This window comes from Streptomyces sp. NPDC090741, from assembly GCF_044769045.1.
Lineage (GTDB): Bacteria > Actinomycetota > Actinomycetes > Streptomycetales > Streptomycetaceae > Streptomyces.
Genome location: NZ_JBIVXF010000002.1, coordinates 846,975 through 901,559 on the forward strand (window position 1 = coordinate 846,975; position 54,585 = coordinate 901,559).

A 54,585-nucleotide genomic window follows, 5' to 3' on the forward strand; every position below is an offset into this window, starting at 1 on the left:
CCCGGACCGCTGAGCAGCAGGTCGGAGGGGTGGCGGTCCAGCGTCACCTCGTCGATCACCGGCAGGTACGGGGTCGACCAGTACCCCCACCGTCCGGTGCGCTTGAACATCTCGATGGTGGCGCCCATCAGCTGCTGCCAGGGCAGCGTCCGCAGCTGCGCCACGTCCTTGGCGCCGAGGATGTCGAGGAAGGTGGCGCTGCGCTGCAACGACTCCGTACGCGTGGGGATCTGCAGCCCGAGCGGCGGGCTCTGCAGGATGGCGCGCCGGAACAGCGGGCGGCCCGCGGGCCGGGCGCCGGCCAGCGCGGCGACCGAGAACGCGCCGCCGGACTGACCGGCGAGGGTGATGTTGTCCGGGTCCCCGCCGAATGCGGCGACGTTGTCCCGTACCCAGCGCAGTGCGGCGAGCTGGTCGGTGAGCCAGAAGTTCCCGCCGGCGCCGTCCTCGCCGAAGTAGAGGTATCCCAGCGGCCCGAGCCGGTAGTTGATGGTCACCACGACGAGGTCGCCGTCGCGCGCGAAGGTCTCGCCGGAGTAGATCGGCAGTGAGCCGGAGCCGGAGATGAAGCCGCCGCCGTGGATCCAGACCATCACCGGCCGCTTGGCGTTGTCGGCGTGCGGGGTCCAGACGTTGAGCGTGAGGCAGTCCTCGTCGAACGGGGGCGAGCCGTGCGATCCGAGCACCGGGTCGCCGCCTCCCTCCCGGTAGAGCTGCGGCGCGCTGGGGCCGAACACGGTGGCGTCGCGCGTTCCCGACCAGCCGGGATGGGGCTGGACGGGCCGCCAGCGCAGGGCGCCGACCGGTGGCGCCGCGTAGGGAACGCCCTTGAAGACGGTGAGATCTCCTTCGACGGCTCCGCGCAGCCGGCCCGCGGGCAGGTCCACGACGGGCGAGGGGTCGTCCGCTTGCGGGGCGGCCGCGGCCTGCGCCGCGTACCCACCCGGGATCCCGGAGGAGAGCAGTGCCGCTCCGGCCAACACCGTGCTGTTCTTGAGGACTTTGCGTCGCGATGGATCGTCGGTCATGGTGCTTCACTCCCTGACTGATCGCGGGACCGCCGCCGAGTCGGCATGGCGGGGATTTGACGACCGCAAGTGTTACGGCACATCTGCGAGTGGGGTCAAGGGGTGGGAGGGTCTCGCCGTTCAGTATCTCGCGAACTATTGACGACCGTCCCAATTGCACGATAGACACGTGTCACCCTCCAGGCACCCCATCGGCAACACCCGGTCCACCAGGGCCGGCTGACAACGTACGGAGTCTCCATGGCAGGTCGGTTTCGTCCCGTTGGACTGCTCGCCGTCACAACGGGCCTCTTGCTGACCACCGCATGCGGTGGCGCCAGCCTCGGGACCGGCGACGGCGACGAGCAGGACGGGCCCGTGAAGATCGGGCTCCTCGTCCCGCAGTCCGGGACGTACAAGGCGCTCGGCGACGACATGAAGCAGGGCTTCGAGCTCTACGTCAAGCAGCACGGCGGCAAACTCGGCGGCCGGGAAGTGCAGATCGTGATCGCCGACGAAGGGGAGACGGCCGACTCCGGCAAGGCGGCGGCGGAGAAGCTCGTCAAGCAGGACCGGGTGCTGGCGGTGAGCGGGGTGGTCAGCTCGGCCACCATCAACGGGGTCAAGGACCTCTTCGAGACGAGCAAGGTCCCGCTCGTCGGCTCGAACGCCTCGCCGACGACACTGACCGGGACCAAATACATCTGGCGCACGTCGTACGTCAACGACGAGCCGGGCAAGGCGCTGGGCAAGTACGTCGCCGAGAAGGCCGGCGGTCCCGTCTACCTGATCGCCGCGGGCTACCAGGCGGGCAAGGACGAGGTGGAAGGGTTCAAGTCCACCTTCCTCCCGGCCGGGGGCGAGCTCGCGGGGGAGGAGGTCTACACCCCGTTTCCGGGAACGAAGAACTTCCAGCCGTACCTCGCGCAGATCCAGAACTCGGGTGCGAAGGCGGTCTTCTGCTTCTACGCGGGCGGCGCGGCCGTCGACTTCGTCAAGCAGTACCGGGACTTCGGTCTGGCCGGCAAGATCCCGCTCTACGGGCCCGGCTTCCTCACCGAGGGCGGCGTACTGAAGGGACAGGGAGAGGCCGCCGACGGCATCCTCACCGCGCTCAACTACGGCGCGGACCTGGACAACGCGGCCAACAAGCAGTTCGCGCCGGCCTACCAGTCCGCCTTCGGCGCCCCTGCCACCACCTATGCGATGGCTTCCTGGGACGCGGCGCAGGTGCTCGACAAGGCGATCAAGGCGGCCGGCGGCACCGGCACCGGCACCGTGACCTCGGAATCGGTCAACGCCGCCATCGCCAAGGTGGGGGACGTCGACAGCCCGCGCGGCAGCTGGAAGTTCAACGACGCGGGTACGCCCGTCCAGCCCTGGTACCTGCGCGAGGTCAAGCAGGGCGCCAACACCGTGACCGCCGAGCTCGGCCGGCTGGGCGGCTGACATGACCGGATGGTTGAACGGCAACCTCGTCAGCGTCGTCGACGGGGTTGCCTTCGGTCTGCTGCTCTTCACGATCGCGGCCGGACTCTCCCTGGTCTTCGGCATGATGGACGTGCTGAACCTCGCCCACGGCACGCTCTACCTGGCCGGGGCGTACGTGGCCTACGCCCTGTCCGACGGCACCCTGTGGGGCCTGGTCCTCGCGCTGGCCGCCGGCGCCCTGGCGGGCGGTGCGGGCGGGGCCGCACTGACGTTCCTCACCCGGCCGCTGGCCCGGCGCGGGCACCTGGACCAGGCCCTGCTGACGCTCGGCATCACCTTCATCGTCGCGGACCTGCTCGCCGCGGCCTTCGGCGGCGACGTGCTGCCCACGGACCCGCCAACGGCCCTGCGCGGGACGGTGCACCTCCTCGGCCACGCGTATCCGGTGTACCGGCTCGTGTTCATCGGCGTTGCGGCAGGCCTCGCGCTCCTCGTGTACCTCGTCTTCGAGCGCAGCTCGCTCGGAGCACTGGTACGGGCCGCCGTCGCGGACCGGGACATGGTGCGCGCGCTGGGGGTCGACGTCCGCAAGGTGCTCTACGGGGTCTTCGCCTCCGGCGCGGCCCTGGCGGCGGTCGGCGGGGTCCTCGGGGCACCGATCCTGGGCCCGGGGCCCGGTGTCGACGAGACCGTACTCGTCCTGTCGCTCGTCGTCGTGGTCGTGGGCGGCCTCGGATCGGTCCGCGGCGCGCTCGCCGGAGCGCTCCTCATCGGGCAGGTGCAGACCCTGGGGGTGGCGCTGCTCCCCGAGTACGCTCCCTTCCTCCTCTTCGGGACGATGCTGATCGTGCTCGTCGTCCGGCCGCACGGCCTGGTCCCGTCGGCGGTGCGTGCATGAGCCCGACCGGAACCATCGGCGCGGCGCGCACCGCCGGAACCTCCGGCGCCGCCGGACGGCGGCTGTCCGTGACCGTCGCGGTCCTCGCACTCGCCCTGGCCCCCTTCGTCCTCGGCCCGTACGCCATCGGCACCCTGTCGCGGATCCTGGTGTTCGGACTCCTCGCCGTCAGCGTGAACCTGCTCACCGGCCTGACCGGACTGCCGACCCTCGGCCAGTCGGCCTACTTCGGAGTCGGTGCCTACACCGCCGCCATCGTGGCGACGCGCCTCACCGACATCGGAATCCTCCAACTCCTCATCGCCGCAGGCGTCTCCGCGCTGGTGGCCGTACCGACGGGATGGCTGGCGATCAGGGCCCGGGGCGTGGTCTTCCTGATGCTGACCCTGGCCATCGGCGAGATCGCGTACAGCGCCGCCGTCAACTGGAAGTCGCTGACGAACGGCACCGACGGCGTATCGGGCATCCCGCCCGTCGTACCACTGCCCGGCATGTCCGCACTGGCGCTGGACGGGCTGGTCTACTTCTACGTACTGGCCGTGTTCCTGCTGCTCTTCGCGGCCGCCTCCCGCCTGGGCTCGACCCCGTTCGCCCTCGCCCTGCGCGGAATCCGGGACAACGAGCCGCGGATGAGGGCGATCGGCTATCCGACGCAGCGCTACGCCCTGACCGTCTATTGCGGGGCCGGGGCGCTGGCGGGCGCCGCCGGAGCCCTGTGGGTCTCGGTACAGCGCTTCGTCTCGCCCGGCGACGCCGGATTCGAGATCGCCGCCCTGGCGCTGCTGGCCGTCGTCATCGGCGGCTCCGGCTCCCTGTGGGGGGCCTGCGCGGGCGCCGCACTGGTCTGGCTCACCCGCGACTACCTCGGAAACCTCGAAGCCGTCGCCGGGCGCGGCCCGTTGCTGCTCGGACTGCTCTTCGTCGTCGCCGTCTACGCGCTGCCCCGCGGGCTGGCCGGCGTACGGCTGCCGCTGGGGCCCACCCGAAAGAGAACGACGTGACAGACCGGACCCACGACCACTCCGCTCTACTGCAACTACGCAACGTGTCCCGGCACTTCGGGTCCTTCCGGGCTCTGGACGAGGTCTCCCTCACCGTGCGGGCGGGGGCGCGGCACGCGATCATCGGCCCGAACGGTGCAGGCAAGTCGACCCTGTTCGGCCTGATCTCCGGAACGCTGCCGGTCACCGCCGGATCGATCCTCCTCGACGGGAAGGACGTGACCCGGCTGCCCGTGTACCGCCGGGTCGGGCTCGGCGTCGCGGCGACGTTCCAGCACTCCAGTCTCTTCCTGCGCGAGTCCGTGCTGGAGAACGTCCTGCTCGCCCTGTTGCGCAGGCCCGGGGTAGGGCTCGGGGGCCTGCGGAGGGTCGCTGCCCGGCCGCAGGCCATCGCGCAGGCGCACGCACTGCTCGACCAGGTGGGTCTGCCAACGCGGCACGAGCTCGCGGCGGCCGAACTCTCGCACGGCGAGCGGCGGCAGTTGGAGGTCGCCGTCGCGCTCGCCACCGACCCCCGGCTGCTGCTCCTGGACGAGCCGGCAGCCGGCATGTCTCCCGCGGAGACCGCGCGGCTCACCGCACTGCTCGCCGCCCTGCCCGGCGAGGTGACCGTACTCCTCGTCGAACACGACCTCGACATGGTCTTCGAACTCGCCGACACGGTAACCGTCATGCACCTCGGCAGACACCTGATGACCGGCGCCCCCGACGAGGTACGGGCCTCCGCCGCAGTCCAGAGCGCCTACCTCGGCACCACGGAGGTCCCCTCGTGAAACCGTTCTTCAGCGTGCGCGAGCTGCGCTCCGGCTACGCCGGGGGCGTCGTCCTGGGTGGTGTAGACCTGGATCTCGACGCGGGAGGGATCGTCGCCGTCCTCGGGCGCAACGGGGTCGGGAAGACCACCCTCATCTCGACCGTCATGGGGCTCGTACGGCCGTACGGGGGCAGCGTCACCCTCGACGGCCGGGAGATCGCCGGAGCCCGCGTCGACGTGATCGCCCGGGCCGGGGTCGCCGTCGTCCCCCAGGGGCGGCGGGTGTTCGCGCCGCTGACCGTGGCCGAGCACCTGACGATCGCCTCTCGGCGTCCGGCGACGGGCCCGTGGACGAGGGCCCGCGTCCTCGACATGCTGCCGCGGCTGGGAGAGCGGCTCGGGCACCGCGGGGACCAGCTCTCGGGCGGGGAACAGCAGATGCTCGCGATCGCCAGGGCCCTGCTGGGCAATCCGCGCCTGCTGCTGCTCGACGAGCCGTCCGACGGCCTCGCGCCCGCGATCGTCGCCCAGGTCGGTGAGGTGATCCGGGAGGTGGGCGCGCAGGGCATGTCGGTCGTCCTCGTCGAGCAGAACCTGGGGCTCGCCTTCTCCGTGGCCCAGGACGTCGCCGTCATGCAGAAGGGCCGCATCGTCCACCGGGCGCCCTGCGCGGAATTCGCCTCCCGCCCCGACGACAGGCGCCGCCTGCTCGGCGTCGACTGAGCGGGCCCGCCCGCCTTCCGGAGCCGTTCGGTGCCGGACCGAACGGCTCCCGGCGTTGCCGTCTCGGAGGATGCTCAGTCGAGACAGAACTCGTTGCCTTCGATGTCCTGCATCAGGAGGCACGACTCGTTGTATTCATCGGCACGCAGTAGTTGGACGCGCGCAGCGCCGAGCGCGACCAGTCGTTCACACTCGGCCTCAAGCGTGGCCACGCGCTCTTCGCCTACGAGCCCGGTTCCGACCCGCACGTCAAGATGCACCCGATTCTTGACGGCCTTGCCCTCGGGAACGCGCTGGAAGTACATGCGCGGGCCCACACCTGTGGGATCCATGCAGACGAACCCCGCACCCTGACGTTCGGGCGGCAGCGATCGATCGTAGTCGTCCCAAGTGGCAAACCCCTCCGGCGGCGGCGGTACGACGTACCCCAACACCTCGCACCAAAAGCGAGCGACGCGCTCAGGTTCTGCGCAGTCGAAGGTGACTTGAATCTTCTTGATCGATGACATCGGCGCACCTTAGCAGGTGGACTCCGCTGCTCATCCCCCAGTAGGCGTACGCATGTTGATGGGGGAGAGGTTCCGGGGAACCGCGCTGACAGCCCATGAGGGCGACGTCGCCCTTTGCCATTGACAGGGGAGTGACGAGATGCCCCTGGTGGCTCGCCGAAACCAATGGTTCATGCGCGGGAACTTCAATTGACAAATGCAGAGCGATATGGCCCCGGAGATTCGCTAAACCGGCAGTCTGTTCACGGGTATTCGGAATTTGACAGTCCTTGCCGTTCTCATGTTGTGCTCACTGCTGATCTGGCTGGACAACACCGTCCTGAGTACCACCCTGGAGGCCCTCGCGGACCCGGTCCGCGGACTGGATGCCAGCCCGGCCGGGCTTCAATGGGCCACAGGCTCGTACACTCTGTCCTTCGCCACCTTGATGTTCACCAACTTGGTCATCCTCATGTGGACGTTCACGGGCCCCGCCCGGGCTGCCGCGATCGCCACCTTCTCGACATCCGCGGGTGTCGGAACGGCAGTTGGTCCGGTGTTGGCGGGATTTCTTCTCGGCCATTTCTGGTGGGGCTCGGTTTTCCTGATCAATGTCCCCGTCGTGGCACTGGCGTTGGCCGGGATCGCCGTACTGGTCCCGAATTTCCGCAGCCCCGTCCTGCGGCCGCTGGACCCGGCCGGGATGGTGCTGTCGATCACCGGGCTGGCGGCGCTGGCGTAGGGGCTGATCCGTGCGGGGCAGGTGGCCGCCTGGGGTCGTACGGACGTCCGGGCGCCGATCGCCGTCGGACTGGTCCTGCTGGCCGCTTTCGTATGCGTCGAACTGCGAAGCAATGCGCCCGGCTTCGACCCCCGACTGCTCGCGCAGCGGACGTTCGGTGCGATCCTGGGGGCGCCTCTCGGAGCAGGTCTGGTCCGCCGTTGTTCGCTTCGCCCCGTCGCCGCGCCGGCGCTCACCGCGGCGGCGCTGACCACGGGCGCGTACGGGTACCTCGGGCTGCAGACCCCACTCTTGCGGATCGAGATCCTGCTGTTGGCCCGGGGACTCTCCATCGGCATGGTGATCGGCCCGGTGACTGCTGCACTGATCAACTCCCTGCCGCCGGAACGGGCCGGGGCGGGGTCGGCCGTCACCAACACCGTGCGACAGGCCGGCAGCGTGATCGGGATCGCGGTCGGCGGCACGATCATGTCGATCGTCTACCGGGGCGAGATCGAACCCTCGCTGAGTGATGTACCCGGGCCGGCGCGGGACCGGGCGCGGGTCTCCGCCGAACAGGCCCGCCATGTCGCGACCGCGATCCACCGGCCCGCTCTCGCGCACGCCGCCGATGACGCGTTCCTTCACGCCATGCACGTCGGCGCGGCCTGGATCATGCTCATCGCACTGTTCGGAGCAGCTGTTCCGGTGGCTGCCCTGCGTCCTGACACAAAGCCCGCGGGGCCGGTACAGGAACCGGCCCACGATCGGGACACCCCGCGGATCGATGCGGCATCGGGGTAGGAGAAGGGCCCCGCACCGCCATGGTGATGCGGCGGTACGGGGCCCGGGGCCGGCAGGCCGGGTCAGCGCGGTGCGGCTGCGGGCACCAGGGCGGCGCCGGCGCGGCCGTCGCCGTTGAAGTCGCCGACCCGCCACGTGGCGTGGTCGAAGTACCTGCCGTTCCTCCTTCTAGGGTGGGCACGTTCTCGACACCATCGAGAAATCCACCGGCCGCGGCGCGAGATGGAGTCTGCGCGGCGGCGGACTGCAATTCGAGGGATGGCTATGAGGCTCTTCAGCGTAGGGGCGCGCGAGTACGCCGCCCTCACCGTGCTCGGCAGCGAGGAATTCGACGCCATGGAAGTGGTGGAGATGACCGGGGCCGGCCGTGGTGGGCTGCTGCTGGAGTTCCGCATGGACGAGGAGTCGGCCACGCTGGCCCACCTCGGTGCGGAGGTCGGCATCCCGCTGCTGAGGGCCTCCCTGGAGATCTTTCGGGAGGACTTCCTGGAGCCGAGGCGCGCGGCGGGCCTGCGGCTGCCGCCCTGGTAGCCCGTACGGTCTGAACCCTTCGGGAGAGCCCCGCCGGACACGCGCCCGGCGGGGCTCTCCCGCGTCTTCCGCACACCGCCGGAGCGGCCGGGTTCCATGTCACTCCGGAACGTTCCGGATGCCCTGGGCGGTGCTCCCGCCACTACCTTGGCGACCGCGTACGCCGGCCCGACCAGCCCAGGGAGCAGTGATGCCGACGACTGCCACCACGCTCAGGCAGCAGGAGCGCAGGGTGCTCCATGCCGTCGGCTGCGGCCTGCGGGACGACGAGATCGCCGCCGACCTCGCCATCCCCGAAGACGCGGTGGCCGGACACCTCGCGCGCATCCTCGCGAAACTCGGGCTGCGCGACCGGGCTGCCGCCATCGTCCACGCCTTCGACTGCGGCCTCGTCGTCCCCGGCAGCGGCCCGCGCACGCAGGACGCGAGCCCGGTGCCGCGAGCTGCCGTGGTGCCGAAGGCGAGACCGAGAGTACGGATCTCCCTCCTCGGACCGCTGCAGGCATGGCAGGACGGGCGACCCCTGAACCTGGGGCACCTGCGCCAGCAATCCGTACTCGCCGCGCTCGCGCTGGGCGCGGGGCGGACCGTCAGCCGGCAGGAACTGCTCGACGGAGTATGGGGAATGGAGTCGCCCCTCACGAACGTGGTGCCGGTGTACGTCTACCGACTGCGCAAGGCCCTGCGCACGGGGGACGGCCCGGACTCGCTGATCGAGCACGACCGGTGTGGCTACCGCCTCGCCCCCGGCGCCGTCGAAGTGGACGTGGCGCGCATGGAGAGGCTGCTCACCGATGTCGGGAGGGCCGACCGGGCGGGCGAGGGGACCGAGGTGGTCCGCCTGTGTTCCGAGGCCCTGGACCTGTTCCGCGGGGAGCCCCTGGCCGGCCTGCCCGGGCCGCTCGCCGAGGTGGAGCGGCTGCGGCTCACCGAGCGCAGGGTCGCCGTCGTACAGCGGAAGGCGCAGTGGCAGCTCCGGCTGGGCCGGCACTTCGAAGCGATCGCCGAGCTGTTCGCCCTGTCCACCGCGCACCCGCTGAACGAGCCGGTGGCCGCGACGCTGATGCGCGCGCTCCACCGCAGCGGACGGCAGACAGAGGCCCTGACCGTTTTCGACCATGCCCGCCGCCGTCTGGCCGAGGACCTGGGGGTTCTGCCGAGCCGGATGCTGCGGCAGACGTACGAGATGATCCTGCGCGGAGACCACCTGTCAGCAGCCGACTGCTCGGCCGTTGACAGGTGGTGAGGAATCCGCTCCGTGGTTACCAGGGGTACCAGGCGCCGTTGTACCACTGCTCGCTGGCGCTGTCGTTGTGGTGATCCATGTTGAAGTCTTCGGGATAGTTCCTGACGTGGTTGTTCGGGTAGGTCCAGATGCCGGCGGACTCGTCGCAGACGTAGTCCCAGTGGCAGATGGTCTTGACGGGCACGTTGCCGAAGGTCCTGTCGGCACCGGCGAGCGGGGCGCCGATGATGCCGCCGAACGGCACGGACCCTCCGTTGGCGCCGGGAGGGCCCTGGCGCTTGGGGTCCGCGATGAGAATGGCGTTGACGTTGTCGAACGTCTGCGAGTTCTCGGTGACCCAGACGTGCACCACGCCGGCGCCCAACGAGTACCCGGCCATCTTGACGTGCTGGCCCGGACACGCGGCACGCTGGTCGCGGACCAGCCGGTTCAGCTCATTGACGCCCGCCCGGGTGCTCGCGCCGTTGGGGATCTGGGTGGGGTACCCGACGTGCTGCTGGATGTTGCCGTAGAAGCCGTCGTTGTTCCACGAACTGCCGGTGCCCCCGACGACGATCGTGTACGTGCCCTCGCACGAAGCCGTCGCCTTTGCCGCGGCCCCCTGCGCGTTGGCCCCCTGTACCGCTGAAAGCCCGACCGTCAGCAGAAACCCGGCTGCCACGGCCGCGATCCTTCTGGCTCGCATTCGATTCCTCCCCAAGTAGTCGGCCCACGCGTCCGCATTCCGATGCGGAACGCAGTCGGCCAAGGTCACCGGACGACAGTGGCAGCGGCCGATGACATCCCGATGAAACCCGCGGCGGCGCGCAGGCTCCATCGGGATTTCATCGCTCCTCCCTAGCGTGGCCGCGTTCGGACGAAGGCCTGGACCACAGGGGAAGGACGGCTCGATGGCGCGGAGGAGATTCATGGCGAGGCTGCCGATGGCGGTCATGGCCGCGGTGGCGGTGATGAGCACGATGGCGGCCGCCGGATCGCCGGCCGCCGGGTCATCGGCCGCCGGGTCATCGGCCGGGTCGGCGACCGCCGGACAAGGGCCGGACAAGCCGACGATCCGATACACGGAGTACGGAATCCCGCACATCACCGCCTCGAACTGGGAGGGGCTGGGAACGGGCTACGGATACGCCGCGGCCAAGGACAACGTCTGCACGCTGGCCGACACCTATCTGATGGTCAACGCCCAGAGGTCCCGCTACCTGGGCCCCGACGGCAAGACGAGCCCCGGCGAGAATCAGAACACCACCACCAATCTCAACAGCGACCTGTACTTCCAGCGGATCAACGACAACCGGGTGGTGGAGCGGCTGATCGACCAGCCCGCCCCCAACGGGCCGGAGCCGGAGGTCAAAGAGGCCATTCGCGGCTATGTCCAGGGGTACAACAGGTACCTGGCCGAGACGGGCGTGAACAACATCTCCGACCCGGCCTGCCGCGGTGCGGCTTGGGTGCGGCCGATCACGGAGCTGGACGTCTACCGGCACGCGCACGCCGAGATCATCATGGGCAGCGCCGATCCGCTGCTGGACGGCCAGGTGACGGCCGCGCCCCCGGGGTCCTCGGCCGCCGCGCCGCCGGCATCCTCGCCCCAGGAGACCGCCTCGAAGATCCGGGACGCGCTGGCCGTCAGCCGGCAACAGAGCATGGGCAGCAACGCCTTGGCGGTGGGTTCACAGGGCGTGTCCGGGGGCACCGGCATGCTGCTGGCCAACCCGCACTTCCCGTGGCAGGGCAAGAACCGGATGTGGCAGAGCCAGCTGACGATCCCGGGGAAGATCAACGTCTCCGGGGCCAGCCTGCTCGGATTCCCCGCGGTCAACATCGGGCACAACGAGGACGTCGCCTGGAGCCACACGGTCGCCACGGTGGCCCCGTTCGGGCTGTTCGACGTACAGGTGGACCCGCTGAACCCGACCAACTACCTGGTCGACGGGGCCTGGCAGCAGATGACCTCGCAGCAGGTCGGTGTCGACGTACTGAACGCCGACGGCTCCATCGGCAAGGTCACCAGGACGCTGTGGTCCACCCGGTACGGCCCGATCGTCACCTCCGTGCTCGGCATCCCGCTGCCATGGGTGGTCAGCGCCCACGCGGTGCGCGACGTGAACATGGACAATCTGCGGGCGCTCAACACCTGGTTCCACCTCGACCGGGCCAAGGACGTCGACGAGGTGGTCAACACCCTGGAGACCACTCAGGGCGTCCCCTTCTTCAACACCGTCGCCTCCGACCGCAAGGGCAACGCGCTGTACGCGGACATCCAGGCCACCCCGAACATCACCGACGAGCACGCGGAGTCCTGCCTCACCCTGACCGGGCGGTTGCTGTTCAACCAGGAGTTGCGGCTGCCGAACGTGCCGCCGGTCTCCATCTTCGACGGTAAACGCAGCGCGTGCGACTGGCCCGATGACCCGAACGCCGTCGCGCCGGGACTGCTGGACCCGCACAAGCAGCCGCGCCTGATCCGCAAGGACTTCGCCGGCAACGCCAACGACAGCGCCTGGCTGGCCAACCCCGAGCAGCCGCTGTCCTTCCCCAGGGTGATGGGTGATACGGCCGCGCCCCGATCGCTGCGTACCCAGGAGCTGATCCTGACCGCGCAGAACCGGATCAACGGCACGGACGGCCTGCCCGGCAGGGGTTTCACACCGGAAAACATGCGGCAGTTGCTGTTCGCCGACAACAGCAGGGCGGCCGACCTGGCGCTCGACGCCACGGTGACGATGTGCCGGAGCGTTCCCTTCGGGCTCATCCTGGTGGACGGCAATCTGGTCAACGTGAGCGAGGCGTGTCCGGTCCTGGCCGCGTGGAGGGACCACAACTACTCTGCGGACAGCCGGGGATCGTGGCTGTTCGAGAACTACTGGGCCTTCCTGCTCGGTGGGCAGGCGATCGAGAAACTGCCGTGGCGGGTGCCCTTCGACCCCAAGGACCCGGTGCACACGCCCAATTCGCTGGACCCCGGAAGCTCTGCCGTCCGGGACGCGTTCGGCCGGGCGGTGCTCGCGCTGCGCAAGGCGGGTATTGCGCTGAACGCGCCGCTGTCGGACGTCCAGAAGATCACCCGGGGCGGTGAGCAGATCCCGATCCACGGTTCGATCAGCGAGCTCGGCGTACTGAACGTGGTCACTCCCGGCATGGTCGAAGGGAAGCCGGACATCGTCTTCGGGTCCAGTTTCATCCAGCAGGTGAAGTTCACCGCCGACGGCCCGCCACAGGCCTCCTCGGTGCTGGCCTACTCCCAGTCGGCCAACCCGAACTCTCCGCACTACGTCGATCAGACCAAGCTGTTCTCGGCCGGCCAGTGGGTGACGGAACGGTTCACCGAGGACCAGATCGCGGCTTCGCCGGCTCTGGAGATCAAGGTCCTTTCCTGAGGCCGCTCTTTCATCAGGATTCCGACGAAAAGGCTCCCGAGGGGGGAACACCATGATGAGGAAGACGAGTCGGTGGCGCATGGTGGTGGCATTGACGGCCGCCATGGTGGCGATGGCCGTGCCGGCAGGTTCGGCGCAGGCCGCCGAGCGCACCGCGCCGCCGCCGATGGCGGACGGGTTCGGCCTGACCCAGGTGGACACGGCGACAGGCGGGCCCACCAACTTCTACATCACCGTGACCACGCCGGAGGTCACGGGCAAGCACCACATCAAAATCATTCTGCCGAGCGGCTACTACGACGACCCGGCCAGGCGCTATCCGGTGCTGTACTTCCTGCACGGTTCTCCTGACGACCCGGTCCGGCAGAACTATCCGGCGCTGACCACCTCGGACCAGATGATCACCGTCATTCCGGACGGCGGCGCTCGGGGCTGGTACGCCAACTGGCTCAACCAGAGGACCCAGGCCGGTGCCCAGAACTGGGAGAACTTCCACCTCAAGCAGGTGATTCCGTTCATCGACGCGAACCTGCGGACCATCGCCACCAAGAAGGCCAGGGCCGTCGCGGGCGTCTCCATGGGCGGGTTCGGGGCCCTCCACTACGCCCAGGTCCGTCCCGACCTGTTCAGCCAGACCGCGTCCCTGTCGGGGGACATCGACCTGTCGGTCCGGTCCATGGACCTGCGGATGGCCGTCGTCGCCTCCCTCGTCGCCTACGAGCCCGGCGTGGACAGCGACGCCGTGTTCGGCTCCCCCTACCCGGTGTTCAACGCCGACTGGAGGTTCAACGAGGTGGACCCGGCGGCGCACATGAACAAGCTCACGGGGGTCGGGGTCTCCATCTACGTGGGCAACGGACGCGGAGACGTCACCGACTTGGAGTTCTGGGTCGAGAGCGCGTCCAAGCACGTGAAGGACAGCATGGACGCCCTGGGCATGCCCTACTACTACGTCGACTACGGCGACGGTTCCGCCTGGGGCACCCAGTGCAACGGCGGCCACAACGCCGGCTGCTGGGAACAGGATCTCCGGGACCTGATCCCCAGGCTGGAACGGTCCTTCGCCTCCTGAATTCCTGCCGGGATCAGCCGGTGCAGGTGATGGAGAAGGGGACCGGGTTGGAGGTGGTGTGGGTGGGGCTCTGGAGTTCCACGGCCATCCCGGTGGTCAGGGTGCCGGCCTTCGCGTAGGTCGTCAGGCGCACCGTGTCGTGTCCCGTGGGATTGGCCTTGTCCCCGATCGACATGGTGCGCCAGTGCGGATCCACGACCGAGCCGTCGCCGGACACCCAGCGGTAGGAGATCAGGGTCGGCTCGGACGCGGTGAAGGTCGCGGTGAACGCCGGGGCCTGGCTCGCGGGGGTCGGGCAGCGGCCGGTATAGGTCGTGTTCGCGCCCGCGACCGACATGCGTACACCCGAATCGGGCGCGCTGTCCTCGTCGTTGCCGGTGAGGGCGTAGGCCAGCCCGGCGGCGCCCAGTACGCAGGCGGCCGCGCCGGCCGCGACGAAGGCCGCCGTACGGCGCTTGCGGGGCGGGACGGTGGGTTGGGACGCGGCGGCTACTGCCGCGACGGCTACTGCCGCGACGGGTACGGGCGCGGCGGTTTCTGTCGCGACGGGTACGGGAGCGGCGGGTGCCGGCGCGGGGACCGGTGCCGCCGCCGTGGCCGGTTCCACGGGAGTCGGCAGGATGCGGCCGGCCGTCGTGGTGGCGTCCGGTTCGTGGGCGATCTCCCGCAGGGCCTCGGCGACCTGGGCGGCGGGGGTCCGCTCGGCGGGCTCCTTGCGGAGCAGCCCGGCGATGACCGGGGCGAGCGGGCCGGCCCGGGTCGGCACCGGAGGTTCCTCGTCCACGACGGCCCGCAGTGTGCTCAGCGCGGTGTCCTGCCGGAACGGGGAGACCCCCTCCACGGCCGCGTACAGCATCACGCCGAGCGACCACAGATCCGACTCGGGGCCCGAGGAGCGGCCCAGCGCCCGCTCCGGCGGCAAGTACTCGGGGGAACCCACCACTTCGCCGGTCATGGTCAGGGCGGTGCTGCCCTCGACCATCGCGATGCCGAAGTCGCCGAGCACCACCCGCCCGTCCTCGGCGAGCAGCACGTTCGCCGGCTTCACGTCCCGGTGCTCCACCCCGACGGCATGCGCGGCGCGGAGCGCGCTCAGCACCTCCGCGCCGATGTGCGCGGTGTGCCGCGGGCTGAGCGGCCCCTCGGCCCGCAGCAGATCGGCCAACGACTGTCCGCGGATCAGTTCCATCACGATCCAGGGCCGGTCGTCGTCCATGACCACGTCGTGGACCGTCACCACGTTGCGGTCGGGTATCCGCGCCGCCGCCCACGCCTCCCGCTCCAACCGGCTGTACATCCGCGCGATGTCGCCGGCCCGCAGCCCGGCCGGGGCGCGTACCTCCTTGACGGCGACTTCGCGGTCAAGGGTCTCGTCGCGGGCCCGCCACACGGTGCCCATACCGCCCTCGCCGAGCCGGGACAGCAGCCGGTAGCGGCCCGCGATCAGCCGTTCCCCGCCCGGTGCACCCGGCATGGCCGCGAGCGCGGCCTCCGTCACGGTCTCGGTTTCCTCGTTGTACATGGGGGCGGTTCTCCCTCTCAAAGCCGTTCGACGTGAGCATCACGTACGGGCCGGGCCCCGAGTTCAGCCGGGTGCGAGAAAATTTTCGAAAGATGGTTGAACCGAACACCTTCTCGATGGCGTGTTGCAGTCGTAGGAAGAGTCGGCAACGTTGCTTTCAAGGAGTGTGCAGTGCCATCGGTCATCGTCGGGCGCACGGGTCCCTTCACCGGGCAGAGCGTGGTTCTGGGCAGTGAGCCCCTCAGCTTCGGGCGCAAGAGCGACAACGGCGTCGTGATCGTCAGCCCCAGCGCCTCCCGGCTGCACGCGGAGATCCTCGCGGAGGACGCCGGGTTCGTCCTCTACGACAGGGACAGCCGGAACGGCACCTTCGTCAACGACCAGCGCGTCAACCGGCACGTCCTGCGCCCGAACGACTGCGTCCGGATCGGCGACGAAACGTTCCTCTATGAGGCGCAGGACTCCATGGAGACGGTCATGGACCTCTCCCTCCTGGACGTCCCCCGGCCGATCGCCGCAGACCCCGGCACGCTGCGGGTCACCATCACCGGCGGCGGCCCGGTGGGCCTCGCCTTCGCCCTGGCGCTCGACGAGATGCTGCCCGGCCGGACCGCCATCACCCTCTACGACGGGCGCTGGACCAGGAAGGGTCCCGAGATCGTCTGGAAGGACGAGACCCAGGGCAACTTCCGCCGTCAGCAGGTGGTGACCGTCCAGAGCCGGCAGTACCTCGCCCTGTCCGAGGAGGTGCTCTCCGCGCTGTTCGACGACGGGGGCGCCTACTCCGAGATGTGGCCCGTCGGCCCGGACTCCGTCGACGGCCGCCCGCCCCGCAACATCCGGATCGCCCGCATCGAGGACCGGCTGCTGGCCCTGGCGAACCGGCGATCGGCGATCCGCCTGGTTCCGAAGCGTTTCGACGTGGAGGAGCAGCAGAACCGGCTCACCCAGGAGCACGTCCTGGTGGTCTGCGAGGGCGGCCGCTCCCGCACCCGCGAGCACTACGCCGACCGCTTCGGCGCGGCCGACGCCTCCATCTACTCCCTGGACGGCGAGCACCTCCAGGACATCGTGCTGGGGCTGCGCGTCAAGTCGAAGCTGCCGGACCCGATGAGCGTGCTGCTCACCGTGTCGCAGAACCGGTTCCTCCTCAACTCGCTGCGCGGCGAGGGCTTCCTGAACATGCGGCTCACCCGGGAGGAGGCCAAGAACGTCATCGGCATCGACCCGGTCCGCCAGGTCTTCGAGGAGTGCATCGCCACCCGCCCCTGCCTGATGAGCCGGCAGGAGGAGGACAACGAGTTCCGCTGCCCCACCCACGGGACCCTCTTCCTGCCCGCCCTGCTGCGCAGTTCCCCGCTGTGGAAGGAGATCCGGCAGGGCCTGAACCTGTTCGGCGTGGCCGAGGACGACCTGTCCGCGATCACCTCGTTCCGGCTGGACATGGTCCAGCGCCCTCGGTTCACCGCGCAGCTGCACCGCCCGACCGCGACCAGCCCCGGCACGTACGGCTTCCTGCTGGGCGACGCGGCCAACGCCATCCACTTCTGGCCGGGCCGCGGCCTCAACAGCGGTCTCGCCTCCGCCACTTCACTGGCCCGCTCGCTCAGGCGCGCCTGGCAGGGCAAGCCGCTGCGGGACGCCGACTTCATCCGGCACGAGGCCGCGATGTCCATGCTCCAGTACCGCCACAAGAGCCGGGCCTGGAACGCCATGGTGACCACCGACGAACAGGGTGTCACCCGAGCCATCAAGGACATCATCGCGCGCAGCGCGGAGGCCGGCGCCGGCCTCCGCGCCGGTGCCGCGGCGGCCGGTGACGATGCCGTGGACGGAAGCGACCTGGACGCGCTGCTGGAGCGGATGGCCGGGATCCGGGACCGGCTGGGCGCGCGGCTGCCCGGCCTGCCCACGGACGAGGAACTCCGCACCCACCTGGCCTCGATCGCCCCCGCCACCCTGCGCACCCTGTGGGAGAGCGGCGCCTGGGACACCCTGATCGTCGGAGGCGAGGAAGCCGACATCGACCTCTTCTACCAGTCGGATTCCCCGGTCTTCGTCCCCCGCCCGACCGACCCCCGGGCGCTCCCGCTGCCCAGAGACGGAGCAGTCGCACACTGATTGGTAACAGCTGTTACCATCGGGGCATGGCGAAAACACAGCTGGGTGCCCGAGTCGATGCGGACATCGCGGAACTCGCGAAGAAGCGCGCCGCCGACCTGGGCTTGAGCATCGGTGACTACCTCGCACGCCTCGTGCAGGACGACGCCAGCGGACTGCGAGCCCGGGCGGTGGACGCCGCCGCCCGGTTCCTCGCCGAGCACCAGGGCGTCTTCGACGAGGCCGAGGACGCCCACCAGGCTTCTCCGGGGGCACGTGCCGCCTGATGGAACTGCACATCGACGTCGCCTGGATCCTGCAGGTCGCCGAAGCGGCCGGGGTGGGCGACCCGGCCCCGGACGACTACGGCGTGCCCGTCTCGGCGGTCGCCCGCCACCGGGCCGAGCTGTTCGAGCAGCCGCTGTACGACGGCCCCTACGCCAAAGCGGCGGCCCTCGTCCACACCCTCGGCCGCTGCCGCTGGCTGGAGCGCTCCAACCTGGCCGTCGCGGCGGCCACCGGCGTCATGTACCTCGAAGCCGCGGGAATCCGGGTCAAGCCCACCCGCGACGACGCCATCGCCCTCAAGGACCTCCTCCTCAGCCCCGCCTGCTCCGCCGGCAAGATCTCCGCGCTGCTGCGGACCTGGCCAACCGCCACCTGACGCCGCCGCTGCCCCTCAGCGCAGTACGGCCGCCAGCAGGTCGGTACCCAGCGCCGTCACGTCGGGCAGATTGAGGGTGTAGCGGACGTAACGACCGTGCCGCCGGGCCGTGAGCAGCCCCGCGCCGCGCAGGACGGCGAGGTGCCGGGAGACCTCCGGGGGCGAAAGCTCCCAGGCGTGGGCCAGCTCGCCGTTGGTGTGCGGGCCGCGGGCCAGCGTACGCAGCAGCCGCAGCCGCACCGGATGTGCCAGCGCCTCCAGCCGTAGCGTGACCGTCTCCAGCGATACGGGCCCCGACGGACCCGGCTCGGCCACGGGGTACTGCACCACCGGCTGCCACCCGGGCGCATGGACCACCACCAGGTGCGGGCTGGCGAAGACGCTCGGGATGAAGGTGACCCCGGTGCCGTGGGCGGCGGTCGCCTTGTCCTGCAGCTTGTCCACGATGATGCAGTCGCCGTCTGGTGCCAGGGTGACGGAGCCGGAGACCGACGTGAGTGCCGCCGCGACACCCTGGTGCTTCAGCAGGTCGTTCTTCAGGCGCAGATCGGTGGCGAGCCGTACGGCGGCGTCCGTCCAGGCGGCATCGAAGAAGGCCTCGGCGCACTGTTCGAGGGTGCGCCGCACCCGCGCCCGTACGGCGGCCGGGTCCGCCAGCAGCCGTTCGGCGAAGGCCTCTTGCCGTGCGCCGCGCGCCTGGGCCAGCTCAAGGGCACGCTCGCGCGCGGTCGCGTCGGTGAGCGGTGACGGCGTGGCGAAGTGGACCCGGTTGCCGCCACAGGTGGTGACGAGCGCGGCGGTCACGTACGTCTCGTCGTCGATCCGGTCCACGTCGTCCAACTCCTCGGCGAGGGTCGGCCGAGGGCGGGCGGGGAGCAGGAAGTCGGCCTGTGAGGAACGCCAGAGGAACTCCGCCTCCCGCAACCGCTCGGCCAGCTCCGGCCGCAGCCCGGCCCAGACACCCGCGGCCCAGCCGGCGAGCTGCGGATGATGCCCGGGTTCGGCCAGTACGTGCAGCATCGCGGTCAGCTCGGCCAGCGGGGAGGCGGCGAACCGCAGCCGCTCGGACGGCAGCCCGCCGATGTCGATCCTCAACGTCATCCCCTCAGCATCGCTGACCGGGAGGCCGCCGACGACGTCGCTTGACGGTGTCCGTCAACCGACGCGGTCGGCCAGGTGGCCGCACGCACGGTTGACGCCATGGCAACCCTCACCAAGATCCGTCCCCGCGCCCTCGTCCGCGCCTCCGCAGACCCCCGCCATGCCGTCGCCCTGCCCGTGGACGCGCTCGGCACCGCCCCTCGCCCCGCCCCACGTCCTGGGACGCACCCTCGCCCGCTCCGAGCTCTCCACGGGCTTCGGCCTCGCCGTCTCCCCGGCGGCCATCACCGCCCTCGCTCCCCACGGCCCGGCCGCCTTCTGGGGCACCCTCGCCACGGCAACCCTCCTCTCCGCCTCGGCCGTCGCCCCCGCGACTTCCGTTCCCTTCCCACGACCTCAGCGGGTGCGGGTGGCGGGGAGCTGCTCTAGCGTCGATGGGAGGGGGAGGGAACGGAAGCCATGCTGAGCGGGTCCGCTGCGGAGCCCGGCTCCTCGGGCCGCAGGCCCGGCCGCGTGTGCTCGGCGCCGTTCCTGCGCGGATCCGACACCAACCGGTCCCGGGCCGCGCGACGACCCCGGAGAGCAGGTGCGTCCCATGCGCGCGTCGACCCGTATAGCAAGCGTCCTCACCGGCCTGACCCTCGCGGTCGGTGGTGTGGCCTTCACGGCCCCGGCCGCCGGGGCCGCCCCGGCGGACGTCACGGCCTGCATCAACCAGGTGGAGCGGGAGCTTCACGGTGGCGAGGCCACGGACTCCGTCCGGATGGCCTGTTACGTCGGACTGACCGGAGACCAGCAGCACTGTGTGACGGGTCTGACCGCGGGCGGCGTGACCAACGGGACCGCGGTGACCGCCTGTCGGGTGGCCCCCGAGTAGACGCGGTCGATGCGAAGGCCGACGCGGTGGAGCGATGCCCGAACCGGCGGGTGACGGCCGTGCTTCTGTGCGTCGGTCACAGGCTCGTGAGGAGGTCCTCGAGCGGGGCCGGCACCCGTCCGGGGTCGAGGGCCTCCACCAGGAGACGGCCGTAGCGGATCTTGCGGCCCTTCTTCGTGCCGAGGAAGCGCCGCAACTGCCGCTGCCGGGGCCGACCGTCGTGTGCGGGCTGGCGCAGGAAGGTCTGCCAGGCACGCAGGTCGCCCTCGACCCGGATGATCTCCTCGACCGTCCCCGTGCCGAGCGCGCGGATGAGCTCGTCCTCCAGGTCCGCCGCGCACACGAAGAATCCCGCGCCGTTCGCCCCGGCCCGCTTCAGGCCGCGTTCGTAGTACGGCTGTTCCCTCTCGTCGCACAGCCCTGTCAGGCGCAGGCCGAGTCCGGGCGGCCCGAGAAGGCCGGCGTAGCGGCCGACGTTCATCGCCCCGCCCATCGACACGACGCACACCCCTTCGGCGGCCAGGTCCCGGCCACGCCGTGCTGCGAGCGCCTCGATCGCCGCCAGGTCACTCAGCCCTTCCAGCAGCACCGCCGTCCGCAACCCCAGCCGCACTGCCAGCTCACCCGCCGGTCCGCCGGGCCCACCGGCCGCCCAGCGGCCGACCGCCTCCCGGAACGCCCACATGTCCACCATGGAGGGAGTCTGCACTTCCGGAGACCGGCACGGCTCGGAATTACGGACCAGGGCGCCTGCTGAGACGTCAGAGCGCCGCCCCGCCCCGCCCCGGCCCGCAGATCGCGGCCGTACCGGCGTGCGGAACGGATCTCCGGCAGGGAGGATGAGGATTGTGCAGGACAGACGGAGCGCTGCCGGGGAGTCCTACGGGGAGTCCTGCTACGGTGCTCCGGCCGAAACCGGTGGGCCGAACGGAACCCCGCCGGGGGAGTCCGGCCGCCGAGGCGAGGCGCCGAAGCAGACCGTCGCGCTCGCGGCCATGCTCTTCGCGGTGGCGATGGTCTTCATCGACCAGACGATCGTCAGCATCGCCGCCCCCAGCATCGTCGAGGAACTCGGCCTCTCGTCCTCCGGACTGCAACGCGTGGTCAACGCGTATCTGCTCGCGCTCGCCGCGTTCTTCGCGCTCGGCGGGCGCCTCGCCGATGTCCTCGGGCACCGCCGGATGGTGGTGGCGGGCACCCTCGTCTTCGTCATCTCCTCCGTGCTGTGCGGCTCGGTGCCGTCCGGAGACTTCGCCCAGAGCTGGCTCGTCATCTTCCGTGCCACCCAGGGTGTGGGTGCGGCGCTGGTCTTCCCCGCCGCCATCGCCGTGGTCGTCGGCGTCGTCCCCGTCGGCAGACGCGGCCGGGTGCTGGCCCTGTTCTTCGTCCTCGCGGGCGCGCTCACCGCCATCGGACCGCTGCTCGGCGGCTGGCTGACCTCGTGGACCTGGCGGGCCGTCTTCTGGATCAACGTCCCCGTGGCCGTCCTCGCGCTCGTCCTGACCGCCCTCGCCCGCATTCCCGACGCCCGGCGGCGCGAACGTCTCGACGCGCCGGGCGCCGTACTCGTCGCCACCGGTATGGCACTGAACGTCTTCGGGATCCAGCAGTCGGCCACCTGGGGCTGGAGCAGCCTCGCCACCTGGGCGTGCGTGATCGGCGGGCTCCTCGTCCTCGGGCTCTTCTGCTGGTACGAACTGCGCACCGATGAGCCGCTCATCAAGCTGCGCGTCTTCCGCGACCGGGCGTTCACCGCCGACGCCCTGGTGCTCTTCTTCTCGATGCTGGCGTTCATCCCCGTGTTGTTCTTCGCGTCGGTGTACGCGCAGATCTCGCTCAGCTCATCGCCCCACCAGGCCGCGCTCTACGTGCTGTACTTCTTCGCCGGCTACGGCCTCTCCGCCCAGTGGGGCGGCCGGATCCTAGACAAGCACGGTGCCCGGCCCACGATGAAGCTGGGCACAGCGCTCGCCTGCGCGGGATTCGCCCTGTGGGCGTGGAAACTGACGGACCTGTCGGCCCACGACCAGTGGCCCTACGCCTGCCTCGCCGGAGCCGGCATGGGCCTCGCGCTCTCCCCGGCCTCCACCGACGCCGTGAACCGGGCGATCGACGCCTCGTACGGCGAGGTCACCGGCATCACCCAGACCGTACGCAACTACGCGGGAGCCGTGGGCATGGCGGTGTTCGGCACGCTCCTCACCCATGTCACCACCAGCCGGGTCGCGGAGACACTCGCCGCGAAGGGCCTGCCGGAGGGGGAGGTCCAGGGTGCGGCCCACGGTATCGCCGAAGCGGTCATCGGCCACCCGGACGACCGCGCGCCCACCGACGGCGGACCGACCGCCACGCTGATGCGGAGCTCCTTCCAGGCCATCCACATGGACTTCGCCGAGGCCAACCAGTGGGTGTTCTACGGGATGGCCGTCGCGCTGGGGCTGGCGTGCCTGTGCACCTTGCTGCACCCGGGGACACGGGTGACGGGCGAGAACACGGAGACGGAAGGGGCCACGCAGGAGCGGACGCGCCCCTGAGCACTCCGCCCCGTCATCGGCCGCGGCTGCGGCTGCGGTACGAACGCCGCGTGGAGAAGGCGATGTACGCCCCGAAGCAGATGACCCACACGACGCTGGGCCACGCGGCGATCCGCTCGAACAGACCTTGGACGTAGGGATCCGGTCTGAGCGCCGTGAGCGTGGCCGAGATGATGGACGTGACTCCGCACAGGATGCCCGCCGCGCCCCAGTACGGCCGGTCCGCCTGCCGGAGCATGCCTCCCAGCAGCAGTACGCCCACGGCCCCGCAGAAGAAGCAGGTTCCGGCGGACAGCAGATGTACGGCCGGACGGAGGTTGTAGGGATTGAAGCCGGTCGACACGAGTCCCACTCCGCTGACGGCCAATACGCCGAACGCCAGGTTCCGGAGACGGTCCGGCGGGAAGACCACTGCGTTGAGCAGCGCGCCCAGGATGAGGCAGACCCCTCCCACGATCCAGGCGACGTCGGCGGCCTCGTGCCAGGGAGAGCAGAAGCGGAACCCCCCGATGAGACCGCATCGGGTATCGCCGAGCGCCGAGATGATGTGCTCCGCCAGGTTCTGACTCGAAGCACGCGGCAGGACGACGGCGTTGTTCACCACGAAGATCTGGGCCAACGAAGCCCACAGGAGGCCTCCGGCCGCGAGACTCCTCGAAGCCGTGAAGGTGAGTTCGCGCATGCCGCCACTTGCTGTCGGGCGAGTCGTTGAAAGCCGTCGCGGCCACGACAGGAGGTACGACCGCGCAGCGCCAGTATGTCCCGCCCCGGTCTGGCGCAGGCTGATGCCTGCGCGGCGAGTCGCCACTTGGGCGGACGGGCGCTGGACAGGCGCGTCACGGAGGCGGGGAATACAGTGGGGATGTACGTCCTGCGCTCACCCCAGGCTGTGTCGGCCGCCCGTGTAGGGGCCCGGCGAGGGACCAGCCCAGACGGGACTTTGACGGCACGGCCTACGGGGCGACACGGATTTCGCCCGTGGGCCGCGCGCCCGGTAGACCGCCCGGGGCCGGGCCACCCGTCCGGGAGGCTGACCATGACCCGCCACTTCCGACGGCGGGCGCTCAGGGCTACACGTACGGCTACAACCAGGCGTACGCCAAGTCCGCAGCCGCCAACAAGGCCGCGTGCGACGCGATGAACAAGCCGCAGGCGCCCAAGCCGCCGCAGCAGACCCAGCAGAGCATGGCGGCCGCCGGCCAGGCCGCAGGCGAGACCTGGGGGCGCGACGAGGGCAAGGCCTGCGTGACCGCACGCACCCACGCCCGCCTGATCCCGCCGAAACAGCCCGACGCGCTGATCCTCGCGTACCAGAACGGCTACGCGGTCGGCTACGACACCGCGTACGACGAAGCGTTCCGCCAGAACTGCCTCAACAAGTAGCGCCTCAAGCTCAGTAGGTGACGCTGATCCGGCGCGCCCGGCCGTCCACCCGTATGCGGCCCCCGACGGGGACCACGAGTTGGGGATCGGTGTGGCCGAGGTCGACGTCGAACACCGCCATGGTGTCGGGGGCGTACTGCTGGAGGGCTCGCAGCACGGCCTCGCGCTGGTGCCGGCGGTAGCGGGCCCTCTCCGTGGGGCCCAGCGGGTTCTCGAACGACCAGGCCTTGGCCCTGCCCATCAGGAGTGCGGGGAACTGCTGGAGCAGCCCGCGTTCGCCCATGTTCCGCAGGATCCGGTAGACCTCTTCGGCGTGCGGCATGTCTTCGGACGTCTCCAGGAAGAGCACGTTGCCGGCGTAGGCGCCGACCGGCAGTACGGCGCGGTCGGCCATCAGCAGCCAGGAGATGATCTCCAGGTTGCCGCCCCAGCCGATCCCTTCGACGACGTGGTCACCGTTGTGCCAGATCCAGCCGCCGGCGGGTTCCGTCTCGGGTTCGGACTCGAAGGTACGCGGGTCCTCCCAAGGCCGGTTGACGTCGCCGAAGGCGTCGGCCGGGGTGAGTTCGTACGCTCCTGAGGTGAACAACGCCGCCCTGAGGGAATCCGCGGTCAGCGGGTGCAGCGCGCCGGGGCGTCCGAGCTCGACCATCACCGAGCCGCCGTGGTATCCGACGATGCCCGCGTTCCGCAGGAACAGCAGCAGGTTGGTGTTGTCGCTGTAGCCGAAGAACGGCTTGGGCTTTGGTCAACCGCTCCCGTACCCCGCCGCCACCAGGCCCGATTCGTATGCCGCGATGACCGCCTGGGCGCGGTCGCGGACGCCCAGCTTCGTGAAGATGCCGGTGATGTGGTTCTTGACCGTGGAGACGCTGATCTCCAGGTCCCCGGCGATCTCCGCGTTGTCGAACCCGGTCGCCAGCAGCTGCCAGATCTCCAGCTCGCGCGGTGTGAGGCCGGCCGGGGCCGTCGCCGCCGGGCGCGGCCGGGCGGGGGAGGAGGCCCGTACATAGGTGGAGATCAGCCGGGTGAGCAGTCGGGGAGCGACGGCGGCCTCGCCGGTGTGGACGGTGTGGATCGCTGCGATGAGCTCCTCCGGGGAGACGTCCTTGGGGAGGAAGCCGTACGCGCCCGCGCGCAGTGCGGCGACCACGTACTCGTCCATGTCGAAGGTACTGAGAGCCAGAACGCGGGATTCCGGCAGCGTCCGCGCCAGCTCCCCGGTGGCCTGGACGCCGTCGAGGACCGGCATCCGGATGTCCATGACGACCACGTCGGGCCGCAGCTCGTGGGCCAGGGCGACGGCCCGGGCGCCGTCCTCGGCCTCGCCCACCACCTCGAACGCCGGGTCGGGCGCCAGGATCAGCGCCAGGCCCCGCCGTACCAGCGGCTGGTCGTCGGCTATGAGCACACGGATCATCCGCGTCGGTCCTCTCGCTGTCCCCCCGGGTCGCCTGCCGGGAGCCTGGCCGCCACCCTGAATCCGCCGCCGTCGCACGAGCCGGCCTCCAGGGTGCCGCCTTGCAGTGCGACGCGTTCCCGCATTCCGATCAGACCGTACCCGCTGCCGGCGCCGGGCCGCGAAGCCCCCGGCCGCGAAGCCCCCGCCCTGGCGCCGCCCGCGCCCTCGTCCCGGATCTCCACCTCGACGCCGTCCGGACCGTAGGTCAGCCGTACGTGGGCCCGCGCACCGACGGCGTGCTTGCGGGCGTTGGTCAGTGCCTCCTGGACGATCCGGAACACCGTCAGACCGACGGTCGGCGGCAGCGGGCGGGCCGTCCCCCGTACGGTGAACTCGGTGGGCGTACCCGCCAGCCGGGACTCGGTGATGATCCGGCCGAGGTCCCCGGTCCCGGGCTGCGGCGCCGGCGGGACCTGCTCCGGTTCCTCTCCGGCCCGCAGGACGTCGAGGAGTTGCCGCATCTCCCGCAGCGCCATCCGCCCGGAGTCCTCCAGGGTGACCAGCGCCTCGCGGGCCGCGCCCGGGTCGTGCGCCAGGTTGGCCCGGGCGCCGCCGGCCATCAGCTGCATGGTGGTGATGTGGTGCGCGACGATGTCGTGCAACTCGCGGGCGATCCGGCGGCGTTCCTCGGCCACCGCCCGGTCGGCCAGCAGGGTGCGCCTGGCCTCGGCCTCCTGCTGCCAGTGCCGCACCACCAGTCCGGTGCCGACGACGAGCACCACCGCGACCGTGTTGCCGAGCAGGCCCGTCAGGACGGACGAGTCACCGTAGCCCCCGCTGATCATCGTCACCGGCACGGTCGCCACGGCGGCCGCCGCCGTGACCGCCGTGCTGCGCAGGCGGGTCACGGTGTACAGCGCGACCATGTAGGCGGCGGAGAAGTGCGGGCCCTGCGGCGTGGTCAGGTTCAGCGCCGCGCCGAGGGCGAGGACGGCGCAGAGCACGGTCACCGGCCGGGTCCGACGGGCCAGCAGACAGGGTGCGGCCAGGACCACGAGGACGAGAGCCCACACGCTGAGGGGCCGGCCGTCGTCCGCGGCGCCGAGCGAATAGCCGATCAGGTCGTTCACGGCCGCCCCGATGGCCACGAGCGCGTCATTGCGGCTCCAGTCGAAGACCGGCCCGCGCGCCTTGCCCCGGCCGCTCTCGCCGAAGCCGCCCGCGACCCCGGCTCCGCCCCCGCCCGTCTCCTCGGCCCGGTCCTGAATCCGTATCGGCATTGCTTGCCGGTCCCCCTCCGCCACCGGCCCGCCGGATCCCGACCGGAGCGCCGCAGTTCGCGTACGGGATCCATTCTCGCAGCGGTGGGAGAGGCAGCCCTGAGCCCGAAGGCGGAGGACGGACCAGGACCGTGGTCCTGGTCCGGGCAGTGCGCCGGACCCTGGTCCCGAGTGCGGGTTCCTCCCAGGTCAGGACGTTTCCCGGCGCGGGCGCTGATGAGCTGGACAACGTCCGGGAACCCCCCGGTCGATCGAGTTACGGAGGCCCCTGTGATCCGCGCCCTGACCGGCTTCGCCACCCGAAGTCCCTGGAAGGTCATCGCTCTCTGGGCGGTGCTGGGCATCGCCATGACCATCCTCGGCCAGGCGTTCGTCTTCCGCACCACCCAGCCCAGTACGGGCGAGTTCCTGCCCACCACCTACGATTCGGCGGCCGCGCTGAAGGTCGCCGAGGAGCACTTCGGCGTCAGGCCCGACGCCAATCCGCTCACCATGCTGGTGGCCCGGGCGGACGGGACGAAGCTGTCCGAGTCCGACGAGCGGCTGATCGACGCCGAGGCCGCGAAGCTCGCCCGGCGCGAGGTGGCGATGCCGAAGACGGCGGAAACGCCGCCCTTCACGCAGGACCGTTCGCAGGTCCCCCGGATCAGCCCGGCGATGACGGCGCCCGACCGGACCTTCCGGCTGCTATCGGTCGAACTGACCGGCAATCCCTTGGATCCCGGGATGCAGGACCTGTACCGGGCCTTCCGGGACCAGGCCCGGGCCGAGTTCGCCGAGGCCGGGCTGCGGACCGGGTTCACGGCCGGGCTCGCGGACAGCGTGGACACCGCCGACGCCGAGAAGACCCGTTCGACGGTCGTCGGCAGCGCCATGCTCGCGGTGATCGTGCTGCTGCACGTGCTGGTGTTCCGCAGCGTCCTCGCGGCGCTGCTGCCGCTGCTCGTGGTGTCGGTGATCGGCGGCGCGGCCGCCGGTGTGGTGGTCGCGTCCTCCCTGCTCACCGGCGTCCAACTCGACGCCTCCACGCCGCAGTTGATCAGCGTGGTGCTGATCGGGATCGGCATCGACTACTTCCTCTTCCTGCTGTTCCGCTTCCGCGAACAACTGCGCAGCCGGCCCGACCAGACCGGGCGCGCCGCGGCCGCCGAGGTAGCCGGCCGGGTGGGTACGGCGATCACCTCCGCGGCGCTGACGATCGTCGCCGCGTTCTCCACCCTCGGGGTCGCCTCCTTCGGCCAGTTCCGGGTGCTCGGCCCGGCCATCGCCGTGTCCGTACTGGTGATGCTGCTGGGCAGCCTCACCCTGATGCCGGCGCTGCTGGCCGTCACCGGGCGGAAGATGTTCTGGCCCTCGCGCGACCTGCGCCGCGAGCCCCCGGAGGGGATGGCCGGGAGGATGGGCCGCCGGGTGGCGACGCGTCCGGCGATCATGGCGCTCGCCTCACTGGCGCTGCTCGGCGCGCTGGGGGCGGGCCTGGCAGGGATGCACACGGACTACGGACAGGGCGGCTCGGGGGACAGGGATACGGCGGCGGCGCGCACGGCGGCCGAGATCTCGCACGCCCTGCCGGCCGGGGTGTCGGACCCGACCACCGTGTTCGTCACCGCCTCCGACGGCGGCAGGCTCGACACCCGAGTGCTGGGCGGACTGTCCAAGGCGCTCGCAGCGGTCGACGGTGTCGGCCAGGTCGCCCCGGCCGTACCGAGCGAGGACGGCAGGGCGGTGCGGATCGACCTGTTCCTGACCGCCGATCCGCGGGGACAGCGGGCCCGCGACCTGGTGTCCGGACCGGTCCGGGACGCGGTGGTCGCGCACCGGCCCGACGGTACGGAGGCGCACGTGGGCGGCACGGCCGCGATCTTCGCCGACATCTCGTCCGCCGTCTCCGGCGACCTGAAGGTGGTCTTCCCGGTGGCCGCGGGCCTGATCTCGCTGATCCTGCTCCTGCTCCTGCGGAGCCTGCTCGCACCGCTGATCCTGATGATCTCCGTCGGCCTGGGCTTCGCGGCGACGCTCGGCGCCTCGGCGCTGGTTTCCCAGAACCTCCTGGACCGGCCGGGGGTGAACTTCATGCTGCCGCTGGTGCTGTTCCTGTTCGTGGTCGCCCTGGGCACCGACTACAACATCCTCATCAGCGACCGGATACGGGAGGAGATGGAGAAGCCCGGCCCGGCCCGGGCGGCCGTGGCCCGGGCGGTACGGCACACCGCCCCGGCCATCGCGACGGCGGGCCTGGTCCTGGCCGCCTCGTTCGGAAGCCTGGCCGTCAACCCGAATCCGGGCACCCAGGAGATCGGCTTCGCGACGGCGCTCGGGATCATGCTGTCGGCGTTCGTCCTGTCGATCGTGCTGGTTCCGGCGCTGGCCGCGCTGCTGGGCCGGTCGATCTGGTGGCCGGTACGGCCGCGGCGCACCGAGCACACCGCCGGGCACGCGGGCGGGCACGGGCAGACCGGGCGCGCCGACGGCCAGGAGCGGCCCGTTCCGGTGGGCTGAAGGGGCGATCAAGCAGTCCGACGGGCCGTCGCCGCCCGATCGCGGTGACGGCCGGCGTGGCCCGTCAGGCGCGGCTCGGCGTCGGCTCCGGCTCCGGGTCGGAGGCAGGGGCTGCCGCGTGGCGGGGGAGCAGCAGGGGGGTCGCCAGCAGGAGTACGCCGGCCAGGCCGATGGCCGTGCGCGGGCCGAGCAGGCCGCCCAGTACGCCCCAGACGGCGGTCAGGACCGCGGTCGAGACCTTGGTCGTCACCGCCCAGGCGGACAGCGTACGGGCGACCCGGTCGGGCGCGGTGAGCCGGAGGCGGCAGGTGGCGTGGACGGGGTTGAAGACCCCGCAGCAGAAGATGAGCCCGAGCTCGACGCCCATCACCAGCAGCAGCCCTCCCGCACCCGGCCCCAGGAAGGCCAGGCCGACGGGCCAGAGCGCGCGCAGTGTCCCGGCCGCGACCAGGACCCGGTGCTGTCCGAACCGGATGACGAGCGGCCGGGCCAGCCGCGCACCGAGCAGCCCGCCGACCGAGGGCGCGGCGAAGGCGAGGCCGTACTCCCACGGTGCGAACCCGAGCCGGCCGAGCATCAGGACGGCCAGCAGCGGCTGGGCGGCCATCACCAGGCCGTTGAACAAGGCGGTGTTGAAGAACAACTGCCGCAGCACCCTGTCGGCGAGGATGTACCGCCACCCGTCGAGCAGGTCCCCGGCCCGCATGCGCGTGCCCTCCCGGCGCTCGGGCCGCGGCTCGTGCCCGCCGATCGCGCGGATGCCCAGGGCCGAGAGCAGGTAGCTGACCGCATCGGCCACCACCGTCACCACCGGACCGAGGAGTCCGATCGCCGCGCCGCCCAGCGGCGGTCCGATGATCGTGGTCGTCCAGGCCGTGGACTCGAACCGGGCATGGGCGACGAGCAGGTCCTCGGCCGGCAGCAGCGTCTTCAGGTAAGCGCCCGAAGCGCTGCGGAAGGCGATGTCGGCCGCCGCGACGACGACCGAGACCAGCAGGAGCTGAAGGAACGTGAGCACGCCGAGCGCGAACGCGGCGGGGATCGTCAGCAGCGCCGCGAACCGTACGAGGTCCATCGCGACCAGCACCGGCCGCTTGCGGCGGAACTCCACCCACGGGCCGAGCGGCACCGCCACGGCGGCGCCCACCGCAGCCCCCACGGAGGCGAGCGCGGCGACCTCGGCCGGCCCGGCGTGCAGCACCTGGATCGCGATCAGCGGGAAGGCGCCGAAGGCGAGCCACGTGCCGAGGGCGCTGGTCCCGTACGCTCCCCAGAGCCACCCGAACCGCCGCCCCAGCCGATGCCCGTTCCTCACGCCCGCCGCCCCTCGCCATCCACCCGCCCACCCGCACAACCATTCCGCGTTCGGAATCATCAAAGCGAGCACCACGACCAGGAATCAAACAACCGCGGCGTCATCGGCCACAACCAACGGTTGTACGCCTAGGGTGTCGGCATGGACCTCGACACCGTCCGGACCTTCGTCGCCGCCGCCGACACGGGCCGGTTCCAGGAGGCCGCCGCCGAGCTGGCGGTCACCCAGCAGGCCGTCTCCAAGCGCATCGCCGTGCTGGAGCGCGACCTCGGCGTGCGGCTGTTCACCCGTACTCCGCGCGGCGCCCAGCTCACCATCGACGGCCAGGCGTTCCTGTCCCACGCACGAGAGCTGCTGCGCGTCGCCGAGCGCGCGGTCGCGTCCGTGCACACCGCCCGCCGCCCGCTGCGCGTCGACATCATCGCCTCGCGCGGCGCCGCGTCGGGCCTGATGCGCGGCTTCCACCGCGCGCACCCCGACATCGACCTGGACGTGCTCATGCTGTTCCAGATCGAGACGGCCCTCGCCGCCATCCGCTCGGGTGAGATCGATGCGTCCTTCCGCGCCGTCGCCGCGCCCGGCCGCCCCCTTCCCGACGACATCGAATCCGTCCGGGTCCTCGACGAGCCGCTCCAGCTCCTCATCGGCCCCGCCCACGCGCTGGCGGGCGCCCGGTCGGTGCCCCTGGCCCGGCTCGCCGGGCACCGGATCTGGATGCCCGGCATCGTCCCCGGTACCGAGTGGGCCGCGTACTACGACGACCTCGTCGCCGAGTTCGGCCTCACCATCGAGGCCACCGGCCCCAACTTCGGCTCCGACGCACTCCTCGACACCGTCGCCGACACCCCGGCCCTGGCCACCTTCATGGGCGGACACACCCGCCTGGTCTGGCCCGCCGGCCACGGCCTGCGCCGTATCCCGGTGACCGACCCGACACCCGTCTACCCGCACTCGCTCCTCTGGCACCGCGACAACCCCCACCCGGCCCTGGCCACCCTCCGCGCCCACCTCGCCGCCACAACCCCCGGGGGCCCCGAAGCCGCCGCGACCTGGTCACCGAGCTGGGCGAGCCCGGCCCGATCCGTAAGACAGGCCTAGCGCTGCGGGAGGTCCCTGACGAACACCATGCCGTCGCTGCCCGCCAAGTGGGCCGGGTCAAAGGGGGCGTAGCCGAACCAGGGGGGACACGCGGGGCACGGGCCGCGTGCCGCCGAGGGCGCTGGCCAGCCGCGTGGTGTCGATGACGCAGCGGTCGTCCGGGAGCGCGTACAGGATCCCCTCGACGGTGTCCGGCGGCGGCGTGTCCACTCCCTGGTGCCGGATCGTGCCGAGGGCCGTGGCCACGAAGGCGTACTCCTCGCCCAGCTGCGCGCTCACCAGCGCACCGGCGCTCCACCACTCCACCGGCCCCTGCCACATCTGCATCGCGCTCTTCTCCCGCTGGAGATGCGAGTTGTGGGCATGGACGAGTGCCGGGCCCCTGGCGGCGACGGCGAGCAGGTTGTGGGCCATCATCAGATCCCGCAGCGCGCACAGCCGCGCCATGCGGGCCGGTGAGTCGTCGGCCGTCCAGTAGTGGTAGCGCAGCAGGCCGGTCGCGGTGCGCCCGTACAGGCGCGCCCGGTCCCAGTCCTCCCGCGAGGAGGCGGCGAGCAGGTGCGGGGTCTGCGCTTCGAGGAGCGCCACCAGATCGTCGGCGAGCAGCCGCAGCCGACCGGCATCGGCCGACTGTCCCACGGACCGGGCCGGGTCCATCATCGCGGCGGGATCGGTCCACCGGTCGTCGGTGCCGAGCAAGCGGTCGAGCGTTTCCGCGGTGCAGGGGAGCAGATCCGCGTCCACCCGGGTCGAGAGGTAGCCGTGGAGCGCGGTGAGGGGCTGCCGTGGGCCCGCGGCGCCCGTGATCTCCAGCGGGCCGTCGAAGCCGGCGAAGCGGAGCCGCTCGGACGCCGGCCGACCGTCGTTGTGGTCGCGCATCCAGCGCACGAGGTCGCGGTTGGCCGCGGAGGTACCCCAGCCGTGGCTGAAGCCGTGCTCCATGGCCTCGTCGAGAGTGCCCGTGCCCGAGGTGACGTAGTCGTCCACGACCAGGCCCGTCAGACAGTCGCTCTCGATCGCGATGGTCCGGTAGTCCTCCTGCTCGACGAGCTGTCGGAAGATCGCGTTGCGCAGGTCGAGCAGAGCGTCCTCGCCGTGGGTGGGCTCGCCCAGGGCGAGCAGCCGGGGCCGGGTCGGGAGCAGCCTCATGACGGCCGCAGCCTCGACGGCGCGGGCGCTGTCCTTGATGTCAGTAGCCATGCCTTCAACGGTATCTTTGAACCTTCGGTTGAAACCTTCCCGCGATATCTTCGGATTCATGCGGCAAAACCTTCAAACCGGCGAACGGCTCAGGCCGGTCGATCTGGCGCGCGAGCACGGTCTGTCCACGCAGGCGATCCGGAATTACGAGGAGGCCGGCATCCTTCCGGCCGCCGGTCGCACACCCCACGGCTACCGCACCTACACCTCGCTGCACGCGGCGGCCCTGCGCGCGTTTCTCGCCCTCGTGCCCGGCCACGGCCACCGGACGGCGACATCGATCATGCGCGCCGTGAACCAGGGCGCGGACGACGAGGCGTTCCGCCTCATCGACGAGGGCCACGCCCAGCTGCTCGACGACCGGCGGACCCTCCAGGCAGTGGAGAGCGCCCTGCTCGACCTGGAGCCCACCGCGGCGCCCGAGCCCGGCGACATGTTCATCGGGCTGCTGGCAGAGGCGCTCGGCGTCCGGCCCGCCACGCTGCGCAAATGGGAGCGCGCCGGGCTGGTGCGCCCGCGCCGGGACCCGCTGACCGGGTACCGCGTCTACGACGAGGCCGACGTACGGGACGCCCGGCTCGCCCACCAACTCAGGCGGGGCGGCTACCTGCTGGAGCAGATCGCCCCGCTGATCGCCCAGGTGCGCAACGCCGGCGGCCTGGAGCCGCTGGAGGCCGCACTGGGCGACTGGCGCGCCCGGCTGTCCGCCCGCGGGCGGACGATGCTGACCGGGGCCGCGGAACTGGAGCCGTACCTCCGCAAGCTCTCGCACCACCGACAACTCATCTCGTCTTGACAAATTATTTTGTCGGTCGGATCCTGGAACGGTGCTGGACGTCGCTGTGATCGAAGAACCCGCCGCGGCCGAGGCCTCCCTGGACCCGATGCGGTCCCGGATCCTCGCCGCCCTTGCCGAGCCCGGCTCGGCCGCCATGGTGGCCGTCCGCCTGGGGTTGCCCAGGCAGAAGGTCAACTACCACCTCAAGGAGCTGGAGCGTCACGGGCTGGTCGAGCTCGCCGAGGAACGGCGCAAGGGCAACGTCACCGAGCGGATCTACGCCGCCACCGCCGCTTCCTACGTCATCTCTCCCAGTGCCCTGGCCTCCGTCAGCCCGGACCCCGCCCGGTCCCGGGACCAGCTCTCGGCCCACTGGCTGCTGGCGCTGGGGTCCCGGCTGGTGCAGGAGGTCGGCGCGCTGGTGACCGGCGCGTCCCGGGCCCGGCGGCGGGTCGCCACCTTCGCCATCGACGCGGAGGTGCGGTTCGCCACCGCGGCCGACCGGATGGCGTTCGCGGACGAGCTGACCCAGGCCGTGACGGCCCTGGTCAGCCGCTACCACGACGAGACCGCCCCACAGGGCCGCAGCCACCGGGTGATCGTCGGCCTCCACCAGATCCCCGCCGCGCCGCCCGGCACTCCCGGGAGCAGGGCCGAACCGCAGCAGAATGCCGGGACGACCGGGACGACCGGGACGACCGGGACGACCGGGACGACCGGGACGACCGGGGCCACCGGGACGACCGGGGGGACCCGAGAACACGGATCCGAAGTACGACAGGAGAACCCGCGATGACGCACCCTTTCGAGATCGAGCAGGAGACGATCCTGCCGGCGAGCCCCGAACAGGTCTGGGAGGCGATCGCCACCGGACCGGGGATCGACTCCTGGTTCATGGGGCGCAACGAACTGGAGCCGCGCGTGGGCGGCACCGCCGCCATGGACACCGGCGGCAACCGGGAGGAATCCCAAGTCACCGCCTACGAACCGGGCAAACGCCTCGCCTCCCGCACCGCCACCGCCGCCGACGGCCGCTTCATGGCCTTCGAGTACTTGATCGAGGGACGCGACGGCGGCAGCACCGTCCTGCGCGTCGTCCACAGCGGCATGCTCGGCGACAACTGGCAGGACGAGTACGACGCACTGCGCCGCGGCTGGCCCTTCCACCTCCACACGCTCCGCGAGTACCTGGCCCACTTCCCGGGGCGCACCGGAGCCCCGGTCTTCGCCATGGCGCCCACGGGAGAGCGGCCCGCGCAACAGGTCCGGGCGGCCCTCGTCCGCGGGCTGTCGCTGCCGAGCCCGGTCGTCGTGGGGGCGCGGGCGTACGCCGTGCCGGACGGTCTGCCTCCGGTGGACGGCGAAGTGACCTGGGCGGACGACGAACGCTTCGAGGTCCGTACCACCGACGGTCTCTACACCTTCCACCACGGCCCCGGCATCGCGCTGATGTTCCATCACCTCTTCGGCCGGGACACCGACCGTGCCGAAGCCGCCTGGCAGCAGTGGCTGACCGGCCTCTTCACCTGACCATCGGCGCGCTCGGGAACAACGTGCAACGCCCGCCCAAGACAACGAGGAAACCTCTCTCATGCGCACTGTGATCAGCACGGCCTTCATCTCGCTCGACGGCGTCGTCGAGGCACCGGGCGGCGAACCCGGCTACCGCAACTCCGGCTGGACCTTCAAGGACATCGACTTCGTCCCCGAGGCATTCGAGATCAAGGGGCGCGAACAGCAGGAGTCCACCGCCATCCTCCTGGGCCGGACCAGCTACGAGGCCTTCAGCCCCGTGTGGCCGGACATGGCCGAGTTCGCCCACTACAAGACGGTGCCGAAGTACGTCGTCTCCACCACCCTCAGCGACGACGAGCTCGTCTCCGACTGGGGCGAGACCACGATCCTGCGCTCACTCGACGACGTCGCCGCCCTCAAGGAGACCGCCGGCGGCCCGATCATCGTCCACGGCAGCGCCACGCTGAACCACGCCCTCTCGGACGCGGGCCTGATCGACCGCTACCACCTGCTGGTCTTCCCGCTGCTGCTCGGAGCCGGCAAGCGGCTGTTCAGTACGACGGACAAGGACACCCAGAAGCTGAAGCTGGTCGAGTACGAGGCTTACTCCAACGGCCTCCAGAAGCAGGTCTTCGACGTCGTCCGCTGACCGGCCTCCAGCAGCTCGCCCTGCGCCGGCGGCCCTTCGCCATCGCGGGACGGCCCTACAGCACCACGATCCCCAGGGGCCGTTCGCCCGCCGCGAGGCGGCGCGTCGTACCGCTCGGCAGGTCCACGACGGTGATCCCGTCCCAGCGACCGTCCCGGGTGGAGCCACCCGTGACGTACGCGGTGCGGCCGTCCGCGGTGACCGCGACGTCCTCGTGCGGCCCGCCCAGCGGGATCGTGCGCTCCGTCCCGCCGGGGGACCGGACCGTCAGCGAGGCCGCTGCGGCCAGGACCAGCGCCGGCCGACGCGTGCCGAGCCGGCGCGCCCAGGGCGCCCTCACCGCAGCAGCTCCGCGATCTCGGCGTACCCGCGCCGCTCCGCGTGGGCGAGCGCCGACGCCCCGTCGCCGTCCGGCAGTTCCCGGTCCGCCCCGGCCGCGAGCAGCAACCGTACGATCTCCTGGTGGGCCGGGCCCCCGTCACCGAGGATCACCGCCTCCAGCAGGGCGGTCCAGCCGAGCCGGTTGACGTGGTCGACGTCGATGTCCGTCACCGCCAGTACCTCCCGCACGTACGCGACGTGCCCACGCTCGCTCGCCGGGATGTGCGACACGCCGCCGTACCGATTGGTGCGCCGCAGGTCCGGGCCCGCCGGGAGCAGCACGCGCAGCATCGCCACGCTGCCCGTCACCCCGGTGACCAGCCAGGCGCTGTCCTGGCGGGCATCCTGTGCGTCGACGTCGGCGCCCGCCGCCACGAGCACCCGGGCCGCCTCCACGTGGTTCCCGAGGGAGGCGAGCAGAAGCGGCGTGCGCAGCTCCGTGTCGCGCGCCTCGACGTTCGCACCCGCTTCGACCGCCGCCCGCACGGCATCGGCGTCCCCCGCCCGTGCGGCGTCCAGCAACCGACGATCGACGGCCTTCATCCCGTACCCCTCACCCGCTCCACGGCCTCGCGGCCACCTGTCCTGGCCTCGATCCTCCCCCCGCCGTCCATACCGCCCGGCCCCCGGACCGGCTCCCGCTCGTCATCCGATCGGCTGATGCGCAACGGACCGCCGTCCGCTCCGGCCGGCGCTCTCCCCGGGTGCTGAGGCGGCAGCGTCGGCGACGTTTCGGCCGAGGGTCAGTGCCCGGATACCGATCGATACGCCACGGGGAAGTCGAAGTACGTGTCGGGATACGTCTCCGGCTTGTACGTGAAGTGCCACCACTCCTCGGGCAGGTTGACGAAGCCTTCGGCTGCCAGGGTGCCCTTCAGGAACTGCCGGTTCGCCCGCTGAGCGCCCACGATCCGCGGGTCGTCGGTGTGCGCCAGGGTGTCGAAGCAGTCGAACCCCGTCCCCATGTCCACCGAGTCGTCGGGGCGCCGTGCGCCCTGCGGCGCGTAACAAGGGCCGGCGGGCCGCACCGATCCACCCGTGGCTGCCGGTGAGTTCACCTTGACGATCGTCAGATCGACCGTGCTGCCCCTGCTGTGGCCCGACTTCTCGGCGATGTAGCCGTCCGCGAACAACCGGTCCTTGGCGACCCGCGGGTAGAACTCCTCCTTCATCCGGTTGTCGTCGAGGTCCTTCGCCCATCGCGCAAAGTTGTCGACGGCCCGCTGAGGCCGGTAGCAGTCGTACACCTTCAACGAATAGCCCTGCGGCAGCAGCTTCTCCTGAGCCCGATGCAGAGCCTCGGCGGTCGGCTTGGTGAGGATGCACAGGGGCTGCTGGTAACCGTCGATGCGCCGTCCGATGAAGTTGACCTTCGTGGCGTAGCGCATGTCCTGGATGATCGAGGGATCAACGGTGTGCAGCGCGACGAAGTCCTTCGGCGCCTTCGGCGCCGGCGTCGGCGCGGCGTGGGCAAGAGGGGAGAGGGACCCTGCGGTCAGTACCGCGCCGGCGGTGAAGAGGAGGGCTGTTCGCTTCTTCATGGCTTCCGTTCCGGGTCGAGACCCATCGTGTCGGACGAAAGGGAGCCGGGGCCGGGGCCGAGGACGTTGTCGAGATAGGCCGCGAGTGCGGAGCGCAGGCCCTCGGGTGTCATCTTCTGATCGTCGATCAGGTGTGCCACGAGGTCGGCGCGGATGGCGGCCAGCAGTGCGTGCGCGCTGAAATCCGCGTTGTGGACGCCGGGCACCTCATCCAATGCTGCGCGCAGCATCCCGTGCCACCAGCCGTAGTGCTCGGCCTGGTAGGGGCTGCTGAGTCCGGCGTCCTCGGCGGCCGCCATCAGGTTCCGGTTCTCGATCTTGAACCGCAGCGAGGCATCGAGGAGCTTCAGCACCCGCTCCCGAGGTGAGGACCCGGCCGCGTCCTGTGCCTCCCGCACGGCGTGGTGCAGGGGTTCGAGGCGGGAGGCGATCACGGCGCCGATCAGGCCGGCGCGATCGCCGAAGCGGCGGAAGAGGGTGCCTTTGCCCACGCCCGCGGCTGCGGCGATGTCGTCCATCGACACGCTGTGGGGGCTGATGCTGGCGGCGAATAGGGCGTCGGCGGCAGCCAGGACGGCTTCTCGGTTGCGCTGGGCATCCGCGCGCTCCGGGCGCTGGGCCACAGGTCCTCCTCGGTCTTCGGCCTGTCCGGGCCCCGGGAATCATATGCGGCCGTTACGTCTCGGAGCGTGCCTGGTGCTGTCAGACGGTGTCTTCGAGCCGGTCGAAGACGCGCGCCACCGCCGGGCGGAAGGCTCCCGGGTGGCGGTGGGTGTCGGCGCCTTCCTCCTCGGTGAAGCTCGGAAGCGTCTTGGGCGAAGGCCCAGCGAAGGATCGGGCTCCGCGTGCGGGCGTGGGCGAGCATGCGGTCCCGTTGTTTGTCGTGCTCGGCGGCCGCGCGCCGGACTGCTTCTTCGTGTGGCGCCGGGAGGTGCGCGGTCAGGGCGGAGACGGCGTCGAAGACGCCGTCGAGGGCGACGGCCGCCAGACGTGGCTCGTAGGCGGCCGCGCGGGGCGCGAGGTAGCCGCCGAGGCTGACGCCGAGCAGCGCGATGAGGGCCGGATCCCGGGTCCCGGGTGAGGAAGTCCAGCACGGGACCGGCCACGTGTTCCCAGTCCGGCCGGAACACCAGGCCCTCCCGGTGGATGGCGGCGGGCTGGCCGGGGCCGTCGAAGGTCAGGACGTGGTAGCCGCGCTCTGTCCGCCGAGCGCGCCGACGGCGTGGGGCGGCGGGAGTCGGAGTTTTGAAGTCCGCCGGAAAATTTCTCGACGGGATGTCGAGAACCGGCGCGCGGCTCCGTCCCAGCAGCGAACACGGCCACAATGGGCCGTACCTCAGCAAGGAGAACATCATGGCCAAGTACCTGCTGCTCAAGCACTACCGGGGCGCGCCCGCAGCGGTCAACGACGTGCCGATGGACCAGTGGGAGCCGGAGGAGGTTTCGGCCCACGTGCAGTACATGCGTGACTTCGCCGCTCGGCTCGAGGGCACCGGCGAGTTCGTCGACGGTCAGGCGCTCTCCCCGGAGGGCACGTTCGTCCGCTACGACGGTGAGGGGCGGCCGCCGATCACCGACGGCCCGTTCGCGGAGACCAAGGACCTGATCGCCGGCTGGATGGTGATCGACGTCGAGACCTACGAGCGCGCGATCGAACTGGCCGGCGAGCTGTCCGCGGCTCCGGGTGCGGGTGGGAAGCCGATCCACGAGTGGCTCGAGGTACGCCCGTTCTACGGCGAGCAGCCCACGGCCACCGAGTGAACGAGTCGCTGCTCCGGGAGCTGGTGCCCGCGGTGATCGGTGTTCTCGTCCGTCGCGGAGCCGACTTCGCGGCGGCCGAGGACGCCGTGCAGGACGCCCTGGTCGAGGCAGTGCGCCGGTGGCCGGACGACTTTCCGCGGGACCCCAAGGGCTGGCTGGTCACGGTGGCCTGGCGCAAGTTCCTCGACGCCGTCCGCGCCGATGCCTCCCGGCGGCGGCGAGAGGAACTGGTCGAGGCCGAGCCCGTGCCCCTGCCCGACCCGGGCGAGGCGGCGGACGACACGCTTCAGCTGTACTTCCTGTGCGCGCACCCGTCCCTGACACCGGCCTCGGCCGTCGCGCTCACGCTGCGCGCGGTCGGCGGTCTGACCACGCGGCAGATCGCGCAGGCCTACCTCGTGCCGGAGGCGACCATGGCCCAGCGGATCAGCAGGGCCAAGCGGACCGTCTCCGGCGTCCGGTTCGACCAGCCCGGTGACCTCGCCACGGTGCTGCGCGTGCTTTACCTGGTCTTCAACGAGGGCTACTCCGGCGACGTCGACCTCGCCGCCGAGGCGATCCGGCTCACTCGCCAACTGGCGGCCAAGACCAACCAAGAGGAGGTCGCGGGCCTGCTGGCGCTCATGCTGCTCCACCACGCACGGCGCCCGGCGCGGACCGGCCCCGACGGCAGGCTCGTGCCGCTTGCCGAGCAGGACCGCAGCCTGTGGAACACCCAACTGATCGCAGAGGGCGTCGAGGTGCTCCAGACCGCCCTCGCCCGCGACCGCCTGGGCGAATTCCAGGCCCAGGCGGCCATCGCCGCGCTCCACGTCGATGCCCGGACCACCGAGGAGACCGACTGGGTGCAGATCGTCGAGTGGTACGACGAACTGGTGCGCCTCACCGACAGCCCGGTGGCCCGCCTCAACCGGGCCGTCGCGGTGGGCGAGGCCGACGGCCCGCGGGCCGGCCTGGCCGCCCTGGCGGGACTCGACCCCGCCTTGCCGCGGCACGCCGCCGTCGAGGCCTACCTGCACGAACGTGACGGCGATCCGGTGACCGCAGCACGGCTCTACGCCCAAGCCGCCCGATCAGCGCCCAACATCCCCGAGCGCGATCACCTCACGCGACAGGCCGCCCGGCTCAACGCACAGCTGCGCAGCTGAGCGCCGACCGCCTGCGCGCCGTCCTCAGGTGGCGGAGCCTGCCGCCGAACCCGTCGCGAGGTCCGCGCCCCAGCGCGCTATCGCGGCCGGCAGGTCGAGCGGGCCCGGGCGCAGGTCGGCGTCTTCGGCGGGCCAGTCCTCGCGGGGGACGCGCCACATCACCTCGAACTCGTTGCCGTCCGGGTCCTTGGCGTAGAAGGACTTGGAGACGAGGTGGTCGCTCGCGCCGACCAGCGCACCGCGCTCCGTGAGCTTGTGGCCCAGCTCCGCCAGCTCGCCGAGCGTGCCGACCTCCCAGGCCAGGTGGTAGAGGCCGACCCGGCCATGCTCGGGGCCGGGCGCGTCGGCGCCGATCGCGAACAGCCCGAGGTCGTGGTCGTTGAGGCTGCCGGGTGCACTCAGGAAGGCGGCGCGGCCGGCGGTCAGGTGGTCGACCTGGAATCCGAAGACGTCGGTGTAGAACGCCACGGAGCGCTCGACGTCACGGATCCAGAGCACGGCGTGGTTCAGGCGGCGGACGGACATGCGGCAGCGCTCCCGGTGGCTCGAATGGTCTGGCTCGATAGGGTGGCCACAGCATAACGTTCAAATTCGAACTACCGACCCGATCCTGCGGAGGCATGGGGCCGGGGCGGGGGCGGGGTGGAGGGGTGGGGATGGGGGGTGGGGGATGGAGCCGGCCCGTGGCGGCCGGGCCGGAGTCGGTGGGTCAGAACGCGAAGACGGTGTTGCCGTTCAGGGTTGCGGACATGGTGCAGCTGTTGGCGAAGGTGTGCTTCCAGGCGACCCGGCTGCCCTTCCAGATGCCGTCGGCGGTCACGGTCACGGGCGCGTAGTGCATCGGGCACGCACGGTTCGTGTCGGGCGCGGCCAGCAGCTGGTCGAAGGTTCCGCCGGTGGAGTTCAGGGTCGTACAGGCGGCCTTGGGGTCCGGGTGCGTGCCCTGTGCGGACGGCATGCAGCTGAGGGTGGCGGCGCGCAGGACCGTACCGGCGTTGGCGTCGTCCCCCTGGGAGATGGAGAAGACCATGGCGGACGGGGCGTACAGGCTGGTCGGCTTGGCCTCCGCCATCCCGGTGGCACCGGCCAGGCACAGGACGGCGGCGGCGGAGGAGATGGCAACGGAGCGATAGCGCACGACAGGACTCGCATTCGATTCGAAGGTCAAGCGCGACATTTGCTTGCGTTGTCGCGCTCTGATGTGGCTGAGTCTGTCTGAGGTGAAGGCGGACCGCATATCGGTGGTCGTTTTACGGACACCTCGTTCGAATATCGGATAACGAATGGTCGTTCGGGCAGCTCACGGGGGGTGTGCTCGCTCCGTATCCGCTCGGAAACAGGGGGTGACGCCTGGTTCCGCGCCCGGATCCGGCTCGCTGACCTGCCCTCGTGCGTCCCGCGTTCACCTGAAGGTCATCCGGCTTGTCCGGATCGGTACGGTTCCCCGGCCTCCGTCGCGGTCCCGATCGGCCGTTCGGGGGAGGGAGGGGCCCGTACGGGTGACCTACCCTGGATCGGAATCGTGAGTTCCGGGGGTCGAGCGCAAAGGAAGAGCGCGTCCATGGGTATCACCAGCAATCCCGCACGCCGTCGTCGGCGTCGGGCGGGATCCGCCGTGACGGCGGCCGTCCTCGGCCTCCTCGCGGCCGCCGGTACGCCGGCCCTCGCCGCCACGGACGGCTCCGCGGGCCAGTCCTCGGGCATCTCCGGATCCGCCCGGGGCGCCCACGGCGCCAACCCGCTCCCGATGGGCATCTCGCGCCTCGCCCAGGGCTCCGGCCGCAACGTCGCCATCACCATCGACGACGGTCCGGATCCCCGCTGGACTCCTCAGGTGCTCCAAGTGCTGCGAAAGAACCACGTCAAGGCCACCTTCTGCATGATCGGAACCAAAGCGCAGAAGTACCCGGACCTGGCGAGGGCGGTCGCCGCCGACGGGCACCAGCTGTGCGACCACTCCGTCGACCACGACGTGACGATGGACCACAAGCCCGTCGCCTACCAGCGGCAGCAGATCCTGGACGGCAAGGCCATGATCGAGCAGGCTGTGCCCGGAGTCGCCGTCACCTACTACCGCGCGCCGGGCGGAGCGTTCACCCCCGACAGCCGTGCGATAGCCGTCGCGGGCGGGATGCGGCCCCTGGGCTGGAGCGTGGACCCCAAGGACTGGAGCCGGCCGGGTCTGCCGGCGATCGTCGCCGCGGTGGAGGAGAAGCTGCCCCGGCAGCCGACCGTCCTCTTCCACGACGGAGGCGGTGACCGTAGCGAGACGGTCGCGGCGCTCAAGGAATACCTGCCCTGGCTCACCGCGCAGGGCTACAGCTTCACCTTCCCGGCCCGCACCACCCCGTAAGGGCGATCCGGCCACCGCCGCCTGCCGCTACGCCTTCCGTTCGCGTACGTACACCCCCGCGCGCGCAGCCACGGCCGCTGCCGTGGCGGCGCGATCGGCGGACGCCCCGTCGAGCGGGAGGGCGGTGGTCAGGAGGCGGTAGTAGAGCGGGGCGGACGCCGCGCGGATCACCTCGTGCGGATCGGTCCCCTCGGGCACCTCCCCGCGGGCGGCGGCCTCTTCGACGCACGGCGCCCATTCCTCGACGCGGGTGGTGTAGAAGCCGTACAGGGCCTGCGCCGCCCTCGGGTCGCAGGTGGCGGCCGCGATCGCCGCCTTGAACACGGCCCCCTGACGTGGATCGGACAGCGTCCGCTGCACCAGAGCGGCGTTGGCCCTGAGGTCCCCGAGCAGCGAGCCCGTCTCCGTACGCAAGATCCGCCGCGGGGCACCGCTGCCCGCCGGCAGCAGGCTGCACGACACCGCCGGCTTCGCGCCGCCGGTGGAGGACGAGTACCTCTACCGCGTGGTCGACGCCCTGGACGAGATCGCGCAGGAGACCGGGAGGGCGATCATGCAGATCGCCCTCCCGTGGCTGTTGCAGCGGCCGACCGTGTCCTCCGTCATCATCGGGGCCCGCAACGAGGAGCAACTGCGCCAGAACCTCGGGGCGGTCGGCTGGACGCTCACCCCCGAGCAGATGGCACGGCTCGACGCGGCGAGCAGCCGCCCGGCCCCGTACCCGTACTTCCCGTACCAGCGCCAGGAGGGCTTCGCCCGGCTCAACCCCCCGGTGGTCCAGGCCGATCCCGGTGCGGCTCGAAGACTCCCCATGACGCCCATGACGTCCGTTGCCGCCCATTTCCCCCTGTACCGGGGAACGGTCCACCTACGGAGGCCGTCGGCAATTAGCCTGTGGGCCCACGGGGAGGGGATTCGAGACATGGAGCGACTGAGTGCCGCCGACCCATCGAGGATCGGTCCGTACGCCCTGTCCGGACGGCTGGGCGCCAGTGGCATGGGGGAGGTGTATCTCGGCCGGTCGGCCGGCGGCCGGACGGTGGCGGTGAAGGTCGTACGGGCCGACCTGGCCCGGGACACGGCCTTCCGGGACCGGTTCCGCCGGGAGGTCGCGGCGGCCCGGCGGGTGTCGGGGGCGTTCACCGCCCCCGTGGTGGACGCCGACACGGACGCCGAAGTTCCGTGGATGGCGACCTCGTTCGTCGTCGGCCTCTCGCTGCACTCGGCGGTCACCACCCACGGCCCGCTGCCCGAGGACGCGTTACGGATGCTGACGGCCCGACGGAGTACGCCGCCTGGCCGACATCGCGGCGGCCATGCTTCGAGCGGCGCCGGTGGCGCTGGCGCGCCTCGCAGATCCTGCGGACCGCCGACTGGCGCAGACCTGCGCGGCGGCGATGCGGGAGCTCTGCGACGAGCCGGGCGATCGCCTCCTGCACTGGGACCTGCACTACGACAACGTCCTGGCTCCCCTTCGCGCCGCCACGGAGCGGGAGCCCTGGCTGGCCATCGATCCCAAACCCCTCGCAGGAGACCCTGGTTTCGACCTGCTGCCCGCCCTCCGCAACCGCTGGGACGAGGCGGTGGCTTCGGGGGATGCCGCCCGAGCAGTACGGCGGCGCTTCGACCTGATGACCGAGGTCCTCGGGCTCGACAGGCAGCGCGCCGCCGGATGGACGCTCGGGCGGGTCCTGCAGAACACGCTGTGGGACGTCGAAGACGGCGAGACCTCGATGGATCCAGCGCAGGCGGCCATCGCCAGAGCACTGCTGACGGACCGTTGACCCGTACGGGAGACCGGGACGGGGTCCCGATCTTCGTAGGTTCTGCCAGTACGGCGGCCTGCCGGGGTGTGGAGAGACTGCCAACCAGAGGTCGCGGCGTGGACCGAGGGCGGGGACCGTCCGCGGCCGAGGACATGACCACACACGGGGAGGACACGCGATGAGCGTGCAGCAGTACGACGAGATCGGCGAGGCGTACGAGGGCTTCAAGGCGCTGCCGCTGGAGCAGTACGCGGTGGTGCCCGGTTTCCTGGCCCTGGTCGGCGACGTGATCGGCAAGTCGATCCTCGACCTGGCCTGCGGCACCGGCTTCTACAGCAGGGAGTTCAAGCGGCGTGGCGCCACGGAGGTGCTCGGCATCGACATCTCCGGTGAGATGGTCTCCGTGGCGCAGGCGCTGGAGGAGCGCGAACCGCTTGGTGTGCGCTACGAGGTGGGCGACGTGTCCGAACTTCGGCCATACGAGCAGCGGTTCGACATCGCACTGGCGGTCCAGCTGCTCAACTACGCGCCGGACATCGCCACCACGGAGCTGATGTGCCGGGTCGCGCACCGGAGCCTGAAGCCGGGCGGCGAGCTCTTCCTGCTCAACCAGTCGCCCGACTTCGGCTTCGACGGGCCGACCCCGGAGAAGTACGGCTTCCTCAGCGAACTGACCGGCGAGGAGGCCGAGACGGGACCGCAGGTCCGCACCACCGCGCTCCTCGATCCGCCGGTCTCGTTCGTGGCGAACCGTCCGCGGCGCGAGGTGTACGAGGACTGCCTGCGGGCGGCCGGATTCACCGACGTCACCTGGGTCCCGATCCCGGTGTCGGAGGCCGGCGTACGCAAGTTCGGCGCGGAGTTCTGGGCGGATTTCCGCACCAACCCCCCATTGGAAATGCTCCGCTGCCGCACCTGACCCGCACCTGACCCGCACCGGACACCCGGCCGGCCGACACCCGTCCAAACGGGGCCGGACGGCCGGGAGTTCCGGCATTGGCCCTACCCGGTCACGGGGTTGCTGGCAGCATCGCCACGACCGAACAAGGGGGGCCCATGCAATTCCGCGTCCGCACACTCGCTGTCGCCACCACCGCCGTCGCCACTGCCGTGCTGCTCGCAGGCTGTAGCTCGACCCCGGCCGAGGAACTGAAGGACTGGTGGTCCTCCGGGGGCGAGGGCAGGGTCAAGGCGCTGTCCGACACCTCCAGCCGGGTCAACGAGGTGAGCATGCGCCCGATGGACACGTGGGGGCCCGCTTGCCAGGAGCTGCTGACCGAAGTGGCGAAGACCAAGAAGCTCGACACTCTCCCGAGCAAGAACGCCCAGGGCTTGTGGAAGGAAGCCCTGACCGCCTTCGAGCACGGGGGCAACGAGTGCGTCGCCGGGGCCGGCAAGAAGGACGAGGCCCAGGCCTCGGCGGGCATACGTGAGGTGCAGAAGGGCATCGGTCGACTGGCAGCCGCCGTGTCCGTGATCAGAAGCGACCTGGCGGCCAAGTGATCCGGCGAGATCACCGGCCGTCCCATATGGACCGCGCAGGCCCTGCGGCGTTCGACTCGGGCCGCACCGCCGTGTTGTGCACGCCCGAAGGGGCCAGGGTCACGCCAGAGCCTTGATGCCGAGCTCGGTGAGCAGGCCGCGGATGAGGTGTTCGATCTCGTCCCGGATCGGGCGCACGGCCTCCACGCCCTGCCCGGCCGGGTCCGTCAGCTTCCAGTCCAGGTACCGCTTGCCGGGGAAGTACGGGCAGGTGTCCCCGCAGCCCATCGTGATCACGACATCGGAGGACTGCACCGCCTCGACGGTGAGCACCTTCGGCGTCTCGGCGGAGATGTCGATGCCGACTTCGGCCATGGCCTCCACCACGGCCGCGTTCACGGCGTCGGCGGGCGCGGAACCGGCGGAACGGACCTGGACCCGGCCCCCGGCCAGGTGGGTGAGGAAGGCGGCGCCCATCTGGGAGCGGCCGGCGTTGTGCACGCAGACGAACAGCACGGAGAGGACGGCGGAGGTGCTCATGAGGGCAGGGAACTTTCTTCGGCGGGTCGGGTAGGGGCGGGGGCGGCGGGCTGCTGCGGTACGACGGCCTCGTCCCTGAGGGCGGGCGCCGGGCGGCCGAAGCAAGCGGCGACCAGCGCCAGCCCGAGGGCGGCACCGAGCAGCTGCGCGGCGAGGAACGGTACGACGGAGGCGGGGGCGATCCCGGCGAAGGTGTCGGTGAAGGCCCGGCCGATGGTCACCGCCGGGTTGGCGAAGGACGTGGAGGAGGTGAACCAGTACGCCGCCCCGATGTACGAGGCGACCAGCACGGGCGTGAGGTGCGCGCGGCCGGCCCGGGCCAGGCCGAAGACCAGCCAGACCAGCCCGGCGGTGGCCACCACCTCGCCGAGCCACAGGTGCGCGTCCCACCGGTCGTGGGTGGAGAAGGCCACCACCGGCCCGGCGAACATCGCGTCCGCGAGCACCGCGCCGCTGATCGCCCCGGCCACCTGCGCCGGTACGTACGCGGCGACCTCGCGCAGGCCGGGGCCATCGCCGCTGCGGCGGCCGGTGACGTACGCGGCCAGTGTGACCACGGGGTTGAAGTGCGCCCCGGACACCGGCCCGAGCAATGCGATCAGCACCACCAGGCCGAAGACGGTCGCAAGGGAGTTGGCCAGCAGCTGCACGCCGACGTCCCGCGTCAGCCCGGTGGCCTGGATGCCGGAGCCGACCACCACCGCGACCAGCGCGGCCGTGCCGATCCCCTCGACGGCCGCCCGCCGGACCAGCGGCGCCCCGGCGCTCACGCTCCCGCCTTCACGGGCGCGGCGGGAATCTCCAGCAGCGCGGACAGCCTGGCCAGCGGCTCGGGCAGTACCCAGTAGTACACCCATGTGCCGCGCCGCTCCGAGCCCACCAGCCCGGCTTCCCTCAGGACCTTGAGGTGGTGGGAGATCGTCGGCTGGGAGACGTCGAACGGTCCGGTCAGGTCGCACACGCACGCCTCACCGCCCTCGTAAGAGGCGATCAGCGACAGCAGCCGCAGGCGGATGGGGTCCGAGAGCGCCTTGAACATCCGCGACAGCTCGGCCGCGGCCCCTTCGCCCAGCGGCTCGCGCACCATCGGCGCACAGCACGCCGCGTCGTCCTGCCCGAGCACCGGCAGACCACCTTGTTTCGACATTCCTCTATGTTGACATCCATCTAATCCGGTGGCAACGTCGACTATATCGACAGACGTCGAAACAAGCTGCACCCTGATCGGAGATCGTCATGTCCCGTGTCCAGCTCGCTCTGCGCGTCGCCGACCTCGAAGGCTCGATCGCGTTCTACTCCAAGCTCTTCAACGCCGAGCCCGCCAAGCGCCGCGCGGGCTACGCCAACTTCGCCATCACCGAGCCGCCGCTCAAGCTCGTCCTCATCGAGGGCGAGGCGGGCGAGCCGACCCGCCTGGACCACCTCGGCGTCGAGGTCGCCTCCACCGAGGACGTCAACGCCGCCACCGAGCGCCTCAAGGAAGCGGGCCTGGCGACGTTCGCGGAGAACGACACCTCGTGCTGCTACGCCCTCCAGGACAAGGTGTGGGTCACGGGCCCCGGCAAGGAGCCCTGGGAGGTGTACGTGGTCAAGGCCGACGCCGACAACCTCGGCAAGAGCGCCGACGGCGTGCCGCAGGCGTGCTGCGGCACCACCGCCGGGTGCACCTGCGGCACCTGACCGGCGGCCACGCGGTCAGCCGTCAGCGCCCCAGCGCGTTGCGGACCGTCAGCCCGTGGTGGCGGCGCAGCCGGTGCATCTCCCACCAGGACAGGGCCGTGACGGTGACGGGTGCGCCGAGGATGAAGACCGCCCGGGCGCCCGCCGGGACCTGCGGGTAGGCGCCGGTGACCACATCCAGGAGCGCCATCTCCCACACCAGGATGCCGGCGAGGAACGGCGGCACCACCTCATGGATGTCGGCGGTGCGGAAGACGTGTACGAGCGACAGGCCGATGCCGTAGAGGGCGAATCCGATCGACCACAGGCACAGCACCCCGATGACGATTTTTCCCGGCAGCCCGACGGCGTCCCGGAGCCCCGCCAACTCCGGCGCCATCGCGAGCGCGGACGTGCCCATGGAGGCCATGATGGCCAGGACCGCGCCGAGAGACCGCAGGGCCCTTCGCAGGTAGACGCGCCGCAACCCGCCCCGCGCGGCCGCCACGAACGCGCCGACCACCACGGGGTACGTGCAGACCAGCACCAGGACGCTGGACCAGCTCTGGTCGAGGCGGTCGTTCGCCACGGCCTTGACGCCGTCGGCGTCGAGGACCGCCTTGTAGGCGAACATCAGGCCGACCCAGGCCGCCAGCCCCAGCGCGGTCCGCCACAGCTGGAGCTTGCGGACCTCCGGATCGTCCACGATCCCGGGACGTGAGGGACGGAAGGCCGACTGGGCGGCGTAGAACGGGTTGTAGAGGCCGCGCAGGATCTTCCGGCCACGCGACGGCTCGACGCGCGGCGGCGGAACCTGCGGATGGCCCCACCCGTACGGGTACCCCTGCGCCGGGACCGGCTGCGCGTACGGATACCCCGGCTGCTGCGCGTACGGATACCCCGGCGGTGGGGCGTACGGGGCTCCCTGCGGCGGGACCGGGGGGCCCTGGCCGGCCCAGCCCGTCGGCGGCGGCCCGCCCGGCCCGCCCACCGGCCCCCCGCCCGCGTACCCGCCCCCGCCGTTCCCGCTCACGTCACGCACCCCCGCTGTCCCGCGCCGCCCTGCCCTGTCGAACCCACGCATCGTAGTCGCCCACGAACCCGTGCCTAGCAGTTCTCGCTGATCACGTCCTCAAGGGTGGAGAGCGACGCGGTCTCCTCCTCGATCTTCTTCCTGAGGACTTCCAGGGTCTGCTTGAGGGCGTTGATCTGGTTCTCGTCCGGATCGGGCTGCGCCTCCAGTTCGGTGATCCGGCGCGGCACCTCGGCGGCGTGATCCTCGGTGGCCCGAATGCTCGCCTTGAGTTCCTTGGCGAGGCGCTTCATCAATTCGCAGCCGGATTCCCCGGTCGTCGGCGCGTTCACGTCGGCACCCCTTCGTCATGGCGCCCGTCGTCGACGCCTCGCGCGGCCGGTATCGAAGCCCCCGCCCGCCCGCACCCGGCGAAGCAGCCCGTCCGGACCACGATCCGCCGAATCCCACCCGGACCGACGGTCCCGCTCCAAGAGGTGCGCAGGGCGCTGTTCGCCTTCCTTCTTCTTCCGCGACCTTCTTCCGCGACCAGCGGGAGCAGCACCGGCACGGCGGACTGCCCGGGTGAGTGACCTCGCTCAGCGCGCGAGCTGCGCGCGCGGGGTCGCGTACGGAGCCGGCGAGGCCGGCGCGGCCGGGTCGACGGTCACCGTGATGAGCGTCGCGGCCACGACGCTGGCCAGGGCGAGTCCGGCGGCGAGCCGGCGGGACGGCGGGGACTTCCGGTGCCGGGCGCCCGCCCGGCGGGCCTGCGGCTCAGACTGCGGCTGCGGCTCGCAAGCCGGCGTCGCGGGCTCCCGGGGTGCGGAGTACTGGTTCATCGGGGAATCGGCGTCCTCAGTAGGTGAAGCACTCTGAGTGGATGCGCGCGGCCGGGACGCCCGCCCTGATCAGCGACGCGGTCGTCGCGTCGGCCATGCCGGGCGGCCCGCAGAGGTAGACGTCGCGGTCGGACAGGTCGGGTACGAGCGCACGCAGGGCCTGCGGCGCGAGCGGGTCGTACGCGGCGTCGGATCGGCCCACCAGGTAGTGCAGTGCGGCCTGGCGGGACGCTGCGATGGCCTCCAGCTCATCGCGCAGGACCAGTTGGCCGGCGTCGCCCGCGCGGTAGAGCAGGGTGAGGTCGCCGGGGCTCGCGGGCAGGGACTCGAAGAGGGCGCGCATCGGAGTGATGCCGATGCCGCCGGCGATCAGCAGGACCTTGGGGCGGGTGCGGCGCCGCTCGGTGAGCGCGCCGAACGGGCCGGTGGCCAGGACCCTGGTGCCGGGCCGCAGCCCGCGGACCCGCCGGGAGTGCCCGCCGAGCGCCTTCACGGTGATGCGGAGGCGGTCGTCGCGGGCGGGGGCGGAGAGCGAGAACGGCAGGGCGGTGTGCCACAGGCCGCCCCGCAGGAACCGCCAGCGGAAGAACTGGCCGGGCTCGGCGCGCAGTTCGCGGAGCCTGGCCCCTTGGATGGTGACGGAGACCACGCCGGGGCCTTCGTGCTCGACGCTGGCGACGCGCAGTCCGTGCCGCAGGGCCTGGCGGACCGGGACGATCCCGCGGTACCAGGCGAGCAGTACGCCGACGACGGTGTGCAGCAGGGCCCAGAACCAGGTGGTGAAGGCGGTGACGGAGACATCGGGGCCGGCCAGCTGGTGGACGAAGCCCAGCGCGGCGGCGAGGTAGGTCAGCAGGTGGATGCCGCGCCACGCCTCGTGCGAGACCCGGCGCCGCACGGCGCGGGCGGAGAACAGGCCCGCACCCGCCAGCAGGGCGGCGCCCGCGAACGCGGCGATGAGGGCCGGGTAGCGGAACATGGCCCCGGTGGCGGTCAGCAGGTCGGTCCCGGTGCGCAGGGCGTACACGACGAGGGCGGACAGGCCGTGGGCGCCGCACAGGACCAGCACCCAGCGGCCGCCGAAGGCGTGCCAGCGGGCGAGGCGGTCGGCGCCGACGCCGTGCTCGACGGCCGGTACGCGTGCCATCAGGAACAGCATGACGAGGATGCCGTAACCGGCCAGGAGCCCGCCGAGGTGCGCGGCGGCCCCGATGAGCTCGTCGGGCCGGGCGGAAGGGTGCATCTGGGCGGCCCACAACAGGGTGACGACGACCGCACCGGCGGCCAGTGCGGCGCGCAGCCGCTCGGACGCGGTCTTCATCTGTGCCGCCCAGGGCCGGGAGCGCACGGCGGAGTGGGCGGGAGGGGCATGCCAAGGTCCGTTTCGCTCGGTGTTTCGCTCGGTTCTGCATGGGCGTAGCACCGGCAACTATGCGCAAACCCGATCGGGTCGGGCAATGGCGATGCGCACAGGATGAGGTCCGTCACGCACAAGACTGCGCCTGGAGTGTCCATATATCAGCGATATGTACACCGGGTCGGGAGATGCTTGCCACTATCCGCGGGTGCACGCTTGGAGAAACCTTTGCGCTTTACACCAGCACCCCAGCGAAGAAAATCGACGCCAGGAGGGCGTACTGGACCGAGCAGAGCAGCAGGAGTGGTACCTGAACCCATCGGGACATGCGCTTGACCAGTACGAGCCCGACGAACATCTGTGCATGGTTGCGGTACCAGGACATTTCCGCGCCGGCGAAGAACGGCAGCAGGAAGATCGCCACCGTCAGGATCAGAGCGGCCCACTCCTCGACGTCGAGCCGGCGGTTTCGCAGGAGCCGAACTGCGGCGGTCGCCACGATCAGCAGGATGAAGGCGGCATTGAGCCAGAGCTGGGACCTGTGTGCGGTGAGGCTGTGCTCCACCAGCCACGGCAGGTGCCCCTCGGGCGTGTACCAGGCCTTGAACGGGAAACCGTAAGCCTTCCTCATCTCGGCGAAGGGCTCACGCAGGCCGCCCTGCTGGTAGCTGGACGCCTGGATGACCTCGTACGCGTTCCAGCGGCCCGTCGCCTGCCACATCAGCCACTTCGCCCAGAGCACGCCGCAGGCGGCGAGAGCCGCCGACAACCCGGCCTTCGCGAACCGGAGCGGCCGGGCGTCCGCCCGCCACGCGAAGAACGCGCTGAGCAGCAGCATGCCGACAGCGGCCGCGCCGACGAGATGACAGGCGGTCGCGACGAAGCCACCGGCGGCGGCAAGGCCCCAGCTACCGCGTTTCACTCCGACGACACAGACGAGCAGCGCCAGCGTGCCGGTGGCGATCGGGAACATCGCGTGGAAGTAGACGCCGCCCGGGAACACGGTGCCGATGGCGAGGGTGAGTCCGGTGGCCCAGGTGAGCCGGGTGCCGAGCAGCCACCACAGCACCGCGAACATGCCGAACAGGGACGCTTCGCTGATGACGACGGCTGATATCCCGTACGAAAGCCCGGTGGCGGAAAGCGCGCGGATTCCCATGGGGTACCCGGGAAACCAGGCGACATTTCCGCACACGACATCGGGAAAGTCCGGGTACCGCTCCCGGCACCGGAACATTTCGTAGCCGGTCTTGGCGATGGACAGGTAGTGCTCGGAATCCCAGCGCCGACGGCTCTGCGAGGACCAGTACTCCACTTTGGATCCGTCGCCGGCGACGGATGCCGCTGCGACCAGCCAGGTGATCAGGTTCGTGATCAGCCACGCGGCGAGCGGCGGCAGCAGACCATGCCGCCAGTCGCGGCGGGACGGCCCGGCGGCTTCCGTCGTGGCGATCATCTCGATCAGTCTGGCGAACCCCCTGCCGAGCCGCACCCCGGAAGCCCCGCCCGGCGCACGCCGCATCCCCCGTGTGGCCTGCCACGCCCATCGTCCGGCGTCCGGCGTCCGGCGTCCGGCGACCGGCGGCCTCAGGCGGCGGAGGCGCGACGGATCGCGGCGAGGGCGCGCGCCACGTCCTCATCCGTCGTCGACCAGTTGCTCACCGAGATCCGCATGACGCGACGGCCGCGCCAGGTGGAGCCGCTGATCCACGCCGTGCCGTCGGCGAGCAAGCGGGCGAGCACCCGTTCCGTGCGTTCGTCGCTGCCGAACTCGGCGCACACCTGGGTGAACACGACGTCGTTGAGGACCGTCGCGCCGTCGATCCCGGCGATCCCCGTGGCGAACGCGCCGGCGTGCCGGCACAGCCGCTCGACGAGGTCGGCCACGCCCGAGCGGCCGAGGGACCTGAGTGCGGCCCACACGGTGAAGGCCCTGCCGCGCCGGGACAGTTCGGGAACCTTGTCGATGGGGTCGCCGTGTTCGTCCTGGATGAGGTAGTCGCCGCGCAGGCCCATGGCGGCCCGGAGGGCGGACGGGTCGCGCACGATGGCGAGCCCGCAGTCGTAGGGGACGTTCAGGGTCTTGTGGGCATCCGTCGCCCAGGAGTCGGCGTCCGCGGCGCCCGCCGTCAGATGTGCGTACCGCGGCGAGGCGGCCGCCCACAGCCCGAAGGCGCCGTCGACGTGCACCCATGCGTCCGACGCCCGAGCCGCACGGATCGTCTCGACGAAGGGGTCGAACGCGCCGGAATGGATGTCGCCCGCCTGGAGGACCACGATCGTCGGGCTCCGTCCGCCGGCCGCCAGTCCGCCGGCCGTCCCTCCGCCGGTCGCCAGGGCGCTCCGCAGGGTCTCCGGCACGATGCGTCCCTGACCGTCCGCCGCCACCGGCTCCGGCCTGCCCAGTCCGAGATAACGCAGCGCCAGGTCGACGGCCATGTGGCGGTCCTCGCCGACGAGGACGCGGACCGCCGGCCCACCCGCGAGCCCGTCGCGGGCGAGGTCCCGGCCCACGCGACGCAGCACCGCGTCGCGCCCGGCGGCGAGACAGGTGAAGTTCGCCATCGTGGCACCGGTGGTGAAGCCGACGGCGCTGCCACCCGGCAGGCCGAGCAGGTCGAGCAGCCACACGCCGGCAACGTCCTCCGCCGCCGCGTACGCGGGCGAGACGGCACGCATCACACAGTTCTGGTCCCAAGCGCTGACCAGCCAGTCCGCCGCCAGCGCGGCCGGTTCGGTGCCGCCGACCACGAATCCGTAGAAGCGGCCGCTG

Annotated in this window: 53 protein-coding genes and 9 pseudogenes (2 of these 62 running past the window's edge); 34 read left to right on the top strand and 28 right to left on the bottom strand. The window is 71.2% G+C overall.

Features of this window, described 5'->3' with window-relative positions; translation table 11 throughout:
- Positions 1-1,028 carry the 5' portion of a carboxylesterase/lipase family protein gene (locus ACIQU4_RS09015; protein ID WP_403727514.1) on the bottom strand. It extends 616 nt beyond the left edge of the window, so 1,028 of the gene's 1,644 nt are visible here — the first part of the coding sequence; its start codon is at positions 1,026-1,028; its stop codon lies beyond the left edge, outside the window.
- Positions 1,029-1,319: 291 nt separating this feature from the next.
- On the opposite strand from ACIQU4_RS09015, the gene ACIQU4_RS09020 reads away from it, so the two are divergent.
- The 5 genes from ACIQU4_RS09020 to ACIQU4_RS09040 are packed head-to-tail and all read left to right on the top strand — an operon-like array spanning position 1,320 to position 5,814.
- Complete coding sequence (locus ACIQU4_RS09020) at positions 1,320-2,456, top strand: ABC transporter substrate-binding protein (protein WP_403727516.1); 1,137 nt, start codon at positions 1,320-1,322, stop codon at positions 2,454-2,456.
- 1 nt (position 2,457) lies between these two features.
- Positions 2,458-3,336, top strand: coding sequence for a branched-chain amino acid ABC transporter permease (locus ACIQU4_RS09025; protein ID WP_403727518.1), 879 nt, complete (start codon positions 2,458-2,460; stop codon positions 3,334-3,336).
- Positions 3,333-4,337 carry a branched-chain amino acid ABC transporter permease gene (locus ACIQU4_RS09030; RefSeq protein WP_403727520.1) on the top strand — a complete coding sequence of 335 codons (1,005 nt, stop codon included), beginning with the start codon at positions 3,333-3,335 and terminating at the stop codon, positions 4,335-4,337. The genes ACIQU4_RS09025 and ACIQU4_RS09030 overlap by 4 nt, the downstream gene beginning before the upstream one ends.
- Positions 4,334-5,110 carry an ABC transporter ATP-binding protein gene (locus ACIQU4_RS09035; protein WP_403727522.1) on the top strand — a complete coding sequence of 259 codons (777 nt, stop codon included), beginning with the start codon at positions 4,334-4,336 and terminating at the stop codon, positions 5,108-5,110. Before ACIQU4_RS09030 ends, ACIQU4_RS09035 begins: the two co-directional genes overlap by 4 nt.
- Complete coding sequence (locus tag ACIQU4_RS09040) at positions 5,107-5,814, top strand: ABC transporter ATP-binding protein (protein ID WP_403727523.1); 708 nt, start codon at positions 5,107-5,109, stop codon at positions 5,812-5,814. Before ACIQU4_RS09035 ends, ACIQU4_RS09040 begins: the two co-directional genes overlap by 4 nt.
- Positions 5,815-5,888: 74 nt before the next feature.
- Here ACIQU4_RS09040 and ACIQU4_RS09045 read toward each other — a convergent pair whose 3' ends face one another.
- Positions 5,889-6,323 carry a VOC family protein gene (locus ACIQU4_RS09045; RefSeq protein WP_403727524.1) on the bottom strand — a complete coding sequence of 145 codons (435 nt, stop codon included), beginning with the start codon at positions 6,321-6,323 and terminating at the stop codon, positions 5,889-5,891.
- Positions 6,324-6,582: 259 nt separating this feature from the next.
- On the opposite strand from ACIQU4_RS09045, the gene ACIQU4_RS09050 reads away from it, so the two are divergent.
- The 4 genes from ACIQU4_RS09050 to ACIQU4_RS09065 all read left to right on the top strand — a co-directional run bounded on the left by ACIQU4_RS09050 (position 6,583) and on the right by ACIQU4_RS09065 (position 9,604).
- Entirely contained in the window at positions 6,583-7,044 is a 462-nt protein-coding gene (locus tag ACIQU4_RS09050; RefSeq protein WP_403727526.1) for an MFS transporter, read from the top strand.
- Positions 7,045-7,065: 21 nt separating this feature from the next.
- Complete coding sequence (locus ACIQU4_RS09055) at positions 7,066-7,827, top strand: hypothetical protein (protein WP_403727528.1); 762 nt, start codon at positions 7,066-7,068, stop codon at positions 7,825-7,827.
- A gap of 258 nt (positions 7,828-8,085) precedes the next feature.
- Positions 8,086-8,358 (top strand): hypothetical protein, encoded by a 273-nt coding sequence (locus tag ACIQU4_RS09060; protein ID WP_403727530.1) that lies wholly within the window; start codon positions 8,086-8,088, stop codon positions 8,356-8,358.
- Between the two features lie 190 nt (positions 8,359-8,548).
- Positions 8,549-9,604: a BTAD domain-containing putative transcriptional regulator gene (locus ACIQU4_RS09065; protein ID WP_403727532.1), complete on the top strand. Its 1,056-nt coding sequence runs from the start codon at positions 8,549-8,551 to the stop codon at positions 9,602-9,604.
- A gap of 16 nt (positions 9,605-9,620) precedes the next feature.
- On the opposite strand, the gene ACIQU4_RS09070 is transcribed toward ACIQU4_RS09065, so the two are convergent.
- Positions 9,621-10,289 carry a cutinase family protein gene (locus ACIQU4_RS09070; protein ID WP_403727534.1) on the bottom strand — a complete coding sequence of 223 codons (669 nt, stop codon included), beginning with the start codon at positions 10,287-10,289 and terminating at the stop codon, positions 9,621-9,623.
- A gap of 205 nt (positions 10,290-10,494) precedes the next feature.
- On the opposite strand from ACIQU4_RS09070, the gene ACIQU4_RS09075 reads away from it, so the two are divergent.
- Together ACIQU4_RS09075 and ACIQU4_RS09080 are read left to right on the top strand one after the other, a co-directional pair.
- Entirely contained in the window at positions 10,495-12,981 is a 2,487-nt protein-coding gene (locus tag ACIQU4_RS09075; protein WP_403727536.1) for a penicillin acylase family protein, read from the top strand.
- Positions 12,982-13,033: 52 nt separating this feature from the next.
- Complete coding sequence (locus ACIQU4_RS09080; protein WP_403727538.1) at positions 13,034-14,053, top strand: alpha/beta hydrolase; 1,020 nt, start codon at positions 13,034-13,036, stop codon at positions 14,051-14,053.
- Positions 14,054-14,066: 13 nt separating this feature from the next.
- On the opposite strand, the gene ACIQU4_RS09085 is transcribed toward ACIQU4_RS09080, so the two are convergent.
- Positions 14,067-15,527 (bottom strand): serine/threonine-protein kinase, encoded by a 1,461-nt coding sequence (locus tag ACIQU4_RS09085; protein WP_403727751.1) that lies wholly within the window; start codon positions 15,525-15,527, stop codon positions 14,067-14,069.
- A 219-nt stretch (positions 15,528-15,746) separates the two neighbouring features.
- Here ACIQU4_RS09085 and ACIQU4_RS09090 point away from each other — a divergent pair, with 219 nt between their 5' ends.
- From ACIQU4_RS09090 to ACIQU4_RS09100, 3 genes are read left to right on the top strand one after another with little or no spacing between them, the layout of a single operon-like run.
- Positions 15,747-17,696 (top strand): FHA domain-containing protein, encoded by a 1,950-nt coding sequence (locus ACIQU4_RS09090; RefSeq protein WP_403727540.1) that lies wholly within the window; start codon positions 15,747-15,749, stop codon positions 17,694-17,696.
- Positions 17,697-17,722: 26 nt separating this feature from the next.
- Entirely contained in the window at positions 17,723-17,962 is a 240-nt protein-coding gene (locus tag ACIQU4_RS09095) for a hypothetical protein (protein WP_403727542.1), read from the top strand.
- Complete coding sequence (locus ACIQU4_RS09100) at positions 17,962-18,339, top strand: fic family toxin-antitoxin system, toxin component (RefSeq protein ID WP_403727543.1); 378 nt, start codon at positions 17,962-17,964, stop codon at positions 18,337-18,339. Before ACIQU4_RS09095 ends, ACIQU4_RS09100 begins: the two co-directional genes overlap by 1 nt.
- Positions 18,340-18,354: 15 nt before the next feature.
- Here ACIQU4_RS09100 and ACIQU4_RS09105 read toward each other — a convergent pair whose 3' ends face one another.
- Positions 18,355-19,440, bottom strand: coding sequence for a DUF5937 family protein (locus ACIQU4_RS09105; protein WP_403727545.1), 1,086 nt, complete (start codon positions 19,438-19,440; stop codon positions 18,355-18,357).
- 199 nt (positions 19,441-19,639) lie between these two features.
- On the opposite strand from ACIQU4_RS09105, the pseudogene ACIQU4_RS09110 reads away from it, so the two are divergent.
- Both ACIQU4_RS09110 and ACIQU4_RS09115 read left to right on the top strand, forming a co-directional pair.
- Positions 19,640-19,906: pseudogene (locus ACIQU4_RS09110) on the top strand (MFS transporter); the annotation flags it as partial.
- A 129-nt stretch (positions 19,907-20,035) separates the two neighbouring features.
- The gene (locus tag ACIQU4_RS09115) at positions 20,036-20,317 is read left to right on the top strand and encodes a hypothetical protein (RefSeq protein ID WP_403727547.1); all 282 of its coding nucleotides are present in this window, start codon (positions 20,036-20,038) and stop codon (positions 20,315-20,317) included.
- Positions 20,318-20,393: 76 nt separating this feature from the next.
- On the opposite strand, the gene ACIQU4_RS09120 is transcribed toward ACIQU4_RS09115, so the two are convergent.
- Positions 20,394-21,011, bottom strand: a complete 618-nt coding sequence (locus ACIQU4_RS09120) for a TOPRIM nucleotidyl transferase/hydrolase domain-containing protein (RefSeq protein WP_403727549.1) — start codon at positions 21,009-21,011, stop codon at positions 20,394-20,396.
- A 145-nt stretch (positions 21,012-21,156) separates the two neighbouring features.
- On the opposite strand from ACIQU4_RS09120, the gene ACIQU4_RS09125 reads away from it, so the two are divergent.
- Positions 21,157-22,851 (top strand): MFS transporter, encoded by a 1,695-nt coding sequence (locus ACIQU4_RS09125; RefSeq protein WP_403727550.1) that lies wholly within the window; start codon positions 21,157-21,159, stop codon positions 22,849-22,851.
- A gap of 13 nt (positions 22,852-22,864) precedes the next feature.
- On the opposite strand, the gene ACIQU4_RS09130 is transcribed toward ACIQU4_RS09125, so the two are convergent.
- Complete coding sequence (locus ACIQU4_RS09130) at positions 22,865-23,533, bottom strand: DUF998 domain-containing protein (protein ID WP_403727551.1); 669 nt, start codon at positions 23,531-23,533, stop codon at positions 22,865-22,867.
- Positions 23,534-23,829: 296 nt separating this feature from the next.
- Here ACIQU4_RS09130 and ACIQU4_RS09135 point away from each other — a divergent pair, with 296 nt between their 5' ends.
- The gene (locus tag ACIQU4_RS09135; protein WP_403727553.1) at positions 23,830-24,234 is read left to right on the top strand and encodes a hypothetical protein; all 405 of its coding nucleotides are present in this window, start codon (positions 23,830-23,832) and stop codon (positions 24,232-24,234) included.
- Between the two features lie 10 nt (positions 24,235-24,244).
- On the opposite strand, the pseudogene ACIQU4_RS09140 reads toward ACIQU4_RS09135, so the two are convergent.
- From ACIQU4_RS09140 to ACIQU4_RS09150, 3 genes and pseudogenes are all read right to left on the bottom strand, one after another.
- Positions 24,245-24,976 (bottom strand): annotated as a pseudogene (locus tag ACIQU4_RS09140) (LD-carboxypeptidase); the annotation flags it as partial.
- Between the two features lie 6 nt (positions 24,977-24,982).
- Complete coding sequence (locus ACIQU4_RS09145; protein ID WP_403727554.1) at positions 24,983-25,654, bottom strand: response regulator; 672 nt, start codon at positions 25,652-25,654, stop codon at positions 24,983-24,985.
- On the bottom strand, positions 25,651-26,916 hold the full coding sequence (locus ACIQU4_RS09150) for a sensor histidine kinase (protein WP_403727556.1): 1,266 nt from the start codon (positions 26,914-26,916) through the stop codon (positions 25,651-25,653). Before ACIQU4_RS09150 ends, ACIQU4_RS09145 begins: the two co-directional genes overlap by 4 nt.
- 270 nt (positions 26,917-27,186) lie before the next feature.
- Between ACIQU4_RS09150 and ACIQU4_RS09155 the strand changes: the two genes are divergently transcribed.
- A complete protein-coding gene (locus tag ACIQU4_RS09155; protein ID WP_403727557.1) occupies positions 27,187-29,415 on the top strand; it encodes an MMPL family transporter in 2,229 nt (742 codons plus the stop codon).
- Positions 29,416-29,479: 64 nt separating this feature from the next.
- Here the strand turns inward: ACIQU4_RS09155 and ACIQU4_RS09160 are convergent, their stop codons facing one another.
- A complete protein-coding gene (locus ACIQU4_RS09160) occupies positions 29,480-30,730 on the bottom strand; it encodes an MFS transporter (protein ID WP_403727558.1) in 1,251 nt (416 codons plus the stop codon).
- 141 nt (positions 30,731-30,871) lie between these two features.
- On the opposite strand from ACIQU4_RS09160, the gene ACIQU4_RS09165 reads away from it, so the two are divergent.
- Positions 30,872-31,828 carry a LysR family transcriptional regulator gene (locus ACIQU4_RS09165; RefSeq protein ID WP_403727559.1) on the top strand — a complete coding sequence of 319 codons (957 nt, stop codon included), beginning with the start codon at positions 30,872-30,874 and terminating at the stop codon, positions 31,826-31,828.
- On the opposite strand, the pseudogene ACIQU4_RS09170 reads toward ACIQU4_RS09165, so the two are convergent.
- Positions 31,825-33,028, bottom strand: a pseudogene (locus ACIQU4_RS09170) (erythromycin esterase family protein). The gene ACIQU4_RS09165 and the pseudogene ACIQU4_RS09170 sit on opposite strands and share 4 nt — an antisense overlap.
- A 58-nt stretch (positions 33,029-33,086) precedes the next feature.
- Between ACIQU4_RS09170 and ACIQU4_RS09175 the strand changes: the two are divergent.
- The 4 genes from ACIQU4_RS09175 to ACIQU4_RS09190 all read left to right on the top strand — a co-directional run bounded on the left by ACIQU4_RS09175 (position 33,087) and on the right by ACIQU4_RS09190 (position 35,970).
- The gene (locus tag ACIQU4_RS09175) at positions 33,087-33,824 is read left to right on the top strand and encodes a TioE family transcriptional regulator (RefSeq protein WP_403727560.1); all 738 of its coding nucleotides are present in this window, start codon (positions 33,087-33,089) and stop codon (positions 33,822-33,824) included.
- A 31-nt stretch (positions 33,825-33,855) separates the two neighbouring features.
- Positions 33,856-34,602: an ArsR/SmtB family transcription factor gene (locus ACIQU4_RS09180; RefSeq protein ID WP_403727562.1), complete on the top strand. Its 747-nt coding sequence runs from the start codon at positions 33,856-33,858 to the stop codon at positions 34,600-34,602.
- Positions 34,599-35,336: an SRPBCC domain-containing protein gene (locus ACIQU4_RS09185; RefSeq protein ID WP_403727563.1), complete on the top strand. Its 738-nt coding sequence runs from the start codon at positions 34,599-34,601 to the stop codon at positions 35,334-35,336. Before ACIQU4_RS09180 ends, ACIQU4_RS09185 begins: the two co-directional genes overlap by 4 nt.
- 61 nt (positions 35,337-35,397) lie before the next feature.
- A complete protein-coding gene (locus ACIQU4_RS09190; RefSeq protein ID WP_403727564.1) occupies positions 35,398-35,970 on the top strand; it encodes a dihydrofolate reductase family protein in 573 nt (190 codons plus the stop codon).
- Positions 35,971-36,025: 55 nt separating this feature from the next.
- On the opposite strand, the pseudogene ACIQU4_RS09195 reads toward ACIQU4_RS09190, so the two are convergent.
- The 4 genes and pseudogenes from ACIQU4_RS09195 to ACIQU4_RS09210 all read right to left on the bottom strand — a co-directional run.
- Positions 36,026-36,244, bottom strand: a pseudogene (locus ACIQU4_RS09195) (hypothetical protein); the annotation flags it as partial.
- Between the two features lie 62 nt (positions 36,245-36,306).
- Positions 36,307-36,894, bottom strand: a complete 588-nt coding sequence (locus ACIQU4_RS09200; protein ID WP_403727566.1) for an ankyrin repeat domain-containing protein — start codon at positions 36,892-36,894, stop codon at positions 36,307-36,309.
- 200 nt (positions 36,895-37,094) lie between these two features.
- On the bottom strand, positions 37,095-37,892 hold the full coding sequence (locus tag ACIQU4_RS09205; RefSeq protein WP_403727568.1) for a M15 family metallopeptidase: 798 nt from the start codon (positions 37,890-37,892) through the stop codon (positions 37,095-37,097).
- A gap of 443 nt (positions 37,893-38,335) precedes the next feature.
- A pseudogene (locus ACIQU4_RS09210) lies at positions 38,336-38,515 on the bottom strand (helix-turn-helix domain-containing protein); the annotation flags it as partial.
- A gap of 230 nt (positions 38,516-38,745) precedes the next feature.
- Between ACIQU4_RS09210 and ACIQU4_RS09215 the strand changes: the two are divergent.
- The 3 genes from ACIQU4_RS09215 (at position 38,746) to ACIQU4_RS09225 (ending at position 40,801) form a co-directional block, all read left to right on the top strand.
- A complete protein-coding gene (locus tag ACIQU4_RS09215; protein WP_403727570.1) occupies positions 38,746-38,973 on the top strand; it encodes a hypothetical protein in 228 nt (75 codons plus the stop codon).
- A gap of 272 nt (positions 38,974-39,245) precedes the next feature.
- On the top strand, positions 39,246-39,653 hold the full coding sequence (locus tag ACIQU4_RS09220) for a YciI family protein (RefSeq protein WP_387282688.1): 408 nt from the start codon (positions 39,246-39,248) through the stop codon (positions 39,651-39,653).
- A complete protein-coding gene (locus tag ACIQU4_RS09225) occupies positions 39,650-40,801 on the top strand; it encodes an RNA polymerase sigma factor (protein WP_403727572.1) in 1,152 nt (383 codons plus the stop codon). Before ACIQU4_RS09220 ends, ACIQU4_RS09225 begins: the two co-directional genes overlap by 4 nt.
- Positions 40,802-40,825: 24 nt before the next feature.
- Here the strand turns inward: ACIQU4_RS09225 and ACIQU4_RS09230 are convergent, their stop codons facing one another.
- Positions 40,826-41,326, bottom strand: a complete 501-nt coding sequence (locus tag ACIQU4_RS09230; RefSeq protein WP_403727574.1) for a VOC family protein — start codon at positions 41,324-41,326, stop codon at positions 40,826-40,828.
- A gap of 184 nt (positions 41,327-41,510) precedes the next feature.
- Positions 41,511-41,939 carry a subtilase-type protease inhibitor gene (locus ACIQU4_RS09235; RefSeq protein ID WP_403727575.1) on the bottom strand — a complete coding sequence of 143 codons (429 nt, stop codon included), beginning with the start codon at positions 41,937-41,939 and terminating at the stop codon, positions 41,511-41,513.
- Positions 41,940-42,362: 423 nt separating this feature from the next.
- Here ACIQU4_RS09235 and ACIQU4_RS09240 point away from each other — a divergent pair, with 423 nt between their 5' ends.
- Positions 42,363-43,154, top strand: coding sequence for a polysaccharide deacetylase family protein (locus ACIQU4_RS09240; protein WP_403727577.1), 792 nt, complete (start codon positions 42,363-42,365; stop codon positions 43,152-43,154).
- A 27-nt stretch (positions 43,155-43,181) separates the two neighbouring features.
- On the opposite strand, the pseudogene ACIQU4_RS09245 reads toward ACIQU4_RS09240, so the two are convergent.
- Positions 43,182-43,568 (bottom strand): annotated as a pseudogene (locus ACIQU4_RS09245) (TetR-like C-terminal domain-containing protein); the annotation flags it as partial.
- Between ACIQU4_RS09245 and ACIQU4_RS09250 the strand changes: the two are divergent.
- The 5 genes and pseudogenes from ACIQU4_RS09250 to ACIQU4_RS09270 form a co-directional block, all read left to right on the top strand.
- Positions 43,567-43,932: pseudogene (locus ACIQU4_RS09250) on the top strand (aldo/keto reductase); the annotation flags it as partial. The pseudogenes ACIQU4_RS09245 and ACIQU4_RS09250 overlap by 2 nt on opposite strands.
- 144 nt (positions 43,933-44,076) lie before the next feature.
- A pseudogene (locus tag ACIQU4_RS09255) lies at positions 44,077-44,433 on the top strand (serine/threonine protein kinase); the annotation flags it as partial.
- A pseudogene (locus tag ACIQU4_RS09260) lies at positions 44,432-44,938 on the top strand (aminoglycoside phosphotransferase family protein); the annotation flags it as partial. The pseudogenes ACIQU4_RS09255 and ACIQU4_RS09260, both read left to right, overlap by 2 nt.
- 160 nt (positions 44,939-45,098) lie before the next feature.
- Complete coding sequence (locus ACIQU4_RS09265) at positions 45,099-45,839, top strand: class I SAM-dependent methyltransferase (RefSeq protein WP_403727579.1); 741 nt, start codon at positions 45,099-45,101, stop codon at positions 45,837-45,839.
- Positions 45,840-45,976: 137 nt separating this feature from the next.
- Positions 45,977-46,423, top strand: coding sequence for a hypothetical protein (locus tag ACIQU4_RS09270; protein ID WP_403727580.1), 447 nt, complete (start codon positions 45,977-45,979; stop codon positions 46,421-46,423).
- 99 nt (positions 46,424-46,522) lie between these two features.
- On the opposite strand, the gene ACIQU4_RS09275 is transcribed toward ACIQU4_RS09270, so the two are convergent.
- The 3 genes from ACIQU4_RS09275 to ACIQU4_RS09285 are packed head-to-tail and all read right to left on the bottom strand — an operon-like array spanning position 46,523 to position 48,089.
- A complete protein-coding gene (locus ACIQU4_RS09275; protein ID WP_403727582.1) occupies positions 46,523-46,942 on the bottom strand; it encodes an arsenate reductase ArsC in 420 nt (139 codons plus the stop codon).
- The gene (locus tag ACIQU4_RS09280; RefSeq protein ID WP_403727584.1) at positions 46,939-47,712 is read right to left on the bottom strand and encodes an aquaporin; all 774 of its coding nucleotides are present in this window, start codon (positions 47,710-47,712) and stop codon (positions 46,939-46,941) included. Before ACIQU4_RS09280 ends, ACIQU4_RS09275 begins: the two co-directional genes overlap by 4 nt.
- The gene (locus tag ACIQU4_RS09285) at positions 47,709-48,089 is read right to left on the bottom strand and encodes an ArsR/SmtB family transcription factor (RefSeq protein ID WP_403727586.1); all 381 of its coding nucleotides are present in this window, start codon (positions 48,087-48,089) and stop codon (positions 47,709-47,711) included. Before ACIQU4_RS09285 ends, ACIQU4_RS09280 begins: the two co-directional genes overlap by 4 nt.
- Positions 48,090-48,178: 89 nt before the next feature.
- Between ACIQU4_RS09285 and ACIQU4_RS09290 the strand changes: the two genes are divergently transcribed.
- Positions 48,179-48,622: an ArsI/CadI family heavy metal resistance metalloenzyme gene (locus tag ACIQU4_RS09290; protein WP_403727587.1), complete on the top strand. Its 444-nt coding sequence runs from the start codon at positions 48,179-48,181 to the stop codon at positions 48,620-48,622.
- Between the two features lie 22 nt (positions 48,623-48,644).
- Here ACIQU4_RS09290 and ACIQU4_RS09295 read toward each other — a convergent pair whose 3' ends face one another.
- The 6 genes from ACIQU4_RS09295 to ACIQU4_RS09320 form a co-directional block, all read right to left on the bottom strand.
- Positions 48,645-49,634: a hypothetical protein gene (locus ACIQU4_RS09295; protein ID WP_403727588.1), complete on the bottom strand. Its 990-nt coding sequence runs from the start codon at positions 49,632-49,634 to the stop codon at positions 48,645-48,647.
- Between the two features lie 74 nt (positions 49,635-49,708).
- Positions 49,709-49,966 (bottom strand): hypothetical protein, encoded by a 258-nt coding sequence (locus tag ACIQU4_RS09300; RefSeq protein WP_403727590.1) that lies wholly within the window; start codon positions 49,964-49,966, stop codon positions 49,709-49,711.
- A gap of 246 nt (positions 49,967-50,212) precedes the next feature.
- Positions 50,213-50,455, bottom strand: coding sequence for a hypothetical protein (locus ACIQU4_RS09305; RefSeq protein ID WP_403727592.1), 243 nt, complete (start codon positions 50,453-50,455; stop codon positions 50,213-50,215).
- Between the two features lie 16 nt (positions 50,456-50,471).
- Entirely contained in the window at positions 50,472-51,776 is a 1,305-nt protein-coding gene (locus tag ACIQU4_RS09310; RefSeq protein WP_403727594.1) for a ferric reductase-like transmembrane domain-containing protein, read from the bottom strand.
- 271 nt (positions 51,777-52,047) lie between these two features.
- Positions 52,048-53,268: a hypothetical protein gene (locus tag ACIQU4_RS09315; protein WP_403727595.1), complete on the bottom strand. Its 1,221-nt coding sequence runs from the start codon at positions 53,266-53,268 to the stop codon at positions 52,048-52,050.
- Positions 53,269-53,399: 131 nt separating this feature from the next.
- Positions 53,400-54,585, bottom strand: partial view of a pyridoxal phosphate-dependent decarboxylase family protein gene (locus ACIQU4_RS09320; protein WP_403727596.1) — the 3' portion only. Its footprint extends 209 nt past the window's final position; 1,186 of the gene's 1,395 nt are visible here — the last part of the coding sequence; its start codon lies beyond the right edge, outside the window; its stop codon occupies positions 53,400-53,402.

Bases quoted from the DNA above. Each gene is read 5' to 3' on its own strand.
- ACIQU4_RS09025 (WP_403727518.1), top strand. From the start codon at position 2,458: ATGACCGGATGGTTGAACGGCAACCTCGTCAGCGTCGTCGACGGGGTT.
- ACIQU4_RS09030 (WP_403727520.1), top strand. From the start codon at position 3,333: ATGAGCCCGACCGGAACCATCGGCGCGGCGCGCACCGCCGGAACCTCC.
- ACIQU4_RS09045 (WP_403727524.1), bottom strand. From the start codon at position 6,323: ATGTCATCGATCAAGAAGATTCAAGTCACCTTCGACTGCGCAGAACCT.
- ACIQU4_RS09060 (WP_403727530.1), top strand. From the start codon at position 8,086: ATGGCTATGAGGCTCTTCAGCGTAGGGGCGCGCGAGTACGCCGCCCTC.
- ACIQU4_RS09065 (WP_403727532.1), top strand. From the start codon at position 8,549: ATGCCGACGACTGCCACCACGCTCAGGCAGCAGGAGCGCAGGGTGCTC.
- ACIQU4_RS09070 (WP_403727534.1), bottom strand. From the start codon at position 10,289: ATGCGAGCCAGAAGGATCGCGGCCGTGGCAGCCGGGTTTCTGCTGACG.
- ACIQU4_RS09075 (WP_403727536.1), top strand. From the start codon at position 10,495: ATGGCGCGGAGGAGATTCATGGCGAGGCTGCCGATGGCGGTCATGGCC.
- ACIQU4_RS09080 (WP_403727538.1), top strand. From the start codon at position 13,034: ATGATGAGGAAGACGAGTCGGTGGCGCATGGTGGTGGCATTGACGGCC.
- ACIQU4_RS09085 (WP_403727751.1), bottom strand. From the start codon at position 15,527: ATGCCGGGTGCACCGGGCGGGGAACGGCTGATCGCGGGCCGCTACCGG.
- ACIQU4_RS09095 (WP_403727542.1), top strand. From the start codon at position 17,723: ATGGCGAAAACACAGCTGGGTGCCCGAGTCGATGCGGACATCGCGGAA.
- ACIQU4_RS09100 (WP_403727543.1), top strand. From the start codon at position 17,962: ATGGAACTGCACATCGACGTCGCCTGGATCCTGCAGGTCGCCGAAGCG.
- ACIQU4_RS09105 (WP_403727545.1), bottom strand. From the start codon at position 19,440: ATGACGTTGAGGATCGACATCGGCGGGCTGCCGTCCGAGCGGCTGCGG.
- ACIQU4_RS09115 (WP_403727547.1), top strand. From the start codon at position 20,036: ATGCGCGCGTCGACCCGTATAGCAAGCGTCCTCACCGGCCTGACCCTC.
- ACIQU4_RS09120 (WP_403727549.1), bottom strand. From the start codon at position 21,011: ATGGTGGACATGTGGGCGTTCCGGGAGGCGGTCGGCCGCTGGGCGGCC.
- ACIQU4_RS09125 (WP_403727550.1), top strand. From the start codon at position 21,157: ATGAGGATTGTGCAGGACAGACGGAGCGCTGCCGGGGAGTCCTACGGG.
- ACIQU4_RS09130 (WP_403727551.1), bottom strand. From the start codon at position 23,533: ATGCGCGAACTCACCTTCACGGCTTCGAGGAGTCTCGCGGCCGGAGGC.
- ACIQU4_RS09145 (WP_403727554.1), bottom strand. From the start codon at position 25,654: ATGATCCGTGTGCTCATAGCCGACGACCAGCCGCTGGTACGGCGGGGC.
- ACIQU4_RS09150 (WP_403727556.1), bottom strand. From the start codon at position 26,916: ATGCCGATACGGATTCAGGACCGGGCCGAGGAGACGGGCGGGGGCGGA.
- ACIQU4_RS09165 (WP_403727559.1), top strand. From the start codon at position 30,872: ATGGACCTCGACACCGTCCGGACCTTCGTCGCCGCCGCCGACACGGGC.
- ACIQU4_RS09175 (WP_403727560.1), top strand. From the start codon at position 33,087: ATGCGGCAAAACCTTCAAACCGGCGAACGGCTCAGGCCGGTCGATCTG.
- ACIQU4_RS09185 (WP_403727563.1), top strand. From the start codon at position 34,599: ATGACGCACCCTTTCGAGATCGAGCAGGAGACGATCCTGCCGGCGAGC.
- ACIQU4_RS09190 (WP_403727564.1), top strand. From the start codon at position 35,398: ATGCGCACTGTGATCAGCACGGCCTTCATCTCGCTCGACGGCGTCGTC.
- ACIQU4_RS09200 (WP_403727566.1), bottom strand. From the start codon at position 36,894: ATGAAGGCCGTCGATCGTCGGTTGCTGGACGCCGCACGGGCGGGGGAC.
- ACIQU4_RS09205 (WP_403727568.1), bottom strand. From the start codon at position 37,892: ATGAAGAAGCGAACAGCCCTCCTCTTCACCGCCGGCGCGGTACTGACC.
- ACIQU4_RS09220 (WP_387282688.1), top strand. From the start codon at position 39,246: ATGGCCAAGTACCTGCTGCTCAAGCACTACCGGGGCGCGCCCGCAGCG.
- ACIQU4_RS09230 (WP_403727574.1), bottom strand. From the start codon at position 41,326: ATGTCCGTCCGCCGCCTGAACCACGCCGTGCTCTGGATCCGTGACGTC.
- ACIQU4_RS09240 (WP_403727577.1), top strand. From the start codon at position 42,363: ATGGGTATCACCAGCAATCCCGCACGCCGTCGTCGGCGTCGGGCGGGA.
- ACIQU4_RS09265 (WP_403727579.1), top strand. From the start codon at position 45,099: ATGAGCGTGCAGCAGTACGACGAGATCGGCGAGGCGTACGAGGGCTTC.
- ACIQU4_RS09270 (WP_403727580.1), top strand. From the start codon at position 45,977: ATGCAATTCCGCGTCCGCACACTCGCTGTCGCCACCACCGCCGTCGCC.
- ACIQU4_RS09275 (WP_403727582.1), bottom strand. From the start codon at position 46,942: ATGAGCACCTCCGCCGTCCTCTCCGTGCTGTTCGTCTGCGTGCACAAC.
- ACIQU4_RS09285 (WP_403727586.1), bottom strand. From the start codon at position 48,089: ATGTCGAAACAAGGTGGTCTGCCGGTGCTCGGGCAGGACGACGCGGCG.
- ACIQU4_RS09290 (WP_403727587.1), top strand. From the start codon at position 48,179: ATGTCCCGTGTCCAGCTCGCTCTGCGCGTCGCCGACCTCGAAGGCTCG.
- ACIQU4_RS09305 (WP_403727592.1), bottom strand. From the start codon at position 50,455: ATGAACCAGTACTCCGCACCCCGGGAGCCCGCGACGCCGGCTTGCGAG.
- ACIQU4_RS09310 (WP_403727594.1), bottom strand. From the start codon at position 51,776: ATGAAGACCGCGTCCGAGCGGCTGCGCGCCGCACTGGCCGCCGGTGCG.
- ACIQU4_RS09315 (WP_403727595.1), bottom strand. From the start codon at position 53,268: ATGATCGCCACGACGGAAGCCGCCGGGCCGTCCCGCCGCGACTGGCGG.